The organism is Acinetobacter sp. CIP 101966 (assembly GCF_000369725.1).
GTDB classification, from domain to species: Bacteria; Pseudomonadota; Gammaproteobacteria; order Pseudomonadales; family Moraxellaceae; genus Acinetobacter; species Acinetobacter lwoffii_Q.
Window position 1 is genome coordinate 57,672 of record NZ_KB850158.1, and the last position, 57,671, is coordinate 115,342.

Annotated in this window: 53 protein-coding genes, 1 pseudogene and 1 riboswitch (2 of these 55 cut by a window edge); of the genes and pseudogenes, 36 read left to right on the forward strand and 18 right to left on the reverse strand. The window is 45.1% G+C overall.

Annotation, left to right across the window (positions count from 1 at the left end):
• The 3 genes in view from F891_RS00360 to F891_RS00370 are tightly spaced (at most 52 nt apart) and all read right to left on the reverse strand, a layout consistent with a single transcriptional unit that may run on beyond the window.
• On the reverse strand, positions 1-799 hold the 5' portion of the coding sequence (locus tag F891_RS00360) for a DUF445 domain-containing protein (protein ID WP_005094953.1). It extends 503 nt beyond the left edge of the window; 799 of the gene's 1,302 nt are visible here — the first part of the coding sequence; it begins with the start codon at positions 797-799; the stop codon falls past the left edge of the window.
• An 11-nt stretch (positions 800-810) separates the two neighbouring features.
• Positions 811-1,362, reverse strand: a complete 552-nt coding sequence (locus F891_RS00365; RefSeq protein ID WP_004647203.1) for a CC0125/CC1285 family lipoprotein — start codon at positions 1,360-1,362, stop codon at positions 811-813.
• A 52-nt stretch (positions 1,363-1,414) separates the two neighbouring features.
• Positions 1,415-1,954, reverse strand: coding sequence for a DUF924 family protein (locus tag F891_RS00370; protein ID WP_005094955.1), 540 nt, complete (start codon positions 1,952-1,954; stop codon positions 1,415-1,417).
• A gap of 211 nt (positions 1,955-2,165) precedes the next feature.
• On the opposite strand from F891_RS00370, the gene gshA reads away from it, so the two are divergent.
• Both gshA and F891_RS00380 read left to right on the forward strand, forming a co-directional pair.
• Entirely contained in the window at positions 2,166-3,743 is a 1,578-nt protein-coding gene (gshA, locus tag F891_RS00375; RefSeq protein WP_005105318.1) for a glutamate--cysteine ligase, read from the forward strand.
• Positions 3,744-3,761: 18 nt separating this feature from the next.
• Complete coding sequence (locus tag F891_RS00380; RefSeq protein WP_005261513.1) at positions 3,762-4,289, forward strand: disulfide bond formation protein B; 528 nt, start codon at positions 3,762-3,764, stop codon at positions 4,287-4,289.
• A 52-nt stretch (positions 4,290-4,341) separates the two neighbouring features.
• Here the strand turns inward: F891_RS00380 and F891_RS00385 are convergent, their stop codons facing one another.
• Positions 4,342-5,673 carry a PGAP1-like alpha/beta domain-containing protein gene (locus tag F891_RS00385; RefSeq protein ID WP_005261521.1) on the reverse strand — a complete coding sequence of 444 codons (1,332 nt, stop codon included), beginning with the start codon at positions 5,671-5,673 and terminating at the stop codon, positions 4,342-4,344.
• A 246-nt stretch (positions 5,674-5,919) separates the two neighbouring features.
• Here F891_RS00385 and F891_RS00390 point away from each other — a divergent pair, with 246 nt between their 5' ends.
• The 7 genes from F891_RS00390 to urtE all read left to right on the forward strand — a co-directional run bounded on the left by F891_RS00390 (position 5,920) and on the right by urtE (position 14,366).
• Positions 5,920-6,513 (forward strand): YqiA/YcfP family alpha/beta fold hydrolase, encoded by a 594-nt coding sequence (locus F891_RS00390; RefSeq protein WP_005261523.1) that lies wholly within the window; start codon positions 5,920-5,922, stop codon positions 6,511-6,513.
• Between the two features lies 1 nt (position 6,514).
• On the forward strand, positions 6,515-8,395 hold the full coding sequence (parE, locus tag F891_RS00395; RefSeq protein ID WP_005261524.1) for a DNA topoisomerase IV subunit B: 1,881 nt from the start codon (positions 6,515-6,517) through the stop codon (positions 8,393-8,395).
• A 359-nt stretch (positions 8,396-8,754) separates the two neighbouring features.
• Positions 8,755-10,035 carry an urea ABC transporter substrate-binding protein gene (gene urtA, locus F891_RS00400; protein ID WP_005261529.1) on the forward strand — a complete coding sequence of 427 codons (1,281 nt, stop codon included), beginning with the start codon at positions 8,755-8,757 and terminating at the stop codon, positions 10,033-10,035.
• Between the two features lie 94 nt (positions 10,036-10,129).
• On the forward strand, positions 10,130-11,764 hold the full coding sequence (gene urtB, locus F891_RS00405) for an urea ABC transporter permease subunit UrtB (RefSeq protein WP_005261530.1): 1,635 nt from the start codon (positions 10,130-10,132) through the stop codon (positions 11,762-11,764).
• A 4-nt stretch (positions 11,765-11,768) separates the two neighbouring features.
• Complete coding sequence (gene urtC, locus F891_RS00410) at positions 11,769-12,842, forward strand: urea ABC transporter permease subunit UrtC (protein ID WP_005261532.1); 1,074 nt, start codon at positions 11,769-11,771, stop codon at positions 12,840-12,842.
• Entirely contained in the window at positions 12,839-13,657 is an 819-nt protein-coding gene (gene urtD / locus F891_RS00415; protein ID WP_005261534.1) for an urea ABC transporter ATP-binding protein UrtD, read from the forward strand. Before urtC ends, urtD begins: the two co-directional genes overlap by 4 nt.
• Before the next feature lie 10 nt (positions 13,658-13,667).
• Positions 13,668-14,366, forward strand: a complete 699-nt coding sequence (gene urtE, locus F891_RS00420) for an urea ABC transporter ATP-binding subunit UrtE (protein ID WP_005261535.1) — start codon at positions 13,668-13,670, stop codon at positions 14,364-14,366.
• Positions 14,367-14,760: 394 nt separating this feature from the next.
• Here the strand turns inward: urtE and F891_RS00430 are convergent, their stop codons facing one another.
• A complete protein-coding gene (locus F891_RS00430) occupies positions 14,761-15,483 on the reverse strand; it encodes an outer membrane protein assembly factor BamD (protein WP_005261536.1) in 723 nt (240 codons plus the stop codon).
• Between the two features lie 165 nt (positions 15,484-15,648).
• On the opposite strand from F891_RS00430, the gene F891_RS00435 reads away from it, so the two are divergent.
• A complete protein-coding gene (locus F891_RS00435; RefSeq protein WP_004782589.1) occupies positions 15,649-16,401 on the forward strand; it encodes an IS5 family transposase in 753 nt (250 codons plus the stop codon).
• Positions 16,402-16,516: 115 nt separating this feature from the next.
• Here the strand turns inward: F891_RS00435 and F891_RS00440 are convergent, their stop codons facing one another.
• Positions 16,517-17,035, reverse strand: coding sequence for a GNAT family N-acetyltransferase (locus F891_RS00440; protein ID WP_005261537.1), 519 nt, complete (start codon positions 17,033-17,035; stop codon positions 16,517-16,519).
• Positions 17,036-17,115: 80 nt separating this feature from the next.
• Positions 17,116-17,841 carry an outer membrane protein OmpK gene (locus F891_RS00445; protein ID WP_005261538.1) on the reverse strand — a complete coding sequence of 242 codons (726 nt, stop codon included), beginning with the start codon at positions 17,839-17,841 and terminating at the stop codon, positions 17,116-17,118.
• A 1,007-nt stretch (positions 17,842-18,848) separates the two neighbouring features.
• Between F891_RS00445 and F891_RS00450 the strand changes: the two genes are divergently transcribed.
• From F891_RS00450 to dsbD, 4 genes are all read left to right on the forward strand, one after another.
• Entirely contained in the window at positions 18,849-19,214 is a 366-nt protein-coding gene (locus F891_RS00450; RefSeq protein ID WP_005261539.1) for an HPF/RaiA family ribosome-associated protein, read from the forward strand.
• A 127-nt stretch (positions 19,215-19,341) separates the two neighbouring features.
• Positions 19,342-19,884, forward strand: a complete 543-nt coding sequence (locus F891_RS00455; RefSeq protein WP_004647221.1) for a hypothetical protein — start codon at positions 19,342-19,344, stop codon at positions 19,882-19,884.
• 21 nt (positions 19,885-19,905) lie between these two features.
• Positions 19,906-20,661: a transporter gene (locus tag F891_RS00460; RefSeq protein WP_005261540.1), complete on the forward strand. Its 756-nt coding sequence runs from the start codon at positions 19,906-19,908 to the stop codon at positions 20,659-20,661.
• Between the two features lie 18 nt (positions 20,662-20,679).
• Positions 20,680-22,521: a protein-disulfide reductase DsbD gene (dsbD, locus tag F891_RS00465; protein ID WP_005261541.1), complete on the forward strand. Its 1,842-nt coding sequence runs from the start codon at positions 20,680-20,682 to the stop codon at positions 22,519-22,521.
• 26 nt (positions 22,522-22,547) lie between these two features.
• Here the strand turns inward: dsbD and F891_RS00470 are convergent, their stop codons facing one another.
• Entirely contained in the window at positions 22,548-23,744 is a 1,197-nt protein-coding gene (locus F891_RS00470) for a GGDEF domain-containing protein (protein ID WP_005261542.1), read from the reverse strand.
• 340 nt (positions 23,745-24,084) lie between these two features.
• Between F891_RS00470 and F891_RS00475 the strand changes: the two genes are divergently transcribed.
• Positions 24,085-24,654: an FMN-dependent NADH-azoreductase gene (locus F891_RS00475; protein ID WP_005261543.1), complete on the forward strand. Its 570-nt coding sequence runs from the start codon at positions 24,085-24,087 to the stop codon at positions 24,652-24,654.
• A gap of 60 nt (positions 24,655-24,714) precedes the next feature.
• Here F891_RS00475 and F891_RS00480 read toward each other — a convergent pair whose 3' ends face one another.
• Positions 24,715-25,626, reverse strand: a complete 912-nt coding sequence (locus F891_RS00480) for an alpha/beta hydrolase (RefSeq protein WP_005105341.1) — start codon at positions 25,624-25,626, stop codon at positions 24,715-24,717.
• A 156-nt stretch (positions 25,627-25,782) separates the two neighbouring features.
• Between F891_RS00480 and F891_RS00485 the strand changes: the two genes are divergently transcribed.
• Complete coding sequence (locus F891_RS00485; RefSeq protein WP_005105342.1) at positions 25,783-26,220, forward strand: DUF2147 domain-containing protein; 438 nt, start codon at positions 25,783-25,785, stop codon at positions 26,218-26,220.
• 72 nt (positions 26,221-26,292) lie between these two features.
• Here the strand turns inward: F891_RS00485 and F891_RS00490 are convergent, their stop codons facing one another.
• Both F891_RS00490 and F891_RS00495 read right to left on the reverse strand, forming a co-directional pair.
• Positions 26,293-26,643, reverse strand: a complete 351-nt coding sequence (locus F891_RS00490; protein ID WP_005105344.1) for a Spx/MgsR family RNA polymerase-binding regulatory protein — start codon at positions 26,641-26,643, stop codon at positions 26,293-26,295.
• 473 nt (positions 26,644-27,116) lie between these two features.
• The gene (locus F891_RS00495; protein WP_005105345.1) at positions 27,117-27,935 is read right to left on the reverse strand and encodes an exodeoxyribonuclease III; all 819 of its coding nucleotides are present in this window, start codon (positions 27,933-27,935) and stop codon (positions 27,117-27,119) included.
• Positions 27,936-27,975: 40 nt separating this feature from the next.
• Between F891_RS00495 and pyrE the strand changes: the two genes are divergently transcribed.
• A complete protein-coding gene (gene pyrE, locus F891_RS00500; protein WP_005261544.1) occupies positions 27,976-28,626 on the forward strand; it encodes an orotate phosphoribosyltransferase in 651 nt (216 codons plus the stop codon).
• Between the two features lie 461 nt (positions 28,627-29,087).
• On the opposite strand, the gene F891_RS00505 is transcribed toward pyrE, so the two are convergent.
• Positions 29,088-29,297, reverse strand: coding sequence for a cold-shock protein (locus F891_RS00505; RefSeq protein ID WP_004281299.1), 210 nt, complete (start codon positions 29,295-29,297; stop codon positions 29,088-29,090).
• A gap of 549 nt (positions 29,298-29,846) precedes the next feature.
• Here F891_RS00505 and F891_RS00510 point away from each other — a divergent pair.
• Complete coding sequence (locus F891_RS00510) at positions 29,847-30,179, forward strand: hypothetical protein (protein WP_005105347.1); 333 nt, start codon at positions 29,847-29,849, stop codon at positions 30,177-30,179.
• Positions 30,180-30,350: 171 nt separating this feature from the next.
• On the opposite strand, the gene F891_RS00515 is transcribed toward F891_RS00510, so the two are convergent.
• From F891_RS00515 to F891_RS00530, 4 genes are all read right to left on the reverse strand, one after another.
• Positions 30,351-31,295, reverse strand: coding sequence for a copper resistance protein B (locus F891_RS00515; RefSeq protein WP_005105348.1), 945 nt, complete (start codon positions 31,293-31,295; stop codon positions 30,351-30,353).
• Complete coding sequence (locus F891_RS00520; protein ID WP_004647231.1) at positions 31,282-33,048, reverse strand: copper resistance system multicopper oxidase; 1,767 nt, start codon at positions 33,046-33,048, stop codon at positions 31,282-31,284. The genes F891_RS00515 and F891_RS00520 overlap by 14 nt, the downstream gene beginning before the upstream one ends.
• Before the next feature lie 41 nt (positions 33,049-33,089).
• Positions 33,090-33,512 (reverse strand): hypothetical protein, encoded by a 423-nt coding sequence (locus F891_RS00525; protein ID WP_005105349.1) that lies wholly within the window; start codon positions 33,510-33,512, stop codon positions 33,090-33,092.
• A gap of 124 nt (positions 33,513-33,636) precedes the next feature.
• Entirely contained in the window at positions 33,637-33,837 is a 201-nt protein-coding gene (locus tag F891_RS00530; RefSeq protein WP_004281307.1) for a DUF3565 domain-containing protein, read from the reverse strand.
• Between the two features lie 131 nt (positions 33,838-33,968).
• Between F891_RS00530 and gshB the strand changes: the two genes are divergently transcribed.
• On the forward strand, positions 33,969-34,919 hold the full coding sequence (gene gshB, locus F891_RS00535) for a glutathione synthase (protein ID WP_004281308.1): 951 nt from the start codon (positions 33,969-33,971) through the stop codon (positions 34,917-34,919).
• A 50-nt stretch (positions 34,920-34,969) separates the two neighbouring features.
• Here the strand turns inward: gshB and F891_RS00540 are convergent.
• Positions 34,970-36,173, reverse strand: a pseudogene (locus tag F891_RS00540) (CynX/NimT family MFS transporter).
• Between the two features lie 424 nt (positions 36,174-36,597).
• Between F891_RS00540 and murG the strand changes: the two are divergent.
• The 7 genes from murG to lpxC all read left to right on the forward strand — a co-directional run bounded on the left by murG (position 36,598) and on the right by lpxC (position 44,715).
• Positions 36,598-37,695, forward strand: a complete 1,098-nt coding sequence (gene murG, locus F891_RS00545; protein WP_004647235.1) for an undecaprenyldiphospho-muramoylpentapeptide beta-N-acetylglucosaminyltransferase — start codon at positions 36,598-36,600, stop codon at positions 37,693-37,695.
• A gap of 12 nt (positions 37,696-37,707) precedes the next feature.
• Positions 37,708-39,156 (forward strand): UDP-N-acetylmuramate--L-alanine ligase, encoded by a 1,449-nt coding sequence (murC, locus tag F891_RS00550; RefSeq protein WP_004647236.1) that lies wholly within the window; start codon positions 37,708-37,710, stop codon positions 39,154-39,156.
• Between the two features lie 57 nt (positions 39,157-39,213).
• On the forward strand, positions 39,214-40,143 hold the full coding sequence (locus tag F891_RS00555; protein ID WP_004647237.1) for a D-alanine--D-alanine ligase: 930 nt from the start codon (positions 39,214-39,216) through the stop codon (positions 40,141-40,143).
• A gap of 2 nt (positions 40,144-40,145) precedes the next feature.
• Positions 40,146-41,000: a cell division protein FtsQ/DivIB gene (locus tag F891_RS00560; protein ID WP_004647238.1), complete on the forward strand. Its 855-nt coding sequence runs from the start codon at positions 40,146-40,148 to the stop codon at positions 40,998-41,000.
• Positions 41,001-41,070: 70 nt separating this feature from the next.
• Positions 41,071-42,333 carry a cell division protein FtsA gene (gene ftsA, locus F891_RS00565; RefSeq protein WP_004647239.1) on the forward strand — a complete coding sequence of 421 codons (1,263 nt, stop codon included), beginning with the start codon at positions 41,071-41,073 and terminating at the stop codon, positions 42,331-42,333.
• Positions 42,334-42,492: 159 nt separating this feature from the next.
• On the forward strand, positions 42,493-43,686 hold the full coding sequence (gene ftsZ / locus F891_RS00570) for a cell division protein FtsZ (protein WP_004647240.1): 1,194 nt from the start codon (positions 42,493-42,495) through the stop codon (positions 43,684-43,686).
• Between the two features lie 126 nt (positions 43,687-43,812).
• Entirely contained in the window at positions 43,813-44,715 is a 903-nt protein-coding gene (gene lpxC, locus F891_RS00575) for a UDP-3-O-acyl-N-acetylglucosamine deacetylase (protein WP_004647241.1), read from the forward strand.
• 99 nt (positions 44,716-44,814) lie between these two features.
• On the opposite strand, the gene F891_RS00580 is transcribed toward lpxC, so the two are convergent.
• Positions 44,815-45,255, reverse strand: coding sequence for a DciA family protein (locus F891_RS00580; RefSeq protein WP_004647242.1), 441 nt, complete (start codon positions 45,253-45,255; stop codon positions 44,815-44,817).
• A 107-nt stretch (positions 45,256-45,362) separates the two neighbouring features.
• Between F891_RS00580 and F891_RS00585 the strand changes: the two genes are divergently transcribed.
• From F891_RS00585 to recJ, 10 genes are all read left to right on the forward strand, one after another.
• Positions 45,363-46,046, forward strand: coding sequence for a M23 family metallopeptidase (locus tag F891_RS00585; RefSeq protein ID WP_005261553.1), 684 nt, complete (start codon positions 45,363-45,365; stop codon positions 46,044-46,046).
• A gap of 327 nt (positions 46,047-46,373) precedes the next feature.
• Positions 46,374-49,076, forward strand: coding sequence for a pyruvate dehydrogenase (acetyl-transferring), homodimeric type (aceE, locus tag F891_RS00590; RefSeq protein WP_005261554.1), 2,703 nt, complete (start codon positions 46,374-46,376; stop codon positions 49,074-49,076).
• Between the two features lie 2 nt (positions 49,077-49,078).
• Positions 49,079-51,088: a 2-oxo acid dehydrogenase subunit E2 gene (locus F891_RS00595; RefSeq protein WP_005261555.1), complete on the forward strand. Its 2,010-nt coding sequence runs from the start codon at positions 49,079-49,081 to the stop codon at positions 51,086-51,088.
• 126 nt (positions 51,089-51,214) lie between these two features.
• Positions 51,215-51,355, forward strand: a riboswitch (yybP-ykoY riboswitch).
• A gap of 73 nt (positions 51,356-51,428) precedes the next feature.
• Positions 51,429-52,004: a TMEM165/GDT1 family protein gene (locus F891_RS00600; RefSeq protein WP_004281327.1), complete on the forward strand. Its 576-nt coding sequence runs from the start codon at positions 51,429-51,431 to the stop codon at positions 52,002-52,004.
• Between the two features lie 183 nt (positions 52,005-52,187).
• Positions 52,188-52,985: an oxygen-binding di-iron domain-containing protein gene (locus F891_RS00605; RefSeq protein WP_005250340.1), complete on the forward strand. Its 798-nt coding sequence runs from the start codon at positions 52,188-52,190 to the stop codon at positions 52,983-52,985.
• Between the two features lie 97 nt (positions 52,986-53,082).
• Entirely contained in the window at positions 53,083-53,448 is a 366-nt protein-coding gene (locus F891_RS00610) for a YkgJ family cysteine cluster protein (RefSeq protein ID WP_080591854.1), read from the forward strand.
• A 225-nt stretch (positions 53,449-53,673) separates the two neighbouring features.
• On the forward strand, positions 53,674-55,140 hold the full coding sequence (gene guaB, locus F891_RS00615; RefSeq protein ID WP_004281332.1) for an IMP dehydrogenase: 1,467 nt from the start codon (positions 53,674-53,676) through the stop codon (positions 55,138-55,140).
• Positions 55,141-55,263: 123 nt separating this feature from the next.
• Positions 55,264-56,595, forward strand: coding sequence for a phosphoglucosamine mutase (gene glmM, locus F891_RS00620; RefSeq protein ID WP_034439062.1), 1,332 nt, complete (start codon positions 55,264-55,266; stop codon positions 56,593-56,595).
• A gap of 14 nt (positions 56,596-56,609) precedes the next feature.
• The gene (gene pdxH, locus F891_RS00625) at positions 56,610-57,266 is read left to right on the forward strand and encodes a pyridoxamine 5'-phosphate oxidase (RefSeq protein ID WP_005245734.1); all 657 of its coding nucleotides are present in this window, start codon (positions 56,610-56,612) and stop codon (positions 57,264-57,266) included.
• A 2-nt stretch (positions 57,267-57,268) separates the two neighbouring features.
• Positions 57,269-57,671: the start of a single-stranded-DNA-specific exonuclease RecJ gene (gene recJ / locus F891_RS00630; RefSeq protein ID WP_005261557.1), read on the forward strand. It continues 1,298 nt past the right edge of the window; 403 of the gene's 1,701 nt are visible here — the first part of the coding sequence; its start codon is at positions 57,269-57,271; its stop codon lies beyond the right edge, outside the window.

Consider the following 57,671-nt stretch of genomic DNA (forward strand, 5'->3'; position numbering starts at 1 on the left):
ACGGATGATCTGGATCGGCCAGCATGGCTTCAACGCGCCCGATCACGGAATCAATACTGCGTTGCTGCACGTCAATCCCGATCCAGCTGGCGCCTTTGGCCAGTTTCCACACGCCCATTTCCTTAAACAGGTTACGGGTCAGCTCGCGGGTTTGTTCCGGATGCGAGGTCATCCAGGCATGCACCACATCCAGTCCGCGCTGTAGCACATCCTGATGGAAATCATTGTCCAGAACGGCATGCAGCATTTCGCTGGCCAGAGTATTGATCTGGGTATTTTTGACCCATTGCACGCTGTTGCTTTGGATAAAGCCGGCAATCTGTTCCTGTCCGACAAATTCAAAGATTTTAGGAACCGTTTGCTGAATGACCTGAGTCACTTGGGCATTATTTTGTGGATTGGCCAGCCAGCGTCCTGCAGCCAGACTCAGGTCGGTACTGTCCAGACTGCGTTGTACAATTTGCGGAGAAAGAAAATTTTCCTGCACAAAACGGCCCATCGACTCTGCAATACGAGCCTTATTACGTGGAATGATTTCGGTATGGTCGCGTAAAAACTTGGGAATGGGCAATCTGCCAAAAGGGTTACGAAACAGCACGGTAATCGCATACCAGTCCGCCAGTCCACCGACCACACCCGCTTCTGCCGAGAGCATCAGAATATGAATGAGCCAGACATATTCAGGTAGCAGTTTGGCTGCCACCATCAGTGCCAACCAGGTCAGTACGGCGACCACCAGGGCGATGGTCGCGAAACGTTTACTGCGTTGTAAGCTCGGGGAGATACTCTCTGTCTGCATAGATCATCCTGTCAGGAGGGATTGGCCGGTTGCGGTTGCAGCACTGCACCGGATGGACTTAAACCATATTTAGCCCCAAGTGACTGTAAAATCAAGCGGGCATCAAAGGCATCTTGAGGCGCCTGATTGGCTTTGAAGCATTCAATGGTATAAGCCACCTGGGCAGGATCCAGAGTCACGGTATAAGGACGGTCATAGAATGGGTCTGGCCAGAATCCCGGATATCGGCGGTAATACCCGTAAGGATAAAAGCTTGGCGCCGGATAGACGATGGCTTGCCGTGGAGGTTGCTGGGTGCGGTTACTTGGATCATTCAGTACTCTGAAGAATTGAAAACCATTTTGTACGGTAGTCTGTGCGGCTTTGAGCAGGGTAATTTCTTCAGCTGTGCCAAAGCTCATATTGGGACGGGCCTGAAAGCTGATACGGTAAGTGTTGCTGTTGAGGGGAGTGGTACTGTAGCGACCTAACTGATCAAATGTTAAGGGCTTTGAGGGTGTGGTTGCACAGCCAGTCAGGCTGATGGCAGCAATCATACTCAATCCCAGTAGCATGTTTTTCATGTTCGATCTCCTGATGCAATGATCCAGTTCAGACAGCCGGTCTTAAAAAATCTTAAAAACTGCTATCGGGTTGGGTCAGGAAAGTAAGTTCTTCATCGGTCGATTCACGACCCAGAATCTGGTTTCGGTGCGGATAACGTCCAAAGCGGTCAATAATAACTTTATGCTTTTTCTCAAATTCCAGATTGGTCGGATTGCCCAGACGCTGAAACAGTTTTAAGGCGAATTCATGAATTAGTTTGGATTCGCTGTGCATAAATGGCATATACAGAAAGGCACGTTGTTCTGGACTGAGCTGTTGATCCAGGTTCAGGCTGATGGCTTCCTGAGCCAAGGCCAGTGCCAGACTGTCTTGGGCAAAAGCTTGGGGAGAATCACGGAATAAATTTCGTGAAAATTGATCTAGCACAATAATTTCGGCCAGCCGACCTTCTGCTGTTTTACGCCAGCCCCAAAGTTCAGCCTGGGCTGCCTGCTGATGGGTGCTCATGAACTGCTGCGCAATACTTTGGTCGAATTCATGACTTTGGCTAAACCATAAGGGCTGGCTGTCCGCATGAAACCAAAAGTCTAAAATATCTTGATAATTCATAATATTTACAATTCATTAGCATCTATTTGTTAATAAAATCACAAATTTTCCATGTCTTATAGAGGAAGTTTGTGTTAAAAATTTGCCAAATTAAAAATCAATGGTTTGCCTGAAAACTAGGCAGCCTGTCATATGCCGGCACGAAATCACGTTATACTGATTAAACCGATGATTTTAATTTAATAATTTAGCCCCCTTAAGCGAGATTGTAATGAGTCAACCTGAATCGACTTCCCAAAATGTATTACCGACCTGGGTCGAGTCGTCACTCATCAAAGGCATGCTGCGTGGTATCGAGCGTGAAAGCTTGCGTATGCAAAGTGATGGTTTCCTGTCACAGGCAGCGCATCCTCGTGCCTTGGGTTCAGCCTTGACTCATCCACATATCACCACAGACTATTCTGAAGCGTTGATGGAGTTTATTACTCCGCCACAGGACAGTATTAAAAAAGCACTGGATTACCTCAGCGATATTCATGCGATTGTGCATCGTCATCTAGAAAATGATGAAAAGCTCTGGCCTTTGTCGATGCCCTGCATGCTGGATAGCCGCGATGACAGCATTCCGCTGGCGCAGTATGGCAGCTCGAATATCGGTCTGTTTAAAACCTTGTATCGTCATGGTTTGGGCGTGCGTTATGGTCGCCGCATGCAGACGATTTCAGGGGTGCACTACAACCTGTCTTTCCCGGACCATCTGTTCGAGGCCTTACAACAGCAGGAACAGGACGAGGCACTGAAAGTGCTGAGCTTGCAGGATTATCGTAGCCATCGTTATATGGGCCTGATCCGCAACTTTATTCGTCTGACTCCACTGGTGATGTTCCTGGTGGGGGCCAGCCCGGCAGTCTGCCAGTGCTTTATGACCGGTCGTGATCATCATTTGTTGCCTTTGGTAAAGGGCACCCTGTATACCCCTTATGCGACAGCATTGCGTATGGGACGCTTTGGCTATCAAAACTCTGCGCAGAAACAGCTCGGTATTTACTACAATAATTTGCAGGACTATCTGGACGGACTGCAAAAGGCGGTCAAAACGCCGTATAAACCGTTTAGCCGTTTGGGACTAGATGATGCCAATGGCCAGCCGATCCAGATCAATGATCATGTGCTGCAAATCGAAAATGAATATTACAGTCTGGTGCGTCCGAAACAGGTGCCGCTTGCAGGTGAAACGCCGTCACAGGCCCTTGAAAATCGCGGGATTGCCTATGTCGAGTTACGTGCCGTCGATGTCAATCCCTATAGCCCGATTGGGATTAATGAAGATACGGCCGGCTTCCTCGAAGTGGTAGCTTTGTACTGTTTATTGCAGGACAGTCCGGCGCTCCTCAGCGATGAACAGGATATCATTGAGCAGAATCAGGCCGAGGTCGTGAATCGTGGCCGTGCGCCAAATGCGGCAATTATGGAAAATGGTCAGTCTTATCCGATTGAAGACTGGTGTGCCATGCATTTACAACGTATGCATCCCCTGGCCAAGCTGTTAAATTCGGCCTATGACACCACCTTATATACTGATGCTCTAAAAACCATGATGATCCGGGTTGATGAAGTCGATGCCACCTTGTCTGCCCTAGTGGTCGGGGATACGCGTGAACAGGGCAGTATGTGGCATTTTGGCCAACATCTGGCCCAGCAACACAGCAGTGTCTATGAAGCGCATCAGCTCAGCCCGGAAACCCTGGCTTATTTTGAAGAAATGTCACAAAAGTCATTGCAGCAACAACAGCAACTCGAGCAAGATAGCAGCGTCAGTTTTGCTGATTATTTAGCCCAATATCGATAAAAAATAAGAGGATTCACCATGCAATGGGGTTATCGCTTCGTGAGTGGTCTGTTGTTTCTGGCTGCCGTCATCGGCATGGCATTTGCCTTATATCTTGAACATGTACAGGGTTTGGCGCCTTGTCCGCTCTGTGTCTTCCAGCGTGTCGGATTAATCGGATTGGGGATCATCTCACTCATCGCATGTCTGCATAATCCTGCATCCAATCTCATGAAGCGACTGTATGCCTTGCTAGGTTCGCTCAGTATTCTATGGTCTGTGGGTGTGGCTGCCCGGCATGTCTGGCTACAGAACCTGCCACCGGATCAGGTGCCGAGTTGTGGTCCTGGTCTGGAATACTGGCTGGAGACCTTGCCAATGCAGTCCGTGCTGCAACAGGTCTTAAATGGTTCAGGGGAATGTGCCGCGATTGACTGGACTTTCTTGGGTCAATCTTTACCTGTCTGGTCTTTGATCTTCTTCAGTATTTTATTGTTGATCAGTTTATGGCAACTGTTGCGTAAATATAAAAAGGCACCGGTTAAACGACTCAGAGATAAATATTAATTCCGTATTTAAAAAAAGCCCTCAATCGAGGGCTTTTTTTATTTACTTCAGTTTAGGTCAGGGCAATGCCTTCCAGACTGTCCAGATCCATCACATATTCATGAATCTGATCAAAGGCTTCATCTTCTACACTTGGATAGAACCAGCGTGCCACCTGCTCGGCCACCAGCGGATGATATTGAATTTCAAAATGGTTCAGGCCGTAAAAAATCGCCTTGTTTGCGTCCGGGACTTTGAGGTGGAAACGCGGATTGGGATGCTCGCCCAAAGCACTTTTAATACTGACCAGATAATCACCAATTACATGCAGGGTCTTGTTCTTGCGGTTTTCAAACTCGATGGTGCCGGCGACCAGATAGGTGTCGATATGAGAGGGAATCGGGGCAGGTTTACGGTGATCATCCATAAAGCCGATCCGTAGCGGATTATGCTCCCAGTCATCATCCCGGACGCTGCCATGGCGCAAATCCAGAATACCGTTACTGCGAATATTGACCAGATGGCCAAGCAGCCGGATCAGTGGAAAATGTCCAAGTTTGTCCTGCAAGCTAAAACCAAAACGTTCCAGTACCGCACCATGATGCGGTGAACCCAGACAAACCAGATTCTCCACCATGTTGACCCAGCTATACACATTCTGCTTGCCATAGAACAGTGCGCTGCGTGACACCAGCCCACCCATGCTATGGCCGATGAGGTCAATACTGGTAATTCTCGGATTACGAGCGACCAGATCCTGCAAGGTATTCGCCAGACTGCGGCCATTGGCAGAAATCCGGCGTCCGGTATTGTAATTCAGATAGAGCATGGTATTGCGATCGCGCTGCGCCAGTAATTTTGCCCCAATGCCTTCATATTTGCGATTCGACCAGTCTAAATGGTTCATGCATAAGCCATGCACAAACAGGATAATACGACCGCTCAGCTCACCTTTTTGCAGCGAGCCATAATGGTCATAAATCACCATTGGCAGAGCCAGAGGGTTCTGATATTTCAGCAGATAATCCCCGATAATGCCATTTAAGACACTGACCAGAAAATGCAAGGAAGGCGTCAGCGGTTTATTATGTAGTTTTGGGAAACGTTCAATAATCTGGCGCAGACCCGGGGCAATCAAGGTATTGCCATAATGAAACAACATGTCATAAGACATTTGATAGAGCCGCACAATCGAAAGAATATTCTGAATTTTTTCTGAGTTATTTTCACTTAAACCAAAAATACTCATTAAAATTTCGCGTTGAATACTCTTGATCAGCTCCTGGATCACATCGTTAAAGCGCATCGTTACCAGCTGCGCCAGACCTTCCAGTACATCGGCCTGACTCGGCGGGGTTCGGTCCCATCGACAATAGGTTTCATGTAACGGTGTCAAACTTGGCATCTGATCCTGTCCTTTCAATGAGCCGCATGTGGTGCCATCTTTCTTTTTAAAGAACTTCGCGGTATAAATTCTTTTTCTTGTTGAGTTTACGGATTTTGAGGGCCTCAGCTTAAAATAACGAGACTGAGAAAAGATTTTGGGCTTTTTTGTCAGACAATTTAAGCAATTAACTGGTCTTATAAAGTAGTGTACTTCACATTATTTAAATTAAATTTTGATGATTGATGGGTTTTTTGTTGGTAGTTCATGAATATCATTTATTTGCATGGTTTCAAGAGTAATTCCAACTCGATCAAGGGGAAATTGCTGCAACATTACTGTGCAAAGTATCCTGAAATTCAGGTACATTTACCCGATTTAAACATGTCACCGAACGCTGCCATTGCACATGTTTCTGGCCTGATTGAATCGATGCATGATGTGGCGTTACTGGGCAGCAGTCTCGGCGGATTTTATGCGACACATCTGGTCGCACAGCATGCTGTGCCTGCTGTACTGATCAATCCGGCAATGCGACCATGGCAACTGTTTCGTGAACTGTTTGACGAGCAACTGCCTTATCAAGTCCATCCGAACTGGTGTCTGGATGAGGCAGATCTGTTACAACTGCAGCAATTGGCCCTGCCTGTTGCACAAGATGCAGACAAAATACTGGTTCTGCTGCAACAAGGCGATGAAGTTTTGGATTATCGTGAAGCACATCGTTATTATAGTGCTGCGCATCCCCCTGCAATGCTGATGACTGAAGCGCATGGCAGTCACGGGATGGATGATTTTGCGGAAAAAATTCCGTTCGTCTTACAGTTTTTATTGGACTGCATAAAAAAGGAAACCGAATAACGTGTCTCAATATACGGCTCAATCTCTTGAAGTTTTATCTGGTTTGGATCCGGTCCGTCGTCGTCCGGGCATGTATACCGATACTTCTCGTCCCAACCATTTGGCACAGGAAGTGATTGATAATGCTGTCGATGAGGCACTGGCAGGGCATGCCAACAAGATTACCGTCACGGTCTATAAAGATGGTTCTTTATCAGTCGAAGACAATGGCCGTGGTATGCCGGTGGATATTCACCCTGAATATGGCCAGAGCGGTATTGAAATTATCATGACCAAACTGCATGCCGGCGGTAAGTTCAGCACCGATAATTACCAGTTTTCCGGTGGTTTGCATGGCGTCGGGATTTCAGTGGTCAATGCGCTTTCGACCCGTGTAGAGGTCGAAGTTCAGCGTCAGGGTAACCTGTACAGAATGGCCTTTGAAAATGGTGAACCGGTGGCACCGCTTGAAGTACTGGCAGGTAAGGCACCGAAACGGGTATCAGGAACTACGGTACAATTCTGGCCTGAAGCCAAATATTTTGATTCTCCTAAATTTGCCTTAAAAGCGTTAAAACATAATCTCAAAGCCAAAGCTGTTTTGGCGGCGGGTTTACAGATCAATTATGTTGATCAGATCAATGATGAAAAGATCACCTGGCAGTTTGAAAATGGTCTGGTTGATTATTTGATGGACGAGCTGGAAGACCGTGAAATTATTCCGGCACCGGCTTTTGTCGCCACAGGTGACGCAGAGCGCGCCAGCGCAGAATTTGCAATTTGCTGGAATGTCGAAGGGGGTGAAAGCGTCCAGGAATCTTATGTCAACCTGATTCCGACCGCACAAGGCGGAACGCATGTGAATGGTCTGCGTTCAGGCGTCACCGATGCGATGCGTGAATTCTGTGAACTGCGTAATTTGCTGCCGCGGAATATGAAACTCTCTGCCGAAGATGTCTGGGACGGCGTCAATTATATCCTGTCGCTGAAATTCCAGGAGCCACAGTTCTCGGGTCAGACTAAAGAACGTCTGTCGAGCCGTGAAGCAGCTGGGATTGTGCAGAATATCGCCAAGGATGCATTTGCATTGTGGTTGAACCAGAATTCTGACATCGCCATGCAACTGGCTGAAATGGCCATTTCCAAAGCCGGTCGCCGTTTAAAAGCTGCGAAAAAAGTAGAACGTAAAAAGATTGTGGCAGGTCCAACTTTGCCAGGTAAATTGTCGGATTGTGTAGGCCATGATCTGGATCAGTCAGAACTGTTTATTGTGGAAGGGGATTCTGCGGGTGGTTCGGCCAAGCAGGCGCGTGATAAGAACTTCCAGGCGATTATGCCAATTCGTGGAAAAATCCTGAATACCTGGGAAGTCTCTTCTGACGAAGTTCTAGCATCGCAGGAAGTACACAATATTGCGATTGCCATTGGCGTTGATCCGGGTTCGGATGACTTGTCTGAACTGCGTTATGGCAAGGTCTGTATCCTAGCCGATGCCGACTCGGATGGTCTGCATATTGCCACTTTGCTGTGTGCCTTGTTTGTAAAGCATTTTCCTACACTGGTCGAGGAAGGGCATTTATTTGTAGCGATGCCGCCATTATTCCGTATTGATGACAATAAAGATGTGCACTACGCTTTGGATGAAGATGAGCTGAATAGCATCCTGAAAAAATGCAAAACCAAGAATCCGCAAATCACCCGATTCAAGGGTCTGGGCGAGATGAATGCCAGTCAGTTACGTGAAACCACACTTGATCCAAACACGCGCCGTCTGGTGCAACTGGATCTGGATGATGCTCATCATACTGCAGGTTTATTGGATAAACTCTTAGCGAAAAAGCGTGCTAGTGACCGTAAAGACTGGTTGGAGCAAAAAGGTAATCTGGCAGATTTGGTGGTTTAAACTATCGAATTTAAGTAATAAAAAATCCCGCAAGCGCGGGATTTTTTGTTTTAAAACAGTGCAAAATTTATTCAATAGGCTGCACTTTATTTGTACATCATCTTCTATATCACTTCTGCCATGTTTTCATTGCTCTTTGCATGACCTATTTAGAGTTGAGTTCGGATACAGCATTTAAATACCGATTTAATTCTTTTTAGTATTACTAAATCAATGATTAATAATACAAATAATGAGATCAGTTAAAGTAAATTTTTTTATTTTTTGAAGCCTTGGCACAGAAATTGAATCATTCCATCCAGATGTACAACAAGACAAGCATGAAAAATGCACCATTATAAAGTTTGGAGAAAAATCTGATGTTCCAACGCAATTTATTTTCAAAAAGTATTTTAGCCGCAACCATGGCAGGGGCTGTTGCATTAACGGGGTGTTCAAAATCTGCTGAAAAAGCAGAAGCCCCGGGCGCAGAAAGCAAAGTCGCAGACAGCGGCGACACGATTAAAGTCGGGATCCTGCATTCATTGTCAGGCACGATGGCAATTTCTGAGACCTCACTGAAAGATACGGCCTTAATGGCGATTAAGGAAATCAATGATAATGGTGGGGTACTGGGTAAAAAACTGGAACCTGTGGTGGTCGATCCAGCATCTGACTGGCCACTGTTTGCAGAGCAAGCACGTCAGCTGATTACCCAAGACAAAGTCGCGGTAATTTTCGGTGCATGGACGTCGGTGTCACGTAAATCTGTCTTACCAGTGGTTGAAGAGCTGAATGGCTTATTGTTCTATCCCGTACAGTACGAAGGCCAGGAACAATCCAAAAATATTTTTTATACCGGTGCTGCGCCTAACCAGCAAGCCATTCCAGCCGTGGAATACTTGATGAGTGAAGAGGGCGGTAAAGCGGAGCGTTTTGTTCTGCTCGGTACAGACTATGTTTACCCACGTACCACCAACCAGATTTTACGTGCTTTTTTAAAGTCTAAAGGCGTGGCTGATGCGGACATCATGGAAGAGTACACGCCATTTGGTCATAGCAACTATCAAACCATTGTCGGCAATGTGAAAAAATTCGCAGCTGGTAAAAAGACTGCGGTGATCTCGACCATCAATGGCGACTCGAATGTGCCGTTCTATCGTGAATTGGGTAATCAGGGCATTAAAGCCTCTGATATTCCCGTCATGGCGTTCTCGGTGGGTGAAGAAGAACTGCGTGGTATTGACACCAAGCCATTGGTCGGTCATTTGGCGTCATGGAACTATTTCATGTCAGTGAAGAATCCGGTCAATACAGAATTTACCAACAAAATGAAGCAGTATGCAGTGGAATTCAAACTGCCGAATGCTGACAAACTGGTGACCAATGACCCAATGGAAGCGACCTATGTCGGGATTAATATGTGGAAGCAAGCCGTTGAAAAAGCAGGTTCTACAGAGGTCGATAAAGTCCGTGAAGCGATGGCAGGTCAGGAATTCAAAGCACCATCGGGCTATACCCTAAAAATGGATGCAAGTAACCATCACTTACACAAGCCAGTCATGATTGGCCAGATTCGTGGTGATGGTCAGTTTGATGTGGTCTACAAAACATCTCAAACTATTCAAGCAGAGCCTTGGAGCCCGTACATTCCTAAATAATACCTATCTTTTGCCTGCTACAGCCGTAGCAGGCATCCTCTGATTTTTTTCTTACTCTCCACGGAAAACTTCCAATGGAATAGGGGTGTATATAATGAATATTCGTGTGAATATCGCCACTATTTTTCTGTTGTGTATACAAATATTTTGTATGCAAATGGCAACAGCAGAAACCTCTTTACAACACAATAATTCAACCATAGCGATACAACCACAAGATGCGATTCAGCAATTTGTGAAAGGTGATTTTGCTCAACGTCGTGCTTTACTCAATCAATGGCCAGGCAGTATTGAACAGTTAGATCAGCTTGCAGAATATGTTGAAAACGACCAGCTTTATAGCGATTCTCAAGGACAAACCTATATTTTAGAAGCCGATGATCAGTTGCTCAGTTATCCAAGTTTAGATGCTGTTGCAGATTGGCCAAGCGACCTTGCACAAGTCACTTTGGTGAATACCTTGCGTAAAGCATTGACCTTTGGTTTGGCACAAAGCAAGTTGAAGTCGGATGATGCCTCTGAGCGTTTAGAAGCGATTGATATTTATGAAAGCAATCTTGCGGAACTTGATATAGCACATATCAATGCGCTGTATTTAAAAGAACAAAACAATAAAGTCAAAGCCCGTTTGGCACAACTGAAAGCGCGTCTGGATTATGAAAACTCAGATGTGCTCGTCAAAATTCAAGCCGCAAAAATTTTACAAGATTCTAATCGTCCTGATGTCTTGGCGATGATCGACAATGAGTTGTCACAGCCGACTATCCATCCTGAGCTGAAAGCAGCTTTAGTCGAAGCAAAAAGCGAGATTAAAACCAGGATTCAAGTCAGTGAATGGACAGGACATTTATTTTCAGGTTTAAGTACCGCCAGTATTTTGTTGCTTGCTGCACTGGGTCTTGCGATTACCTACGGTTTGCTCGGTGTGATTAATATGGCGCATGGTGAGCTCATTATGATTGGCGCCTATACCACTTATGTAGTGCAAAGCCTGTTTAAAAGCTATTTGGGCAGCTATGTCGATTGGTACTTAATCGCCGCGATTCCTGCGGCATTCTTGGTGAGTGGGCTGATCGGCATGTTGATTGAACGTACCGTGATTCGTCCATTATATGGTCGTCAATTGGAAACCTTGCTTGCAACCTTTGGGGTCAGCCTGATTTTGATGCAATTGGTACGCATGACTTTTGGTGCGCAAAATGTCGAAGTGTCGAATATTTCGTGGCTATCAGGCGGGATCTCAATTACCCCAAGTTTAATGCTGCCGTATAACCGTATTGTGATTATTGTCTTCACCATTGCAGTGCTTTTGTTGTTGGTTTACCTACTGAATAAAACCCGTTTTGGTTTGTTTGTACGTGCGGTGACGCAAAACCGTCAAATGGCACAAGCCGTTGGTATTCGTTCAAGCCGTATCGACATGATGGCCTTTGGTTTAGGTTCAGGTTTGGCCGGTTTAGCGGGCTGTGCTTTGGCACAAGTGGGTAACGTCGGGCCGGATTTAGGGCAAAACTACATTATTGATGCCTTCTTGGTGGTGGTTGTCGGTGGTGTAGGTCAGGTGTGGGGTGCAGTCCTTGCAGCGCTTGGTCTAGGTATTAGTGGTACCGCCTTGGAAATTGGCATTGGTGCGGTACTGGCAAAAATTGTTCTCTTGGTGCTTGTGATTTTGTTTATTCAAAAACGTCCACAAGGTTTGTTTGCCATCAAAGGCCGTTTTGTGGAGTAAGCACATGAAGATTACACAATTATTATCCGACAAACCGCATAGTGGCATTGCGATTGCCGTATGCTTTGCCATTTTATTGGTATTGCCATGGTTACACCTGTTACCTGCCGATTCAACCCTGCATTTATCTGCGTATTGGGTCACCTTGATTGGCAAAATCATGTGTTTGGCTCTGGTCGCTTTGGCACTGGATTTAGTTTGGGGCTATGCCGGAATTTTAAGTTTAGGACATGGTTTGTACTTTGCCCTTGGCGGTTATGCCTTTGGGATGTACTTAATGCGCCAGTCTGCAGGGGATGGCATTCCTGACTTTATGCGCTTCCTTAGTTGGACGGAAGTGCCATGGTTTTGGGTCGGTACGGAATACTTCCTTTGGTCATTGGTATTGGTGGTATTAGTGCCGGGCATCATCGCCTTTATTTTCGGCTTCTTTGCCTTCCGTTCCAAAATTAAAGGCGTGTATTTCTCGATTATTACCCAAGCTATGACTTTTGCCGCTGCATTACTTTTCTTCCGTAATGAAACCGGCTTTGGTGGCAACAACGGCTTTACCGGTTTTAAAACCATGCTAGGTATGGACATTACCTCGGCATCTATGCGTGCCAGCCTGTGCTTTATCACCGCATTGGTACTGCTGCTCTGTTTTGTTGGGTTACGTCATTTAATGAATAAACCTTATGGCCGTGTGTTGGGGGCGATTCGTGACAGCGAAAATCGTCTGCAATATTTGGGCTATCGCACGCTTTGGTACAAGCTCTCTGCTTGGGTGCTTTCTGCTGTGATTGCAGGGATTGCAGGCGCGCTGTATGTGCCGCAAGCAGGCATTATTAATCCAAGTGAAATGAACCCGGTGAACTCGATTGAAATGGCGGTGTGGGTGGCAGCGGGTGGTCGTGGCACTTTAATTGGCCCACTAATTGGTGCAGGTGTCATTAACGGGGTAAAAACCTATTTCACCTCGGCTTATCCGGAAGCATGGCTACTTATTTTGGGTGCGCTATTTATTGTGGTGACCATTTTCTTACCGAAAGGCATTATTGGTCTGTTTGACCGTTTTAAAAAGGAGCGTAGCGAATGAGCGAGGTCCTACAACCGCATGGTGGTCATGCCGCTGAAGGCTATGGCCGTCCTAAAGAACAAGGCGCGGATTTTACCCATGGTATTGCGCTGTATTTAGAAAAAGTCAGTGTTTGGTTTGATGCCTTTCGTGCCTTAAACGATTTGTCGCTTTATATAGAAGAAGGCGAATTACGCTGCATCATTGGGCCGAACGGGGCAGGGAAAACCACCCTCATGGATGTGATTACCGGTAAAACGCGACCAACCGAAGGCACAGCATTTTTTGGGCAAAACTACGATTTAGCCAAAATGAGCACTGAACAAATTGCGGAAGCAGGCATAGGGCGCAAGTTCCAAAAACCGACCGTGTTTGAAAATTTCACCGTCATGGAAAATCTGTTACTTGCTGCACCCAAAGACAAACGTGTGAAAAAAAGCTTCTTTAGCAAGCTTGATCCGGATGCACAAAATGCCTTGGATGAATCCCTCACTCAAATTCGTCTGCAAGAGTTCATTCATAAACCTGCTGGCTTGCTGTCACATGGTCAAAAGCAATGGTTAGAAATCGGCATGTTGCTGATGCAACGTCCAAAACTGATTTTACTGGATGAGCCTGTAGCAGGGATGACCGATGCCGAAACTGAACGCACGGCGGAGCTGTGTTTAGAACTCAAGAAAAATCACACCCTCGTTGTGGTCGAGCATGACATGAGCTTTATTGACACCATCAGTGAAAAAGTTACCGTATTGGCGCAAGGGGCAATTTTGGCAGAAGGCATATTGGCTGAGGTTCAGGCCAATGAAGATGTCATTGAAAAGTATTTAGGACGTTAAGGAGACCGCGATGTTAGAAGTCAAAGACGTCAATCAATTTTATGGTGGCAGTCATATTTTACGTGATGTGTCGTTGACTGCACCTGTGGGTGAATGTTCGGTGGTGCTTGGGCGGAATGGGGTGGGTAAAACCACACTGCTAAAATGCCTGATGGGAATTTTACCGATTAAATCCGGACAGATTTTGCTGGATGGTAAAGACATATCCAGGCTCAGTCCTGAACAGCGTGTACGTGAAGGTTTGGCTTATGTGCCACAAGGTCGCGATATTTTTTCAACGCTGACGGTGGAGGAAAACATCCTCATTGGTATGGCGAAATTTAAAGGTGCTAAAACCAAGAAAGTCCCCGCACATTTGTATGAAATCTTCCCTGTCTTGGATGAAATGAAGCATCGCCGTGGTGGGGATTTATCCGGTGGTCAGCAGCAGCAGCTTGCCATTGCCCGTGCCTTGGCATCTGAGCCTCGTGTATTGATTTTGGATGAACCGACTGAGGGGATTCAGCCATCCATTATTAAAGACATTGGCCGGGTGATTCGTAAACTTGCCGATAGTGGCGAAATGGCGATTGTGCTGGTGGAGCAGTTTTATGACTTTGCTGAAGAATTGGCGGATGGATATACCGTAATGGCACGTGGTCAAGTGGTAGCGAAAGGTGTGGGCAGTGAAATGCCGGAGAAGGGAATTCGGGAGTTGGTGGCGATTTAAGGCTTTTAGCTCCTTCTCCTATGGGAGAAGGTGGGGGCTTATCTTTATTTACCTCTCCCTAACCCTCTCCTAGAAGGAGAGGGAAAAAGCCTCCCTGAGCAAGATATAAGCACTGCTTTATATCGAAGCGTAAGAAAGGGAGGTTTGGAGGGATTAGATTTTAAATCTCCTCTTACGAAGCAGAGCTTCTCATCTCTTAAAGAGAGAGGGGAATTTTCTTTTTTGAATAATGGAGGGATTAGATTTCTGTATTTTCATCCCAAAGGAAGTACATACCAAATTGTCCAGTTCTAAATTCACCGCCTATCGCTTTGCCCGTATCAGCCATATTTTCCCTATAATATTTTGAATATTATGTTTGTTATAGGGTAATAAGATATCGCTGAATCAGCAATCACTCAACCTTTAAATACATGCCATCCGCCGAGACATTATGGCCAAAACCGCAAGACATTGGATTGTTGCTATTCACTACAATCTGTTGTCCAATTTGAGCGTTAAACTGAAATTTCAAATCAATTTTGCAATCTTCTACGCTGTAATTGGTCTGAGCTTTATTCAGTGGCATGCGGGTTGAAAATTCTCCCATATTTGGTCCATAAATCAGACTGCGCAAACCCATATAGAGTCCATTAAAATCAATTTGGTAGGCATTCGAAGCCCGTTTAACTTCCATCGTATTCCACTGACCAAAACCTGCATAGCGGACATATTTCCCTGCAAGATTCTTCGGCTTTTCTGGTGCAGGCACCTGTTTTAGATTGAACTGGCTGGCTTTAGCATTCGGAAAAACGGAAAACCAGGCGCGTGCCCATTGCGGCTTTCCAAGCTTGGCATAACTTAAGCCAACATTATTAAATGCCGTGGTGATATCACGCTCAGAAAAAGTTGTGCCGCCGTATTCTACATTCATCGCACAAAAGGATGACCATGCGGCTTGTTGCTCAAATTGTGCTATGGCCTTTTGATATTGTTTTTGGTCGTAGAATTTCTTGCCATTATTTGCATAGCTTTGCACTTTGCTACAGCCTGAACGCAATTCTTTCTCGAACTCTGAATCAGCAAAAGTGAGCGTGCTTACACTTAAAAGACCGATAGACAATAGAGATTTATACATGGTGTTATTCAGTATGATTTTGAGCTGAATAAAACATAGCCACTAGTATAAGTAAATAGAACTTGTGCTTATTAGGGCGTGTTGAACATTGGGTATAAATTAATGGCAAAAAAAATAGCGAACGGTTAATCTTTAAGTTCTCACACAAAAAAGATATCGTTCGCTATGCCTCGCACCATGCTCAAAGATGAACACTGGACAAGACTGAAACCTATATTACTAGAACTTAATATCTATGACAAAGGAAATCTTAGACAAACGGTTGAAGGCGTGCTTTATCGCATGCGTGTTGGCTGTCCTTGGCGCGACTTACCCGAGTATTTTGGCAAGCCTAATACCATCTATAAAGCTTACCAGCGCTGGTTTCGCAGTAATAAGCTGATTGCATTATTTACGTTACTGATCAAAGACGCAGACCTTGAGTGGGTCTTTATCGATGGCACTCATATTAAAGCGCATCAGCACAGCAATGGAGGCAACGAGAACCTACAATCCATTAGCAAAAGTGTGGCAGGCCGCGCGACCAAGATTCACTTAGCAGTTGATGCTCATGGCAATCCGATTATCTTTCTTTTATCAGATGGCACAACCCACGATGTCAAAGTCGCACCTGATTTAATAGATAAGGTTAATTTGAGCGATACAGAGGTTTTATGTGCCGATAAAGGCTATGATTCTGATGCACTACGAGCCCATATTGAACAAGCAGGGACGCATAATAACATCCCTCGAAAACGAAACACTCAGTCTTCTAACGACCATATGGACTGGGACTTGTATAAAGCCAGGCATCTAGTAGAAAATGCTTTCGCTAAGCTAAAACAGTATAGGGCGGTTGCCACCAGATTTGATAAGCTCAAGCAGAGTTATGAAAATACGGTCGCTCTTGCTTGTGCTTATATCTGGCTCAAATTATGAATGTTCAACAGGCTCTAAACTGGATAACAACAAAATATTGTGATGACCAAATATTAAAAAGCTAAAGAGGAGTGTCCAGCAAGCAGTTCTGGAATAGCTTTAAACTAAGAATGAATCAAGCTAGATCCAGATCCAGATTCAGTTGTAAGAGAACCAAATCACGCCATTGCCCAAACTTCTGTCCGACTTGCGGCATATACGCAGTTTGAATAAAGCCTAATTTTTCGTGCAGGCGAATTGACGAGGTATTTTCTGAATCAATTGCAGCAACCATGATATGCAGTTTCTGTACTTGAGCCTGTTCAATTAAATACTGCAATAATTGAGAACCTAAACCTTGCCCTGCATAATCTGGATTTAAAAAGATCGAATGTTCTACCGTCTGTTGAAAGCCCTGAATACTACGAAACTGATCATAACAGGCATAGCCAGCAATGACCTGATTTCGCGTATCTTCAACCACAAAAACCGGGAAATTCTGATTTTTAAGCTGCTTAAACCAGATTTTGAAATAGTTCAAATCAAAGGCTGTTCTGTTCCAGGTCGCAGTACCATAGAGTACTTCCTGATTATAAATCTTGAGGATGGTTTCAAGATCATGTTCGGTCGCAGGTCGAATATCAAAATCAGGCATATTCTTGTTCTAGTAGAGGTGAGCTGAAATCACAGTTTAAAAAAAGCAGAACCGGAGTTCTGCTTTCGATCATACATCAATTAGAAATGATATTTCACAAGTGCGCTGACATTGTTTTCATCTTGATTTTTAAGACCAAACTTATTGTTCCACACTGAATGTTCAACACCGAGGTATAAACGGGTATCTGGAGAAATGTGTTTGCCCGCATTCCATTTCCACTGTGTAGTCCAGTTTAACTCGCTTGCTTGAGCGTCTTTTTCAGCAGTTGACCAATCAAGGAAGCCATCTACAAGAAAATCTTCAGCACCCAGTTTAAATGGCACACCATAGGTAAGCGTCATTTGATAATCGTCTTTATTGCCAAACACTTTTTCATTGTTTGCACGATAAAGATTTAAGCTTGCATATTGAAAGTATGGGATATCAAGGTCAAAGCCCACGCCATATAGGAAGTTATCAGCATTATCTGAACCTTCCCACGTTGTTGAAATAAGCACATCTTTCACTGGACCAAAGGCAAGTTTTTGGCCTGTAACTTCGCTTAAGCTTAAACGTGGTGATAACTCAAAGTACGTACTTTTAACATCATCGCCACCGCGCAGACGATCCATAAAGAAGAATACATCTGCATATTTAACTTTTGCAGCATATTCAACAGTTAAAGTAGTTTGCTGATCGTCTACAAATTCATAGTTTTCACCATAAAGACCTGTAACGCTAAAGTCCTGCCAAACTGGTTTTGCTTGAGCAAATGCTGCAGTTGAAGCCAATGCACAAAGTGCCGCAAGTTGTGTAAATTTCATTTAAATCTATCCCCCCGAGAAAGCAGAATAAGCATACAGATTAATAAGTAAAAATAAAGTTAAAAGTGATCGCTGACTTAAATATATTTCAGCCCCCATGAGTTGAATGAAGACGATCATCTTCCTCAGTTTTCATTGCCTTTCGCTGATACTTCTCTAAATTATTATTTTTTAAATAAAGTTGAATATGTAGTGCCTTAAAAGACTGAATGTATAACTAAAAATATAAAATCACTTCAATTTACGATGATTAACTTACAAAATCAGTAAAAAATAGGGGGGGATATACAGATTGTTTAGTAATTAATTTGGGCCTGAGGCTGAACAGCTTTGTTCTGTTTGTGTAATGAGGTTAGTTTGAAAATCTCAAATGACCGTCGTTTTATAAGCCTGTTCTCAGCCTCTTCAAGTGAGATTGAACGGTCTTATATTTCAATAAAAAATTATTTTGCAGGTTGTTATTTTAAAATGACGAAAGAGTATTTTTCCCGGTTATGCAAAAGCAACTAAATAATGATAAAGCAAATGATCTATTCAGGACTGTAAGGCTGACTAGGCGCTGATCTTATAAGATAAATTATTAGGTAAAAGTGAGCTAATTTCGATAAAAAATACTTTTAATTCCTCCTTTTTTAGGTTTCCTGGTCGAGTGTTATTTAAGCGATTTATCGGTCTGGCTAAAAAATTATTTCAAATTAAATCATGTGAAAGGTTGTGAAATTTCCGTTTGAAAAATCCTGTATTTTTGAGCTGAGTAAGCAGTTGTCACAATGGATTATTCTTTTGCTAAAAAACCAAAATATCACTTGCATATTTCCAAGATACAGCCGATATTCAAGATATAAGGACACGATTCTGCAGACTCAAAAATGTGTTCATCATTCAAAATGGAGGGTGTGATTCCAATCATTTGAAGAAGTGAAATGCGATGCGAAACAGCAAGCTACAAACGTGCCAAGATAAAAAATTTTGCACTCAAAAGTTACAAAGATTGAGGATGGTAATATATGAATATTGAACTTCGTACCGATAACCACATTCAGAATAGTGATCGTTTAATTACTTATGTACGGGAAGAATTAAATCAAGAATTCCAGCGCCACAGCGAACGTATTACCCATTTTTCAGTCCATCTAAGTGATGAAAATGGCGCCAAAGGCGGCGATGACGATATTCGTTGTATGATTGAAGCGCGTCCTGCAGGTTTGAAACCTGTCGTAGTCAATCATCGTGGCCATAATGTCGATACTGCGATCCATGGTGCAATTGACCGACTAAAACGTAGTCTGGAACATGTGATCGAGAAAAAAGACAATGTTCGTCTTGGTGCTCTCGAACTAGCAGACACAGATACTGCGGATATCGAAGACTAAGCCGAACCGATTTGAAAAAGCCCTGCGGGGCTTTTTTCGTATTAAACAAAAATATAGTTATGAGAAGCACAACAAATCCTGCTTTATTCGGCATAATAGTCGAAAACGAATCAAAGTGAGCTCCATCATGTTAACTGCGCAACAACAACTTTTTGTGCAAGCACTCGAAGAATTAAATCTGGACCAGGTCAAACAGCTGCTGGCAGATGGACTCAACCCGAATTTTATTGATCATGACAAAGGCCCGGTGATTTCGGTCTGGTCAGATGGCCTGTTTAAATGGTGGGAAGAAGTGTGTGAGCTGTATGAAGCCGGAACACCACTTTCAGAAGAGGAGAAACAGGCACGTTTGGCGGTACATTTACAGATTCTGGAAGAACTGATCCAGGCCAAAGTGAATCTGCATTTGTGGGATGCAGAAGAAATTTATGGTCCACTCTGGGATGCCGCAAGTGCCGCATGCGCGCCAGCTGTACAGCGTTTACTGGATGAAAAAGTCGATCCAAATAGCAAAGATGAAGATGGCATGACTATTTTATCTTCAATTAGTGATCTATTCTTTGATTGTGATTTTGATGAAATCAACTGGTCAGAAGCCTTGGATGAAGAAAAACAGACGCTAGAACTGCTTCGCAAGCATGGCGCAAAAATGACCAAAGAACTCAGTTAAATTTTAATAAAGAGCTCCAACATGACAACATTAAAAACCTTGGGTTTGATTGCACTGGCCGGTTGTAGTGCACAGCTTTTCGCAGCAGATTTTGAATTTGATCGACCAGGTGAGGGTCTCAGTACTGGAATTACTCCAGTCGGAAATGTCGCTTGGGAGCAAGGGTTGCCTACAGCACATTATAGCAAGTCGGGCGATCAGACCGCGACCACACTCAGTGCAGATATGTTGTTACGTACCGGACTCAGTGATGATCTGGAATTGCGTTTAGGTTGGGCTGGCCCGACCTGGACCCAAGTGAAATCCAATGGCCAGACCGAAGAAGATGATGGTCTGGGCGATGTTAGTATTGGTCTGAAAAAGGCCATTGATTTGGATGATGACAAACTCAGTATGGCTTTGCTGGCCGAAGCCATCATTGCAACAGGCAATGCCGGTTTCACTAATGAAGAAGATATTTACAGCTTGGGTTCTGTCGTGTCGTATCAATATAATGACTTGGTCAGTACCGCATTGACCATGCGTTATGAATGGCAGAACAGCAACTGGGCAGTGTCTGCGATTCCTTCTCTAGGCTACCGCATTACTGATCGCTGGTCAGGTTATTCTGAACTGATTTACCGTAAAGCGGAAAGTGTCGATAATCAATACGCACTCGGTACCGGGGTCATGTATGCTTTAAACGATCGTGTCCAGTTAGATGCGAATGTCGGTGTAGATCTGGATGGTGCAGATCGAAGCTACTTCTCAGGCCTAGGTTTCTCTGTGCTGTTCTAAGATACTCATTCATAGAAGATGAAATACTCGCAGTTCCCGACCTGGGGGAAAATGCTTGCCCCGGTTATTTTGGGAAGCGCCTTGTTCAGCAGTCCTGCTCAGGCGGAAACTGCATTGTTGTCTGCCGAGCAGGCCTTTCCTGTGAGCGTGATCTCCGCCAGTCAGCAGCAGGCTGAACTGAGCTGGCAGATTCCGGACAACTATTATCTGTATCAGCATAAAATTGAAGTCCGGCAGGGCAACCAGCCGGTGACGTTTGAGTTGCCACCCGCTGAAGATTTATATGATGACAACTATGGGCATACCCAGGTTTATTATCAGCAGTTAAAGTTTCAGATCCCGACTCAGGCGGGGCGATCCTATCAGGTCAGCTGGCAGGGTTGTGCCAAAGACCGGATCTGTTATCCGCCACAAACCATTCAGTTCAAGACCGATTTGTCCGGTCTGGTGCAATTTGAAGCTGCCGGATCAGGAACAAAGCGTTTACTTGATCTGAATACTTCATCACTGCAACACAATACCCTGTTTAATACAGCAGATTCTTCAGAATCTACAGCAGATGAAATCTCTGCATCAGCCAACACACAAACCGAACCCTATGCAGCACAAGACCAGAAATGGTCAGCCCAACTGCTTGAACGCTCTTTGGGCTATGGGCTTTTGCTGTTTTTCGGCCTGGGAATTTTACTGGCGTTTACGCCGTGTTCCTTGCCGATGCTGCCGATTCTGACCTCACTGATTGTACGTGACAGTAAAGGCCTGAAAGCCTGGATGATTGCACTGACTTTTGTCAGTAGTATGGCTGCTGTCTATGCAGTACTTGGCCTAATTGCATCTTCGGCCGGCCTGAATTTTCAGCGCTGGTTGCAGCAACCTGGGACTTTAATTGCTTTTAGTGTGCTATTTGTCCTGTTTGCCCTGAATCTGTTTGGCCTGTTTGAAATCAAACTGCCGCAACGTCTGGTTCATCGTCTGGACCGGGCACAAGCCATGCAGCAGGGAGGTAGTCTGGTCAGTGCGGGCGTTATGGGCATGATTTCGGCGCTTCTGGTAGGACCATGCATGACCGCACCACTGGCAGGTGCATTGTTGTTTATTTCCCAGACGCAAAGTCAGTGGCAGGGCGCTCTGTTGCTGTTTACTCTGGGTTTTGGGATGGGGACGCCTTTATTACTGGCCAGTATTCTGGGGGCACGGGTTCTGCCTAAAGCCGGGCATTGGATGAATCAGATCAAAGTGCTCTTTGCCTTTATCATGCTGGCGCTAGCGCTGTATTTTATTCGTCCACTGATGTCAGAAGCTGCGTTACAGTGGTTATCCTTAGCTTTGGGCATGACCTTCGTGGCCTATGTGCTGTTCCGGATTTTCTGGAATCGTACTGGTCTAAGATGGCTATATATCCTGTGTCTGGTACTGGCCGTACCCTATATTGCTTATAGCCAATATCAGCATAGTCAGCGGTTTTTTGTGGAGCCGGCGAGTACAGAAGCCAACTGGCATGTGGCACGTAGTGCAGCAGAATTTCAGCAGATTTTAGGCAAGGTACCGCAAGGACAAAAGATCATTATTGATGTCTATGCCGATTGGTGTGTGGCGTGTCAGCCGATCGAACATCGGATTTTAAAATCTGCAGCGGTACAGCAGGCGCTTGCGCCATATTTCCTGATCAAGCTGGATTTAAGCCAATATAATGCCTCTCATCAAGCGCTGTTAAATCAATGGGAAATTCTAGGGCCACCGACGTATTTATTCTTGAATGCGCAGAAGCAGGAAATTCGTGACTTGCGTTTGACCGGTGCCTTTAGCGAGGCAGAATTGCTGGCACAGCTGCAAGCACTGGCTCAAAGTGAAAATCCATAATCTAGTCTTAAAAAAGCTGAACCCGTTTAAGAAACCTGCATCTGTGCTGGAACCGGTTCAGCATAGGCTTTGACCAGATTACGCCCACCGGCTTTAGCCTGATAAAGCGCCTGATCGGCTTGACTCAATAACTGCTGCGGGCGTAATTCCGCGCTAGAAATGGCAATCCCGAAACTGGCGGTCACCGGAATCAGCTCACCCTCATCACTGAAAATCTGCAATTGCTGAATGGCGATGCGGCAGCGCTCAGCCACTTGTTCGGCTTTTTCCAGACTGGTATTTTTAAGCACTAAAATAAATTCTTCCCCGCCAAAACGGCCGACCACATCACTTTCGCGCAATTGCTGGTTCAGCACAGCACTCACTTCGACTAAGGTTTCATCACCCTTATGATGGCCATAGTGATCATTAATTTTTTTGAAATGATCCAGATCTAATAATACTAAAGCATAATTGGGAGTGGCTGCAGCATTCAGTTTATCCAGACATTGGTTGATGCTACGGCGGTTAAACAGGTTGGTGAGCGGATCAATCTGACTCAGTTGTTTGATCAGTTGTTCACGATGCCGCCATTGACTGAGCAGAATCTCGAATAACACCATGCAGACGGCCAGAATTGGCAAAATGAAATACAGCATCGATAACAGCCAGAAACCATTATAGAAAAGCTTGTCATCGATATTAAAGAGCGGTGAATAGGGCAATTGATGACTGAAACTTAAATAGGCACATCCCCCCAAGAAAATGGAGGCAGGAATCAGCATGCTATACACCAGCGTGCGATGAAACAGCACCAGTCCGACCATAATTAAGCAGACGTAAGCGGTAGTAGCGACCGGACTGATCACGCCGACAATATAGGCATCTCGGCATAGCGAAACCACAAAGGTGCCGACTGCCAGATAGGGCAGATAACGTTCCACCAGACGGTTGCCCTGAAATTTATAACAAGGATAAATCAGTACGGCTAAAATCAATAAAAAACCGCCGTTTAGCACGACTTGCGAATGAACCCGTTCAATCTGTACATATTGCCAATACTCAGGATTGAATAAAACAAACAGGTCCCAGCCGAGCCAGGTCAGATGTACACCGCATCCCAAAGTCAGCATCAGGATGCATTTCTTCAGGATGCGCCAGTTCATCACGACTTCATCTTCGACTAGATATTTCTTGATTCTGTGTCTTAGCACTTTTTCTAATACAGGCGATATTCGCTTCATGGTCCCAGTCTGACTTTAATTGTTATGGCAGATTTTTTAAGACTTATTGGATATTTATAGCTTTATTTACACAAGATAACATAAGTTTGAATGCTTGATAAACAACAATATTTAAAACATTTTTGTGATTTAGTTGATACCTCATCTGCTTAGTCTTTGCCTATAGCACAAGTGATCTTGGCTATTCCAAAGGGTTCTAATCAAAATTAAAGAGGTTAAGAGGCATACAGTTTTGTTCTAAATTCAGGATGATGTGTTTTATTTGTGCTAATTATTTCAATATGGTCAATCGTTAAAATGGCTGCATTGTTAGAAACAACCAAAGATAAAGAGCGAAGCCATGAAAGTTTTACAGATTGATTCCAGTATTTTAGGAGATGCTTCTATTTCGCGTCAGTTGACTCAGGCCGTGGTGGAACAATTGCAGCAAAAATATGCTGAGGCCATTGAGGTTGAATATCTGGATCTGGCAGCACAGCCTATTCCCCATCTTACTGCCGAAATTTTAATGGGCCAGAATGCAGAACAGACGGCATTGGGCGAGGAAATTTTAGAGCAATATTTGCAGGCGGATATCGTGGTGATTGGTGCGGCGATGTATAACTTCGGTTTGCCATCGACCCTGAAAGCCTGGATTGACCGGATTTGTGTCGCGGGACGTACCTTTAAATATACCGAACAAGGTCCTGTGGGTTTGGCGGGCAATAAAAAAGTGTATATTGCCAGCAGCCGTGGTGGTGTGTATGGCGAGCAAAGCTCGGCTGATTTTCAGGAGGCTTTCCTGAAAACCGTATTTAACTTTACCGGTGTGAATGATATCGAAGTGATTCGTGCTGAAGGGGTGAACATGGGCGAAGCGGTTAAAGCCCAAGCATTGCAAACTGCATTGCAGCAGGTTCAGGCCATTTAAAACCTAAAACCTCTTTTCAAAGGTCAGCTACGGCTGACCTTTTTATATACTAAATCATGCTTAATCCCGATCCAGACGATGGGCAAATTCTGCGAGATCGGTCAGCGCCTGTTTGGCTTCATCGAACCAGGCACTGAACATCTGGAAGTTGTGCCACATGCCGGTATACAATTTAAATTCGACCTCGACACCTGCCTGTTCCGCTTTTTCTTTAAAACGACTAGCATCATCCAGCAGAATTTCCTTGGAACCTACCTGAATATGAGTCGGTGGCAAGCCAGTTAAATCGGCGAAAAAAGGGGAAACTTCTGGATCACCACGATCAATCGAACGCGGCACATAATATTCAATCCCGGTTTGAACTGTTTCCAGAGACAGCAGGGCATCATGCTTCTGGTTATAACGTAAAGATTCACTGGTCAACGTTAAATCCAGCAGTGGAGACAGCAGAATCAGACCGCTGACCTGTGGCAGACTTTCCTGCTGTATTTTGAGTGCCAGCGCCAAGGCCAGATTGGCCCCGCAAGAATCACCGGACAGAATGATATCTTTGGCCTGAACACCTTGATCCAGCAGCAGATTATAGACATCAAACAAGGCTTCTAATGCTTCTGGATAGGCAGATTCGGGTGATAATGGATAATCTACATGCAGCACCTGCATCTGGGTTCGAGCTGCAATTTGAGTCATAAAGGCACGATGGGTATTTAAAGAACCTAAGTAAAATGCGCCGCCATGAATATGAAAAATCAGCTGGGTCGATTCCTGCTGCGGCTTAATTTCTTCCGCGCGCAGTCCGGCCAATCGAAGCGAGCGAATCTGTACCGTTTTATCCTGAGGAAAAAGTTTGCACATCTGTTCCAGTGCAATGCGCATCGAACTCGGTGGAAGACTGAATCTGCTCGGGGCACGAATGGCCGTTTTTAAAAAGCTTTCTGTAATTAATTGTTTCGTTAGCGGGCTTATCTTCATCTTCCTTCCATCTTTTTGTGCTTTTATTGATCGTATAGATTATTTACCAACCATATTTACAAGGTTACACTAAATAGTCACACCTAAAAATTGAAAAATTGTTGTGACTTTTTAATACTACATGGGTCTATTTTCAGACTAAGGAAATGAAGAAAAATGAAAAAAATAGCGCTTACGTTAGGACTACTAGGCTTATCTGCATTGGCGAATGCCGCGGATCCTTTAAATGGCACGGTATGGAAAACCATTGATGATAAAACCAAGCAGCCTAAGGCCATGGTTAAATTCACTGAACAAAAGAACGGCACTTTGTCAGCCAGTATTCAGTCTGTGTTAACTCCAGGTGAAGAAAATGCCTGCAAGAAATGTGAAGGTCCATATCACAACAAATCTCTGAAAGGCCTGACCATTGTTAAAGGTCTAAAAAATGCTGGCGGGACTAGCTATGACAGCGGTTCGATCCTGGATCCGCAATCCGGTAAAACCTATAAGTTGAAAGGCCAGCTGGCAGACGGTGGCAAGAAACTTGAGCTACGTGGTTTCATCGGTGTAGCGGCATTGGGTCGTAACCAGACTTGGATTCGTGCCAACTAATTTATTTTAAGCAGATATACAAAAGCCTGACCAATGTCAGGCTTTTTTATGAGTGTTATTCAATACAAGATATTAGTGGGCTAAGCTACGATAAGCTGTTTCATCAAAACCGGCAATAAATCCTGTAGAGGTTGCCAAGATTGGACGTTTGATTAAACTGGTATGGGTGGTTAATGCATTAATTAAGGCATTTTCACTTGACAGGGTGGCCTGTTGCTCTTCTTCACTGAGTTTACGCCAGGTAGTGCCTTTCTTGTTCAGAACCACGTCCTGACCCAAGGCATCCAGCCAGGTTTTGACGGTTTCAGCATCGATGCCCTGTTTTTTATAATCATGAAATTCATAACTCAGACCTTGCTCCGTCAGCAGATCAAAGGCTTTTTTCATCGAACTACAATTTTTAATTCCGTAAATTTTTAACATAGCTGCCATCTAAAAAATTTAAATCATGAACTAGCTTAACCAAATTGGCAGCAGCAAACCATGCAAAAGCAAATGAAAAAAAAGAAAAAATTTTAAATACCAGAAAAGTCATGTCATCAAAATGACATCAAGCAGCTTTAACATAAGCAGCAAGAAAAAGAACAATCTAAATAATAAGAAAAATAAAAATTTGGGAATAATAGAAATAGAAAACCCGCATTTAATCATCCTGATCATGCGGGTCTCAATCCAACGTCCAATGTCACATCCATGCAAAACAAGCTAAATCTATAGTCTGTTTTATTTTCGTCCTACGGCGTCCTGTCCTTATGTTATCGTCCTGACATGTCCTTGTGCCGTAACGCTATAATGCTATGTTATTACATTAAGATAAACCCAAAAAATACGTCATGTCATGTAAGAGATAAGCCTTAATTGAGTGAACGTATGTTCACTCAATTAAATAATGAAGATTATAGTTTGTAGTCGATGATCACGGGGGCATGGTCGCTAAACCATTGTTCTTTATAGACCCAGGCATTAACGGTACGCTCTTTCCAGTCCGGAGAGCAGGCATGATAATCAATCCGCCAACCAACATTCTTGGCACGCGCCTGTCCACGGTTTGACCACCAGGAGTATAATTCGGCTTCTTTGCGGACTTCACGGAAAGTATCGACATAACCAAGCTCATCGTAGATATGATCTAGCCAGGCACGTTCGTGCGGTAAACAGCCCGAGGCTTTCTGGTTACCCGACCAGTTTTTAATATCGATACGTTTATGCACGATATTGTAGTCACCGCAGACAATCACCGATTTATTTTCATCGCGCCACTGTTTCAGGATTTTTGCGTATTCTTCCAGAAAGTGATCTTTACGCGCTTGTGCTTCATCGCCTGATGAACCCGAAGGCAGATACAGGGAACAGATCTGTACAGTTTGTTCTAGACCCAAGTTAAATTCAGCGGCAATAAAACGGCCTTGTGAATCGGCCAGTTCAAAACCCAAGCCATCGGTCAGAGACACAAAAGGCAGACGGCTATAAATGGCAGTACCGGCATAACCCGGACGCTCGGCAGGAAACAGGTGCGTGTACCAGCCTTCAGGCTTGAATTTATCGGTCCACTGCGCATGCGTGATCCGGCTTTCCTGCATGCAAATCACGTCGGCATCCGACTGTTCCATCCATTCTAATAGACCTTTGGTGACAGATGAGCGTAAGCCGTTGACATTAATTGAAACGACGCGAAGAATTTTTTGATCACCTGGATAGCTACTCTTTGGTATCATGCGCAAGTCTTACCTTAATTAATGGATTTAGGAGCACCTCATGTCAACGCCAGCTCAGTTTAACCCACAAGCTTTTATCGAACTCGCATTATCACGCGGTGTGCTTAAATTTGGTGAGTTTACTTTAAAATCGGGACGTGTGAGTCCCTATTTTTTTAATGCGGGTCTGTTGAATGATGGTGAAGCCTTGACACTGCTGGCTTCTGGCTATGCTGAAAAACTGACTGAATGTGACCATGTTGAAGTGATTTTTGGCCCTGCATATAAAGGCATTCCTTTTGTGGCAGCAACTGCTGTGGCTCTGTCGCAAAATCATGGGGTAAGTGTGCCGTGGGGTTTTAACCGCAAGGAAGCCAAAGACCATGGCGAGGGTGGCGTATTGGTCGGTGCTTCTGTAGCAGGTAAAAAAGTCTGGATCATTGATGACGTAATTACCGCAGGCACAGCGATTCGTGAAGTTGTCACCATCCTGAAAAATGCCGGTGCCCAAATTGCCGGTGTACTCGTGGCGCTTGATCGTCAGGAAAAAGGTCAGGGTGATTTATCTGCGATTCAGGAAGTACAGCAAGAGCTTGAGATTCCTGTACATGCCTTAATTACCATGAAAGATTTAATGGATTATCTGGAAGCGAAAGGCGACCTAGAAGCTTTGGAAAAAATGGAAGATTACCGTGTTAAATACGGGATCTAAGCCTAGATTGGCATAGAAAAGGAAGCTTGAGCTTCCTTTTTTTGTAGATGTTCAATTTGCTAAACATTTGAAATTTATTATCTCTGTCTATTCTTGTAAGCATTGGCTTACATCAATTCCAGCACTTTGCGGCTGTTTTGAATAGTGGAAATTTCCTATGATAGCTTTAACAGGAACAGGAGGTTCCACACAAGAATAACAATAGATAAATACAAGGAAAGTAAGGTACGACAGGAGTTATACCAAGCGAACCCATACGGAAAGCCCCTGGCAGGATGCTAGGGGTTTTTCATTTTTATCTTTTATAAAGTCCCACTGAGCAGCAGTGATTCAGAAACATGATTCTTAAAAATTCATTGTTAATGAGCTAAATAGAGGAGCAGAAAACCTTTCACCAAAATTATGAATCTTCAGAGCTAAAAAAAGCACCTGAAGGTGCTTTTTCTTATTGCTGGGCTAAATTATAGCGCAACGATATTGATCGCATTTGGACCTTTTTGACCATCAACCACGCTAAAAGAAACGCGTTGACCTTCAAACAAAGTTTTGAAACCAGAACTGCTGATTTCTTTGAAATGAGCAAAAACGTCAGGACCTGATTCTTGTTGAATAAAACCAAAACCTTTAGTTTCGTTAAACCATTTTACTGTACCGGTAACTGTAGTAGACATAATATAACCTGTTAAATTTTAATAATTTTAGTCATAGAAATGACTATGGATAACTTGGAAAAACAATAAGAATTGAAATAAAGATCTGAAAAAACTGAGGATTATAAATAATACTGCGGCACTTAAAGAAGCTTAACTAAACAACGCTTTTTTCTAGTTAAACACAGCATAGCCTAAATCAGAAAATATTCAAGTTTTTTATATTTATTATTTATTTTTCTTATAAAAGTGGCTCAGTTCTTCTTTTTTTAAAAATTTCAAGCTGGTTTTGCCTTGAGCTTTATCGGTTGAATTTGAGCTCTAACGAAGCTAAACAATGAAATACACGTTGTGTTTGTGTTACTTTATGTTAATCAGAATCGTTCAGTACTCAGCAAGATTTTACTAAGTCAGTGTATTTTATAACTTTGGGTAAATTAATATCTGTAGCTTTAAGATAGTTATCGTCATTGCTCATGTATAAAAATCCACCTATATTAAAACTCAATTGGAAAAATTAACTATAAGAATTTCTTAATTTTAATTTAAAACCAAATACGAGTGAGTCTCATGGATTACTGGAACAGTGTGTTACTTATATCCATCATCACCATGGTTGGACTGGCCATGATCATCCTGTTCGTCGGATGTAAAATGTGGAAGAACTTGGTGGTCACTTTACTGATTGCCACCTTGATTGGATTTCTGATTGTATGTGCAATCAATTTTGTTTTTGGCGATCGTCTTCAATTTCTATGGGGTGCCCCTGAGACTGGCGATAGCAATTTTATGCTGGAAATGGGGCTGATGAGCCTGTTAATTGGCGGCGTGAGTACCTTTATCATTATGTTAGGCACTTTGGTGGCTAAAAGTAATAGTAGAAATCAAGGCGATGAAGACTAGTTTTTCGCAAAATAACAAGTCTCTTAATGAGTGGGAAAGTGCAGAAAAGCATCGCATGTACAGTTCATAGGCTTAAAAAATCTTTCTCAGTCAAATGTATAGTGCCATAGCGCTACGGGACATGAATGGCGTTTCACATCCCGTAGCTGCATAATTTTCTGTATCAAAAATTTAGAACATCATTCTTAGACCTGCACCATAGATCCAGCCTTTTTCTGAATCAGAACTTTGCTGCCAGGCTGTCTGTTGGTTGCCTTTGCTGTATTCATAACCGACTTCCAGATAAGGCATGAGCTTTTTGCTCAGTTCATAGCGTGTTTCCAGACCCAAGGTTGCATGACTAAGACCAGTTTTTTTCGCATTCGCTGCCTGATCATTCAGGATGACATCCAGTTCGACAAAGGGCTGCATAATCAGTTTCTGCGTCAATAACAGGTCACGCTCTGTTTCCAGTTTTAATCCGACAAAGTCATCTTCACCGACATAAACATGAGCATCCGTTTCGAAAAAGTAGGGGGCCAGGCCATGTAGCCCAAATACTGCATCGAAGCGCTCGTTCTGCTGTTGTGTAGCAGGCTCGGCTAAATTTTCCTGTCGATAGCGCACCCCGGTCTGCACATCCCAGAAATCGGAAATATTTCGGCTATACAGCACTTTGGCATCATATTCGGCCTGATGCGATTCATGTTTGTCGGCTTCTAGCTTGAGGAAGATTTTATTTTCATCCGTGCCAATTCTGACTTGGTTCTTGGACTTGAATGCCCCATTTCCCTCTGAACTATGCTGCCATTTCTGGTCCAGAATAATCTGGCTATAAATCTGTGCACCATGTTCTTTACGATGATCATGTTCGCTGGCAGAACTGACTGAATTTTGTGGTGTGCTCAGCGCCTGCTGTTGATGTGATAACTTTGGTGGTTGATAGGATGTGGCATCTGCAGTTTCAGTATGCTGTGCGTGGTCATCAGCCATGTTTTGCATGGCATGATGCCCGCTATGATGCTGATGTTCATTATGACCCGTATGCTCGCTAGAAGCTGCCGCAAAAATACTCAGACTGCTTAGGGTAAGCGCACTGCTGAGTACTGACTTTAGAAAAAGATTAGTGATGTGCATGGCTTTCTCCTTGAGCAGCTGCTGGTTTTGACGGCATTTTTTGTGAAGAAGGGTGAGATACTTGATCTTCGTCAACCTGTGCCACAATCAGCTTGTTCATCATGCCGGCACTCATGTGATAGAGCAGATGGCAGTGAATCGCCCATTCTCCCAGTTCGTCAGCCGTGAGCAGGGTAGTCACCGTTTTCCCAGGCGGCACAATCACGGTGTGTTTATTTGGCATATTTGCAGCAGACTGACCATTTTCCAGCTGCATAAACATGCCATGCAAATGCATCGGATGGGCCATCATGCTGTCATTGATAAATTTCAGCCGGATCCGCTCGCCATATTTCACTTGAAGTGGCTCGGCATCACTGAATTTTTTACCATTAATGGTCCAGATGTAGCGCTCCATGGTTCCACCCAGACGAATTACCAGTTCACGTTCTGCTGCACGGGTATCAGGTTGCGGTGTCAGGGCTTTGAGGTCTTGATATTGCAAGGCTTTGTGCCCTGCAGGCGTAGACATATTGGCCCAGCCCTCAACCGGCTGATGAGGCTGATTGGTTCCGGATATGGCATTATGACTTGCATGCATGTCGTGCTGGGCATGTTGATCATGTTCACTTGTGGCAGTCTGCATGGTCTGACTGCTGTGTGTGTCATGTGACATGTCATGTTGTTCGCCATGTCCCATATCTTCCATGGTCAATAAGGCACGAGGGCGCGGTGTTGGTAATTGAACCGGAGCCGGGGCTTTACTTGAATCAGTTGCCTGATGCAGACTGCCAATGGCAAAGCCTGAGCGGTCGATCGATTCCGCTTCAATCTGGTAATGCGCTGCAGTGGGTTCCACAATCACATCATAGGTTTCAGCGGTTCCGATACGGAATTCATCTACATTGACCGGCTGCACCGGTTGTCCATCGGCACTGACCACGGTCATTTTCAGCTGGGGAATACGTACATCGAAAAACGACATGGCAGAAGCATTGATGAAACGCAGGCGGACTTTTTCATTGGGCTGGAACTGGCCACTCCAGTTTTGTTGCGGCGTTTTTCCATTGACCAGAAAGGTATAACCGGTAACATCAGATAGGTCGGTTTTCAGCATACGCATCTGGTTCCACATCTTGCGGTCTGACCAGGTGGCCTTCAGGCCATCACGTTTCACCTGCTGGAGTACATCGCCCAAGGTTTCACGCTGGTTCTGATAATATTCGGCCGATTTTTTTAAATTGTTCTGAATCTGCTGGCTGCCCTGTTCGTGAAAATCCGACAGCATCACCACATAATCCCGCTCGGTTTGTTCATGTGCAGGTAGCGATGTCTGGGCTTTGGGGCGAATCACCAAGGCGCCATAGAGGCCATCCTGTTCCTGACCTTTGGAATGTGCGTGATACCAGTAGGTGCCGTTTTGACGAACCTTGAAGCGATAAGTAAAAGACTGTTTCGGTTTGATGCCCTGAAAACCGTTAAATCCGGGGACACCATCCATCAGCCCGGGCAGGAGCAGGCCATGCCAGTGCAGTGAGGTATCCTGATTGTTCAGGTTGTTTTGTACATGAATGACTGCATCATCACCTTCTTCGAATTCCAGCAAGGGTGCAGGGAATTTTCCGTTTACAGTGATACGCTTGACCGTCTTTCCGGTGAGATTGATCGGGCTTTCATCAATGACCAGATGATATTCTTTTACGGCTGCAAACAAGGCAGACGACGAGATGAGACCGAAGCCCAGACACAGGCTTTGACTGATTTTAAGCAACATAACTTAATCCTTAATGAATAAAAAAATTTAAAAATTCAGGATCAAGCTTTGGGTGGGCGCAGGATTTCTTGCCAGTAACCGACAAGGTGCTGGGCATGGTAAGCAGGGAGGAGGGTTTTTTCCGGATAACCGTGATCAGGCACGCTTAACTCGGGCGTTGTAATGGGCAGGCTGGTGACCAAGTTCTGGCAGGCCATAGTGCCACAATCCAGACAATCTGATGACTGCTGGGTGCTGTCACTGACACAGTCCGGCTGAATCAGTTCCTGATCTTGATGAGGATCAGTCTTATGCAGCGAGTGAGAAGCAGAGGGTTTTGTCATTTCCAGACAATGAGGATTCGTTTTTTCAGACGGCATAACCAGATGCATGGTGTTTGCAGATGCGACAGACACACTGCTCCAGCCTATGGCAAAAACCACAAGCATCACCAACCAGATCTGTTTGACGAGCCGTATGAGCAAAAGTACACCCTGAAAAAATGCGCTGCATGTTTGAGCAATAAAAGCATAAACGCAGTAACTCAAATTAGCAAATTCTGGACAAGATTATTTTTTAGGTCACCTACATACTACTTTTTTCATAGGTTCAGGTTTCAGTTTCGCACTTTTCGCATTTTTTACAGTCTAGCAGCATCCCGAGTTTTTCTTTACGTCCTTGCTCGGTCATCACCCATGGGCGATTTTGCCAGGGCGGGGTATGCCGCACATGCTGGCCATGTCCGCAGGCCAGCTCTGCAACCCAATGCTGTTCCTCATCCAAGTGAAAACCGATAATGGCCTGTTGCATGGCAAACCTCCTGTGGGCTCAATCTGTCTCAGTACCTATATAAAATAAGTTATGCAAAATCACCATAAACAAAAGAATCGACACAAGCTATACTCCTTGCCAAGTCATTTTTTGAAAAAGAGCAGAGACACATGCGCGTACTTGTTGTGATGGATCCCATTGAAAATGTAAACCTGAAGAAAGACTCAACCATGGCCATGCTATGGGCAGCCGCACGTCGTGGGCATGAACTCGGTTATGCATTGCAGCAAGATTTATATATCGATCAAGGCAAGGCCTTTGGTCTGATCGCGCCGTTACAGGTATTTGAAGACTACGACCATTATTATGAACTTGGCGAAAAACAAAAAGAGTCGATCGCTGCTTATGACGTTGTCTTGATGCGTAAAGATCCGCCTTTTGATATGAACTTCGTCTATACCACTTATATTCTGGAGCAGGCAGAGCGCGAAGGGGCATGGATTATCAACAAGCCGCAAAGCCTGCGTGACTGTAATGAAAAACTGTTCGCGACCCAGTTCCCGCATCTGCAAGTTCCGACCTTGGTGACTTCGCAGCAAAGCCTGATTCGTGAATTTCTCAAAGAACAGGTCGATGTGATTGTAAAACCGCTGGATGGCATGGGCGGCACCGGGATTTTCCGCCTGTATCAGGATGGCATCAACATCGGTTCAACCATTGAAATGCTGACCAATAATGGTACCCAGCCGATCATGGCGCAGCGTTATATTCCGGAAATTGTCGAAGGCGATAAACGCATCCTGATGATTAATGGCGAGCCAGTGCCGTATTGTCTGGCCCGTATTCCGCAAAATGGTGAAGTGCGCGGTAATCTGGCCGCGGGTGGTCTGGGCGAGGCGCGCCCACTGACTGAAACTGATAAGGCCATTGCAGCAAAAGTAGGGCCGTATCTCAGAGAAAAAGGTCTGGTCTTTGTAGGGCTGGATGTGATCGGAAATTATGTCACTGAAATTAATGTAACCAGTCCAACCTGTATCCGTGAAATTGATGCCCAGTTTGGTACTTCGATTGCGGATGATCTGTTTGCTGTGCTGGAAGCAGGTCAGGCCAATCAGGTTTAAAGGCAGCATTAGGTGAAAGAAGAGTCTGCTTGCAGGCTCTTTTTATCTTTTTATTTAGGGTAACGCTTAAATAAAAATGCCGTCATTACCATGCCCAGCATCGAAAGGCAGACAGTGATAATGGCAAGATTGGCCCAGTATTGGGTGGCAGATATCAGCGCAGCGCTCAGGGTCGGTATAAAAAACTGTGCGCAGGCTGAAATTTGTAAAACCACACCCACACTGGCTGCTGCTGCATAGGCACGTGGTGCATAGTGCAGGGTAATCGCAAAAAACAGTGGTTGGGATCATCCCGCCAATCAGTGAAAACAGCAAGGCACTGACAACCTGCAATTCAAATGAGAGCCAGGCATTTGCAGCAAACACCAGACCACTGCTGCAGAGCATTGCTACAAATCCGGTACTCCATAAGGTGTGCGGTCTATAACCCTGTTGCAGCAACATGCCTGCGCCAAAAGTGCCCCCCAGATTGGCCAGCACGACTATCGAGACCAGCATCCCTGCGCGTTTTAAGTCCAGCCCCTGTTCGACATACAGCGTAGGCAGGAAGCCCGTGACAGTAATCCATTGACTGGTATAACAGGCAAAAATAATCGCCAGACAAATAATGGGAGGATGGGTCAGGGTAATTTGAACAATCTGCCAGAATGAGGTGTTTTCCGTAGCTGCCTGGAAAGAATCTAGCTGTGTTACCAGGACAGGTTCAATATTTAAATATTGTTTGATCATGCCAGCAATAACCAGGCACAGGCAGCCCAAAATGGCCCAGATCGTTTGCCAGTCCAGATATTCAAGCAGGAGAGGAATCGTTAATACGGCCAGACTGACACCGATGCCCATATAGGAACTCCAGAGTCCCATCTTGAAATTCAGTGTTTCAGCGCGGCTGGTACGTTTTAAAATGGCTGGCGCACACAAGGCGATGGTTAAAAATCCGATTCCTTCCATAAAACGCAATACATATAAAGTGGCAGGCTGCGTAATCCAAAGCCCGGCAAGACTGCTTAGCCCTAAAATGATTAAGGCCATGATCAGGCAGCGCTTTAATCCCATTTTTTCCGAGAAGGCGCCAATGCATAGCGCAAACAGCGTTCCGGCAGCCTGCACCAATGCTAATGAAAAACCAGCCTGAGTAAAACTCAGGTTTAAATCCTGCTGCAACACAGGAATCACGGCCGAAAGTTTGCCGACATGGATCGCAGCCAGATAACCGGCCAAGATAATCCATACATCACGACATGAGATTTTTGACATCTATCCGAACTGAGTCCATTTAAAGCATCTGCTTGTACATCAAGCATCATTCATATATAGATATGAATAGCATGAAACTTTTATAAAATTGATAGGATTTAAGCCTAAGATTATCGGCCAATGATAAGAGAGGAGGTGAACGGGAGAAAACGGAAGACCGCTGTAAATAAAGCGCTCTTCGTGGCAAAGTTATTGATAATATAATGAGAAAACTATTTAAAATTGATATGATATGTCACTTAAGTCGAAGGAAAAGTGCAGACCTTATAAATAAAACGAGTCTAAACTTGAAGTTTGCGTGAAAAAAACAATTAAAGCCTTGTTGAAATAAAGTAAATAAACTTTCATGGCCTGAGGTTTGTGATTACAATTGATTACTTAAATCAGACTTCCTGCTCCATTTTTTGAATTGAAGAATTAAACCGTGACCGAAGCTCAGCAAAAACAGCCTAAACATGTCATGATGATGGCCGCAGGTACAGGTGGACATGTGTTTCCAGCGTTAGCTGTTGCCAAAGATTTACAACAAAAAGGTATACAGGTTTCATGGTTGGCCACGCCCGTAGGCATGGAAAACCGCCTGTTAAAAAACCAGAATATTCCCATTTATCAGATCGATATTCAAGGTGTGCGTGGCAATGGTTTTGTGCGTAAAGCCTTGGCGCCTTTTAAAATTATGAAAGCCACCTTAAGTGCCATGAAATTCATGAAACAGCTTCAGGTCGATGCCGTGGCAGGCTTTGGTGGTTATGTGGCAGGCCCGGGTGGTTTGGCTGCGCGTATCTTAGGTATTCCGGTGCTGATCCATGAACAGAATGCAGTTGCCGGTTTTACCAATACCCAATTGTCGCGTGTGGCAAAGACGGTGTGCCAGGCTTTTCCAAATACCTTTCCGGCCCAAGATAAAGTCGTGACTACGGGTAATCCGGTACGACAGGAAATTAGCGAAATTTTAAATCCATCCTGGCGTTATCAGGAGCGTGACAAGGCAGGATTGCCCTTACGTATTCTGATCGTTGGTGGGTCTTTGGGGGCGCAAGCCTTAAATGAACGGGTTCCGGAAGCTTTAAAGCAACTCAATGTGCGATTAAGCGTCTATCATCAGTGTGGGCAAAACCATGCCGAGGCGACCCGGGCACGTTATGAAAATGCACCGGCCAGTCTACAAGTTGAAGTACAGCCTTTTATTGAGGATATGGCCAAAGCCTATTCTGATGCCGATCTGGTGATTTGCCGTGCCGGGGCTTTGACCGTCACTGAAATTGCCACTGCCGGGGTGGCTGCGATTTTTGTGCCGCTTCCAAGCGCAGTGGATGATCACCAGACGGCCAATGCCGGTTTCCTGGCCAATATCAATGCGGCAAAGATTTGCCCGCAGGCCACGATGACCCCGGAAAGTTTAACAACATTATTAGAGCCGATGCTGAATCGCCAGCTGTTAATGGAAATGGCCGTGAAAGCACGCCGACAGGCTCAACCCGATGCGACTCAACATGTGGTCCGTTTAATTCAAGAATTGTAATCCGAGTAAACTATGTCTCCAACAACCCCAGCTGAACAAGCGAAAAAGTTAATCAAAGTGCCGGAAATGCGCCGTATCAAACACATTCATTTTGTGGGGATCGGTGGCGCAGGCATGTGTGGTATTGCGGAAGTGCTGAAAAACCAGGGCTATAAAGTTTCCGGTTCAGATATCAAGGCATCCAATACCACCGCACAGCTGGAAGCGAATGGCATTAAAGTCTATATCGGACATACTGCAAATAATATTAAGGGCGCCAACGTGATCGTGGTCTCTACCGCGATTGATAAAGAAAATCCGGAAATTAAAACCGCGATTGAAAACCGTATTCCTGTGGTTCGCCGTGCGGAAATGCTGGGTGAACTGATGCGTTACCGTCATGGAATTGCCGTTGCCGGCACGCATGGCAAAACCACGACCACCAGTCTGATCACCTGTATGCTGGCTGAAGAAAACATGGATCCAACCTATGTGATCGGTGGTTTGCTGAACCGTACCGGTATGAACGCAGCCTTGGGCGCCAGCCGCTATATCGTGGCCGAAGCCGATGAGTCAGATGCTTCTTTCCTGCACCTGGAACCGATGGCTGCTGTGGTAACCAATATTGATGCCGATCATATGGATACCTATGGCGGTAGCTTCGATGTCCTGAAAGATACTTTTATCCAGTTCCTGCAAAAACTGCCATTTTACGGCTTGGCTGTAGTCTGTGGTGATGATGCCAATATCCGTGAAATCATGCCGCGGATTGCACGTCCGTTACTGACTTATGGCTTCAATGAGGACAATGACATCCGCGCAGTAGATGTTGATCAGGATGGCATGCAAACCCACTTTACCGTATTGCGTAAAGAGCGTGAGCCATTGCGTGTAACGGTCAACCAGCCAGGTTTGCATAATGTGCTGAATGCCTTGGCCGCGATTGGTATAGCAACCGATGAAGGTGTGTCTGATGCTTCAATCTGCCGTGCACTGGAAGGTTTCAGTGGTGTGGGTCGTCGCTTTGAGGTTCAGGGTGAGTTTGCGATTGAGGGCGGTGACGTGAAACTGGTGGATGACTATGGTCATCATCCAAAAGAAGTCGAAGCGACGATTAAAGCTGCGCGTCAGAGTCATCCGGACCGTCGTCTGGTAATGATGTTCCAGCCACACCGTTATAGCCGTACCCGTGACTGTTTTGATGATTTTGTGGAAGTGCTTTCTACTGTAGACCAGTTATTGTTGCTGGATGTTTATCCTGCCGGTGAAAAACCGATTGTCGGGGCGGACAGCCGTACTTTGGCCCGCAGCATTCGCTTACGTGGTGAAGTCGAGCCGATTCTGGTTGATGCGACGGACGGCAACCTGAATCAGATCATGAGAAAAGTATTGCAAGCAAATGACTTGTTATTAACCCAGGGCGCAGGTAATGTTGGAGCAATCTCAGTCGAACTTGCACAAAATCACTTATATATAAAATAGTCATCTTGTGTGACTGAATTGAATTGACCAGATTGAAAAAAGTTTAAGGATATAAACGTGTCAAATGCTTCAAAATTCGGAAAAGTTGCCGTGTTGCTTGGTGGTAAATCTGCAGAGCGTGAGGTTTCTCTAGACAGTGGTACGGCGGTACTTGAGGCATTAGTGCGTTCAGGGGTCAATGCGGAAGCGTTTGATCCTCAGGAGCGTAGTGTCACAGAACTGGTAAATTATGATCGTGCTTTTATTGTATTGCATGGACGTGGCGGGGAAGATGGCCAGATCCAGGGCGCACTGGAATGGTTAAACGTGCCGTATACCGGTACCGGTGTACAAGGTTCTGCGATCGGCATGGACAAGGTCAAGACCAAGCAGGTCTGGCAGGGTTCGGAATTGCCGACAGCACCGTATCGCATTGTCACCAAAGACTCTGATGCGAACGACATTGTTAATGCTTTAGGCTTGCCTTTGATTATCAAGCCGGTACATGAAGGTTCCAGTATCGGCATGAGTAAGGTTGAGAAAATTGAAGATTTTGCAGAAGCAATTACCAAGGCAACTGAACATGATGCTGTGGTGATGGCAGAAAAATGGATTACCGGTCGTGAATATACCATTGTGGTTTTAAATGGTCAGGCGCTGCCGGTGATTCGTCTTGAACCGCCTCAAGATGTTGCCTTCTATGACTATGAAGCGAAATATCAGCGTAATGATGTGCAATATGGCATTCCATGTGGTTTAAGCGAAGCTGAAGAGCAACAGTTAAAAGCCTTGAGTTTGCGCGCATTCCAAGCAGTCGGTGCCAGTGGTTGGGGCCGGATTGATGCCATGCAGGATGAACAGGGCAACTTCTGGTTGCTTGAAGTCAATACCGTACCGGGCATGACCAGTCACTCACTGGTGCCAAAAGCGGCAGCTGCAGTCGGATACAGTTTTGATGAGCTGTGTGTCGCGATTCTGGAACAGACCTTGACTGGTTCGGCACACTAAATATGGCTCAACTTCCTGTTTCCATGCGCCGTAAACGTGCTGCGATTACTTCAATTCACGACAAGCCGCCGACACGCAAAGAAAAGCTGACCAATTTTGGTGGCTGGTTATTGTTGTGTATTGCGGTATTGGTGCTGGCCTTTGGAATATTGGGCTTATATAAAGTCATGACCAATAGTGACGTGGCAGAGCTGGGCGTGATAGGTACGCGCTCGGCTGCTGAACAGCGTCAGGTTATGCAATATGTGTCACCGATTGTGACCGAAAACTATTTTACTTCAGATCTGGAAGCGATCCGCGATCGTACTCTGGAATTATCCTGGGTGGATCGGGTCGTGGTGTCCCGAGCCTGGCCAAATGGCATTCGGGTGCGGGTGATGCCGCATCATGCAATTGCACGTTGGGGAACAGGGCGTTTATTGAGTGACAGTGGTGTTATTTTCACTGAAGTCATACCCAAGAATTATCAGGCATTACCGTTGCTACATGGGCCAGCGAGCCATGCAGAAACCATGATGCGTCGTTATAATGAAATTAATCAGTTATTTTTGCCACAAGGCATTCGTCTAAAAGAATTATATCTCACCGAGCGAATGACCTGGTTTATGCAGTTTGATTCGGGTTTAAGAATAATTGTGGATAAAGACCAGACTATGAGCAAATTACAACGCCTGAGCCATCTGTCTCAGAGCGATTTAAAGCCGGTCTGGTCTAAAATTTCGGCCATCGACCTGCGTTATCGCAATGGATTGTCGATACAGTGGAAAAATTCAATTCCGCCTAAAATTGTAAATGGACATTTTATTGTAACCATTGATGACACGGGCGTTGAGAATAAGGTAACAGTAAAGCCATAATGACCGGCTTTAAAAAATAGAGGCATTTAAAGCCATAAATCTAACAAACACGTAATGGTAGTAGTGAATAATGAGTGAAGCTGTTCCCTCGGTTGTGGCGATTGACATTGGGACACACAAAGTTTCAGTTTTGATTGGCAAGGTACACGCGCCAGACAATATCCAAGTGATTGGTATGGCCACCGCTCGTAACCGAGGCATGAGTAAAGGGAAAATTGTCAGTCTCGATAAAGTTATTACTGCAATTAAAAATGCCGTTCAAGAAGCAGAAGATATGGCGGAATGTCGTGTACATTCTGCCTGGGTCTCTATTCCAAGTGCCGAATTAAAAAGCTTTTATGCTTCAGGTCGCACCTCGATCGACAATAGCGAGCATGCGATTACCACCAGTGAAGTGGTGCGTGCACTGGAATTGGCTAAAGCTAGTCATTTGACTTCAGATCATTATCTGGTCAGTGCTGTGCCTCTGGGTTTTGAGCTGGACGACTCACCGGAATGGGTGTTAAACCCGATTCGGATGTCGGCACATAGCATGACCGGACACTATCATTTGATGATGCTGCCGATCAGTACCATGCAGAATATTGATCGCGCCCTGAAAGGTGCCAATATTGGTGTAGAAAAAATGGTGGTGTCGAGCTTGGCTACTGCTGAAGCCAGCCTGCTGAAAGACGAAAAAGAATATGGCGTATGCTTAGTAGATATCGGTGCCGGCACGACCAATGTTGCAGTGTATGTGGATGGTCGTTTGGCCTTAACCCATACCTTCCAACGTGGCGGTGAACATGTGACCCGTGATATTGCAGCAGTATTGCAAACCACGACCGAAGAAGCTGAACGTCTGAAATTATTGTATGGCTGTGTCGACCTGAAAGTGGTCAAGCCTGACCATATGATTCAGTTCCAGGGGATTGATGGGCCACAAACCATCAGCCGGATTGAACTGACTGAAATTATTATGGCTCGTTATGAAGAAATTCTGGGTCTGGTACGTGATGAGCTGGTGAAAAATGGTGCCATCCAGGGCTTGTATCATGGTGTGGTATTGACCGGTGATGCCAGTCATATCGAAGGGATGGTGAGTTTTGTTCGCCGTACCATGGGGGTCTCGGCGCATTTAGGTAATCCGCCGACTCAGGTGTATGCAGACGAACAACATCAGGCTGCTTTACGTCGCTCGCAATATAGTACGGTGGCTGGCTTGCTGATGTTTAGTCAGAGTGATACCCAGGACACGATTGTGGAACAGGATGATGTAGAGCGGTTGTCATTGGCTAAGCGGGTCAAAAGAGCCTTGTTTGGCTTTAATGACACCCTGAAATCAATCTTTTAAGTCGATTTTTATTGTGAATATTGTTGGGAAGATGTAGTTAATCGGGCTTGTACTTGACAAGTGAACGCATGAGCAGCATTCTTAAAAACAATTTTATTAAGATTAAGGCAGTATACGGGCTTAGTGACTGCCAATTATGAATTAGGAATTTTATAGGTCATGGCCTCATTTGAATTTTTCGAAGACGATCATAGCGATAGCAATGGTCAAGCCCGTTTCACTGTATTTGGTGTAGGTGGTGCGGGTGGTAATGCGGTACAACATATGTTGCAGTCCGATATCCAGGGCGTAAAATTTGTTTGTGCCAATACGGACAAACAGGCATTGGATCGTATGGAAGCCGAATTTAAAATTCAGCTGGGCGAGCAAAGTACCCGTGGTCTGGGTGCAGGTGCAAATCCGCAAGTCGGCCAGACCGCAGCAGAAGAAAGCCGTGAACTGATTCGCCAACAGCTTGAAGGGACCGATATGGTCTTTGTAACTGCGGGTATGGGCGGTGGTACCGGTACCGGTGCAGCGCCAGTGGTTGCTGAAATTGCGAAAGAAATGGGTATTCTGACCGTTGGTGTCGTGACCACGCCATTTAACTTTGAAGGCAAACGCCGTCTACAGTCTGCTGAAAAAGGGATTGAAGCGCTAGAGCAGCATGTAGACTCATTAATCATCATTCCAAACCAGCGTCTATTGAAAGTCTTCCGTGATATTTCAATGAAAGATGCCTATAAAAAAGCGGATGATGTATTGTTGAATGCAGTACGCAGTATTTTTGATTTGGTAGTCCGTCCTGGCCATATCAACCTTGACTTTGCTGACTTAAAAACAGCCATGAGCACTCGTGGTTATGCCATGATGGGTGTCGGTCTGGGTCGTGGTGAGAACCGTGCACGTCAGGCTGCTGAGCAGGCAATCCGTAGTCCATTACTCGACAACGTGACTATCATGAATGCCAAAGGCATTCTGATCAACGTGACTGGTGGCGATGACGTGACTTTCGGTGAAATTGAAGAAATTACTGATGTCGTGAACCAGATTGTCGATTTAGATGAGGGTCAAGTGTTCTACGGTACCGTTTTTGATCCGGATGCGCGTGATGAAATCAGCGTGACTGTGATTGCAACAGGTCTCACCCGTCATGCAGCGGATTCAGTTGAACCGACCAAACGTACTAATGTACAGGCAACTCGTCCAGCAGCAGCTGCACAGGCTGTGGTGGAAGATGATGATGTACCGGCAATTCAGCGTCAGCAGCATGAAACAGGTGCAGCAGCGAATCCAGCGGCGGCTTCAGTTTCTAGCCCGCGCCCAACGCCAATGAGCATTCAGGATTATCTTAAGAATCAACAGCGTAAATAACATGTAACATCATGTGTTTAGCTAGATTAGACAGGAAAGGTGGCTTTTAAGCCACCTTTTTGTTTTTTATCAATAGCCAAATATGCTAACGTATAGCGGTTTTATAGATGAACAGATGATAAAAGCATGTTGAAACAACGTACCCTGAAACGTGTCGTGAAAGCGAGCGGAATCGGTCTTCACAGTGGGCAAAAAGTCATGATTAACTTTGTGCCGCACCATGCCGATGGGGGAATTGTGTTTCGTCGTATTGACCTGAATCCGCCAGTCGACATTCCTGCCGATGCCATGCTGATTCAAGAAGCCTTCATGTGCTCGAACCTGGTTCAGGAAAATGCCAAAGTAGGCACCATTGAACATGTCATGAGTGCGATTGCTGGTCTAGGCATTGATAACCTGATTATTGAAGTGTCGGCCTCTGAAGTCCCGATTATGGATGGCAGTGCAGGTCCGTTTATTTACCTGCTCATGCAGGGCGGTTTGCAAGAGCTGGATGCCGCTAAAAAATTCGTCAAGATTATTAAACCGGTTGAAGCACTCATTGATGACAAACGTGCCATTTTTAGCCCACATGAGGGCTTTCAGCTGAATTTCACCATCGATTTTGATCATCCTGCCTTTAAAAAAGAACATCAGTCCGCCAGTATCGATTTTTCTACTGAAACCTTCGTTTATGAAGTCAGTGAAGCGCGTACCTTTGGGTTTATGAAAGATCTGGATTATCTCAAAGCCAATAATCTGGCGCTGGGTGCCAGCCTGGAAAATGCCATTGGTGTAGATGAAACCGGGGTCGTTAATGAAGAAGGTTTACGTTTCTCGGACGAATTTGTACGTCATAAAATTCTGGATGCCGTGGGTGATTTATACCTGCTCGGGCATCAGATTATTGCCAAATTTGATGGTTATAAATCTGGACATGCCTTGAATAATCAACTTTTACGCAATGTGAAAAGTGATCCAAGCTGCTATGAAATTGTAACATTTGATGACGAAGCCAATTGTCCAATCATGTATGTGAATGTGACATAAGTCATTGTGTTTGTGTCTTTATGTTTTTGTTATTGCTTTAATACTGTGATACACATCACATAATGTTTGCTTTTTAATTTATTACATTTGATTGCTATGTTACTTTTTATTGCTTGCCAAACGTAGTAAAGCTTGGCTAAGCTTAGGGTCGCTTATAAAGTCAGCAGCACTACGAAGTAATTCCTGTGTTTCTGCATTTAAGGCTCTTTCAGGTGTTGCTGAAACAGGTGATGTTTGCGAAGGATTCCGCAAGCAAACTTGAAGTTTAGTGAGATCTGTTAATTCATTTATTTGAGAGAGTTGTGAAATGTATTGCTTTTGAAGATAGGCCAATTGACTGATCATGGCCTGGTTTTCACCGGTAATCGTTAACACACCATTTTGATAGCAGACAACTTGCCAGCGTTCCGGTTGGGGCAATAGCGGTTGTACGAGTTTCGTAAGTTTCTGCCAGGCAGCGACTTGTGATGAGAGAAACGAAAAGTTTCCTGTTTTTATCTGTTTTCTTGTTTGTTGAAAAACGTTGACAGGTTCCGACATACATGATTCCTACATATTTATGTCTTAATCTTATGCGCTTCTTTTAGTGGATATCAAGGATAGAGATCTTCAAGGAACTCGATTAAAGCAGTTTAGAGAGGTTTTTTATGCATATGCGACGTATTTTGTTGGCATTTTCTTTATCAGTTTCAGCGGCTTCGGTTGCGTTCGCAGATTTAGTCAATCTAAATCAAGAAAATGGTTCAACAGATCGTATCGAGCAATTGACGCGTACTCTGGCACAGGGTGCATATACTCATCCAGATGATATCGATATTCCAGCACAGACTAAATTGAATGTTCAACTTCGTGAGAAACCAGTTGAACTGAACAATCGAACGCTTGCTCAGAAGTATGCCAATACTTCATCCAATAAAGTGGCAGCAAACAGTGCTTATTCTTGGCTAATTTCTCATCCTTTACCTAATTCTCGCGTAAGTTCAAATTACGGTGGTCGTACCATGAGTGGCCGTGCTGAAAATCATTCAGGCCTTGATCTTGCAGCGCCAAGTGGTACACCAATCTATGCAACAGGTCCAGGAATTGTGACCAAATCAGGTTGGGGCACAGGTTATGGTCAATACGTTGAAATCAATCATGGCAATGGCTATTTAACGCGCTATGCCCATGCTTCACGTCTTATTGCACGTGTGGGAGAGCAGGTGCAAGCAGGTGATCATATTGCCAACGTTGGCTGTACTGGTCGCTGTACCGGTCCACACTTACATTATGAAGTAGTAAAAGACGGTCAACGTAAAAACCCATCTACTTATTTGGCCATGTTACCTTAAGTATAGACCTGAATAACAAGAAGCATCTCTATACATAAAAACCTCCAATAAGCATTTTAAAGCGTTTAAACTGCAGGCTCTTCAAGTCAACTTGAAGGGCTTTTTGTTTTATCACTTTTAAGTCTCATATTATCACCAACTATTATAATGATTGTATAATAAATCGCCTTTATTGACTATTTTTTGTTATGTAGTGTAATTATACGTCACCCATCATTTAGTTCCTAAATAGTACTGCTAAATCGCATTCAGCTAAGGCCATACCTGCAGAGGTCTTAAATATGGTACATATAAGACATTAGATTAGGCTTTTAGGAACTGTAGATTATGGCGTTTTATGGCGATACAGACGCGCAAGAAACCCAAGAATGGCAAGATGCATTTGACTCTGTTTTGCAGCACATGGGCACTGAGCGTGCAGCATTTTTGTTAGAAAAACTTTATCAACGCGCAATTGCAAAGCATGTTCCTATTCAGCGTTTAAATACTCCCTACTTAAATACGATTTCTGTTGAAGAACAGCCTGCAATGCCAGGCGACCAGGACATGGAGCGCCGTATTCGCGCGCTGATCCGCTGGAATGCCTTGGCAATGGTATTACGCGCGAATAAAACCGGTGACGATCTCGGTGGTCACCTAGCGAGTTTTGCTTCTTCCGCAACCCTTTATGATGTGGGCTTTAACCACTTCTTCCGTGCCAACAGCGACAGCTTTGGCGGCGACATGATCTATTATCAAGGTCACTGTGCACCGGGTATTTACGCGCGTTCATTTTTAGAAGGCCGTTTGACTGAAGAGCATCTGAATAATTTCCGTCGTGAAGTGGGTGGTAAAGGTTTGCCATCTTATCCGCATCCTTATTTGATGCCGGACTACTGGCAGTTCCCGACCGTATCGATGGGTCTGGGTCCAATCATGTCAATTTATCAGGCACATATCCAAAAGTACCTGATGAACCGTGGCCTGATTAAAGAAGAAGATCGTAAGGTTTGGGCTTATCTGGGTGATGGTGAGATGGACGAGCCGGAAAGCTTGGGTGCAATTTCTCTGGCAGGTCGCGAAAAGCTCGACAACCTGATTTGGGTAGTGAACTGTAACTTGCAACGTCTGGATGGTCCGGTACGTGGTAATGGCAAGATCATTCAGGAACTTGAGTCATTATTCCGCGGCGCAGGCTGGCGTGTGATTAAAGTTGTGTGGGGCCGTCATTGGGATCCACTACTGGATAAAGATAAATCCGGTGCACTGAAAGCAGTGATGGAAGAAGCAGTTGATGGCGATTTCCAGCGTTACCAGGTAAAAGGTGGTGCTTACGCGCGTGAAAAGTTCTTCGGCAAATATCCAGAAGCAGCTGAGTTGGTTAAAGACTTAAGCGACGAAGATATTGATAATCTGAACCGCGGTGGTCACGACCCGTACAAAGTCTTTGCTGCTTATGCCGAAGCATGTACGGCCAAAGGTCAGCCGACCGTGATTCTGGCAAAAACCGTGAAAGGTTATGGTTTGTCGGAAGAAATCGAAGCAGTCAACAAAACTCATCAAATCAAGAAGATGCAAATCAATTCCTTGAAATATGTGCGTGATCGTTTCAACCTTCCTTTCACCGACGAACAGCTTGAAGAAGTACCGTTCTACCGTCCAAGCGAAAATTCCCCTGAATTGAAATATATGAAGGCACGTCGTGAAGCGCTAGGTGGTTACCTGCCTGCACGTCGTAAGGAAAGCGAACAGCTAGCGATTCCTGGACTTTCAGTATTTGATTCGGTCTTGGCCGGTTCAAATGGTAAAGAACAATCGACCACGATGGTGATGGTGCGTTTAATCTCTGCACTTCTTAAAGAGAAAGCGATTAAAGACCGTGTTGTGCCAATCGTGCCTGATGAAGCCCGTACTTTCGGTCTGGAAGGGATGTTCCGTCAGCTCGGTATTTATGCCGCGCATGGCCAGAAATATACCCCGGAAGACCAAGAACAGCTGATGCATTACCGTGAAGCCAAAGACGGTCACATGTTGCAGGAAGGGATTAACGAAGCCGGTGCGATGAGTGCATGGGCAGCATTGGCGACCAGTTATTCAACCAATAACCTGCCAATGATTCCGATGTACATGTACTACTCGATGTTTGGTTTCCAGCGTATCGGTGATATTGCATGGGCAGCCGGCGATGCACAGGCACAAGGTTTCTTGCTGGGTGCAACCGCAGGTCGTACTACACTGAACGGTGAAGGCTTGCAGCATCAGGATGGTCATTCACACATCTTGGCCAATACCATTCCAAACTGTGTCTCTTATGACCCATGTTTCGGTTATGAATTGGCAGTGATCGTGCATGACGGTTTACAGCGTATGTATGTGAACCAGGAACGTGTGTTCTATTACCTGACCGTGATGAACGAAAACTACGAGCATCCGGAAATGCCAAAAGGTGTTGAAGAAGGCATTAAGCGTGGTATGTACTTACTGGAAGAAGATGAAAAAGCCACTGTTCAGTTACTGGGCTCAGGTGTAATCCTGCGTGAAGTGATCAAGGCGGCGAAGATTCTGCGTGAAGAATATCAAATTCATTCAAATGTCTACAGCGTGACCAGCTTCAATGAACTGGCACGTGACGGTATGGCATGTGAAGAATACAACCGCTTGCATCCGCTGGCTGAAGACGTAAAAGAAGCATGGGTATCGAAACAGCTTCGCGGTACTGAAGGTATCGTCGTGTCTGCAACCGATCATATGCGTGCTTATAGCGAACAGATTCGTGCTTATCTTCCAGATGGCCGTCCATTCGTAGCATTGGGTACTGACGGTTATGGCCGTTCAGATACACGTGCCAACTTGCGTAGTTACTTCGGTGTTGATGCTGCCCATATTGTAGTAGCAACCCTGAAAAAACTGGCAGATGAAGGTGAAGTTGATGCGCGTCTGGTAAAAGATGCGATCTCGACTTTCGAGCTTGATACAGATCGTCCAGTGGCTTGGACACCTCAAGAAACCCCATCTGTACATGCTGTTGCTGACTACAAAGAGGAGAACTAAGCATGCAAATTACGACTCCTGATATTGGTGTAGATAAGGCAACAGTGGCCGAAATTCTGGTCAAAGTGGGTGATACGATCGCGATCGATGACAGCATTGTGTTACTTGAATCTGATAAAGCCTCTGTTGAAGTGCCTAGCACTTCAGCAGGCGTGGTAAAAAGCATTCTGGTGAGTCAGGGTGATGAAGTCGCTGAAGGCGCAGTACTGATTGAGCTACAAGCTGAAGACGGTAGCGCTGATGTGGTCGAGCCACAGCAAGCAGATGCCTCACAAAAAACCTCAGAAAATACTCCGACTTCATTACTGGATCAGGAAATCATGCAGGAACTGGCTTCACATCAGCCTAAAGCTTCTGCTGCTCCTGAGGCTCAAACAAGCTTACAAGTGGTTGATGTGCAAATCCCCGATATTGGCGTAGAAAAAGCCACTGTCGGTGAAATCTTGGTTTCTGTCGGTGATGAAATCGAGGTAGATCAAAGTATCGTAGTGGTGGAATCAGACAAGGCGACTGTTGAAGTGCCAAGTACGGTTTCAGGTACGGTGGAATCCATCCAGATTAAAGAAGGCGATACCATTAAAGAAGGTGTGGTCATTCTGAAAGTGAAAACGGCTGTTTCGGCAGCGTCAGCACAGACAGAAGCATCTCAAGCACCAGTTGCTCAAGCGGCCACCCAAGAGAAAGCAGTTGAAGCACCACAAACGCCAGCAGCACCTGCAGGTGATGTTGAAATTGCTGTGCCTGACTTGGGTGTAGACAAGGCGGCTGTGGCGGAAATTCTGGTTCAGGTCGGTGATACGGTTGAAAAAGATCAGAGCATCATCGTGGTAGAATCAGATAAAGCCACTGTTGAAGTGCCAAGCACTACAGCTGGCGTGATTAAAGCCATTCATGTTGAGCTGGGTCAAAATGTCTCTCAAGGCATTGCACTGGTGACAATTGAAGCTGAAGCGCAAGCAGCTGCTGCACCTGTCGTAGCCAAAGCAGAAGCACCGAAAGCAGCAGAAGCACCAAAAGCAGCCCCGGCACCTGCTGCATCTTCTACTCAAACAGTCACGACGTCGGATAATGCTGACAAGCTGACCAAAGAGCAGAATGCCGCTAATTCTAAAGTTTATGCCGGTCCTGCAGTGCGTAAACTGGCACGTGAACTGGGCGTTGTGCTGGCAGATGTCAAAGCATCTGGCCCACATGCGCGCGTCATGAAAGAAGACCTGAAAGCGTATGTCAAAACGCGTCTTACTACGCCACAGGCGGCTCCTGTAGCCGCTGCTGCTCAAGTCGCAGGTCTGCCAAAACTGCCAGACTTTAGCGCTTTTGGTGGTGTGGAAGAGAAAGCCTTGACGCGTTTGCAACAAGTGTCTATTCCACAGTTGTCGCTGAATAATTTCATTCCGCAAGTGACCCAGTTTGATGCAGCAGATATTACTGAACTCGAAGCATGGCGTAATGAACTGAAAGGCAACTTCAAGAAAGAAGGCCTGAGCCTGACCATTATGGCATTCATCATCAAAGCAGTTGCGCACTTGTTAAAAGAAGAGCGTGAATTTGCTGGTCACTTGGCCGATGATGGTAAGTCAGTCTTGCTACGTAACGAGATCCATATGGGTATCGCGGTCGCAACGCCAGATGGTTTGACCGTGCCTGTACTGCGTCATCCCGATCAGAAGTCCATTAAACAGATTGCCACTGAGCTGGGAACCCTGGGTCAAAAAGCGCGTGACAAGAAATTGTCACCGAAAGACCTGCAAGGTGCGAACTTTACCATCACCAGCCTGGGCTCAATTGGTGGTACAGCATTTACGCCATTGGTGAACTGGCCGCAAGTGGCGATTCTGGGTATTTCTCCTGCCACCATGCAACCAGTATGGAATGGTGAAGGCTTTGATCCACGCTTGATGCTGCCGCTTTCATTGTCCTACGATCACCGTGTGATCAATGGTGCAGATGCTGCTCGTTTCACCAACAAGCTGACCAAGCTGCTCAAAGATATCCGTACTTTATTGATCTAAAAAATCATGTATATGCCCTTTATTCTCTCTCTGGGAGAAATATAAAGAGGGTGTAAAGAGAAAACCCTGCTTCGGCAGGGTTTTTTGCTGCTGCATTGAAAAATAATCTATTTGATTCTATACTTGGCGCACTTCATTGGGGAGTAGCCGCCTTTTGCGCAAAGCAGAAGGGTGATGGTCAACATATTTGCTCAACCGAGCATGGTCATCATAGCAAAGAACCAAGTCAGCTTTTCCAAGCTTTCTTTTGTTGGCAAGACCTTTGATTTACCACTCTGCAGATTTTGGCTAGCAGGAGCGGTGAGTCATTGGTATTGGATGCTAGCCAGAGAAAAACCTCATGTATGAATTCCTACTGTCGACTGCAATCGTAGCGCTGGCTGAAATGGGTGATAAGACCCAACTGCTGGCATTGCTGCTTGCCGCACGTTTTCGCAAACCTGTTCCTATTTTAGTTGCCATTTTATTGGCGACGCTGATTAACCACGGCCTTTCTGCAGTATTGGGACAATGGGTAACCACAGTGATTGGGCCGGAAGTACTGCTGTGGATCGTTTCGATTGGCTTTATCGCGATGGCAGTCTGGATGCTGATTCCGGATGAACTGGGTGATGAAAATGCCAGTATCAATAAATGGCAAAAATTCGGGGTATTTGGTGCAACCTTCATTTTGTTTTTTCTGGCAGAAATTGGTGACAAAACCCAGATTGCCACAGTGGCACTGGCGGCACGTTTCGACAGCGTCTTCTGGGTGATGTTGGGTACTACGCTAGGCATGATGCTGGCCAATGCGCCTGCGGTATTTTTGGGTGATAAACTGGCGAACAAACTACCGATCAGCCTGATCCATAAAATTGGCGCGGCCATTTTCCTGGTCATAGGTGTCGCGACCCTGGTTCAATATTATTTCTTTTAAATTATAAAATAACAAATTGCATGAATCCTGAGCTAAAAACTCAGGATTTTTTATGCCTAAATCCTCTGAAAAGCTTGATAAAGCTCGTGATATGGTCGGTTTTATGGATTGTAAATTCTATTAAATCCTTATATGTTGTATGGGTATAAAACAGCAGTTTTAACTATAAATTGGGGAATTTAAATGGTTTTTGAGCGCACCACATCGCAAGTCCTGTTTGATAATGGGACACATAAATGCATTAGTTTTACCAGTCTGGTCAAAGGTGAAGGCGTTCAGGCAAACCAGTTTTTGATTATTGATCATGAGCGCGCAGCGGTACTCGATCCGGGTGGTGATTTAACCTATGTGCCGCTGACCATGGAACTGAATAAATACACCCGCTTGACCCATCTGGACTATGTCATGGCTTCACATCAAGACCCGGACATTATCACTTCCATGCCGCGCTGGCTGGTATATACCGATGCCAAAGTGGTGGCATCCAAGCTGTGGGCACGTTTCTTGCCGCACTTAAACTCGGCCTTTATGAGCGACCGGATGAAAGGCAACTGGCTGGACCGTCTGGTGGAGCTTCCGGATCATGGTCAAATCATTCCACTGGGCCAATCTCATATTGTGGCGGTACCGGCGCATTTTCTGCATTCGGTAGGGAATTTCCAGTTTTATGATCCGATTGCCAAAATTTTATTTTCAGGTGATATGGGTGCGTCCATGGTTGAAGATGCCGCCAAGCCACTGGAAAACTTTGCCGCGCATATCCCAAAAATGAAAAGCTTCCATCAACGCTATATGTGCAATAACAAGGTGATTCGTCTCTGGGTGAAAATGGTACGCAGCATGGAAATCGAGATGATTGTGCCGCAGCATGGCACACCATTTATCGGCAAAGAGCAGATTACCCAGTTTCTGGACTGGATTGAAACGCTGGAATGCGGCACTGACCTGATGGATGAAACGGTTTTTACCTGTCCTGAATAGTTCACACAAAAAATAATTTTTTTCTTGTGTGGAAAAACAACATTTTTTATATTTCTTCTCCAAAAAACTTTTTTTTGATAATGAGAACTTATAAGAAATGTTGTCTCAAGTTCCAAAACCGGATGCGTGTTTAAGCTGCGGGGCGTGCTGCGCCTATTTCAGGGTTTCGTTTTATTGGGCTGAAGGAATTCATATGCCTGAGCACTATACCGAACCTGTGACAGCAGTCTATTCATGTATGGCTGGAACCAATCAAAAAAATCCACGCTGTATTGCACTTGATGGCACCATCGGCCAGCAGGTCAGCTGTGGTATGTATGAGCAGCGCAGTTCATCCTGCAAAGAAGTGCAGATTGCCGATGAGCAATGCAATAAGGCACGTATTGCACACAATATGTTGCCCTTTGTCCAGATTGAAACTGATGAAGCCGACAATGATGACAGTTTTGAATATGTCAGCTAAATCCATCCAAAGCAGAGCTTAGGCTCTGCTTTTCACTTCATTAAAATGATCGGGGTATATTTTAAAATAGGGAACTTCATGATCGGACGTATTATTGATACTGTTTTAGCACCCACATAGATCTGCGTGTACGAAGCTTGAATAAAAAAATAATTTTGCAATTGCAATGAAATTTAAGCCGATATTTGTTTATAATAGTGCACGGAAATTACCAGTGAGACTGTTATGTTGACCATCGTTCAAGACGCGTTAACCTTCGATGATGTCCTATTACTCCCTGCCTATTCTACTGTTCTTCCAAAAGATGTCTCCCTAAAGACACGTTTAACTCGTGGCATTAACCTGAATATTCCTCTTGTGTCTGCAGCAATGGATACGGTGACTGAGTCCCGTATGGCAATTGCAATGGCGCAAAATGGTGGTATCGGTATTTTGCACAAGAACATGGATATCGCGGTTCAGGCTGCAGAAGTGCGCCGTGTGAAAAAATTCGAAGCGGGTATGGTCAAAGACCCGATTACAGTCACTCCTGAAACCACAGTACGTGAACTGATTGCGTTGACTCAAGCCAACAATATCAGTGGTGTACCCGTTGTGAAAGATGGCAAAGTGGTGGGTATCGTGACCGGTCGTGATACACGCTTTGAAACCAATCTTGAGCAGCCAGTCAGCAATATCATGACTGGTCAGGATCGCCTGGTGACAGTTCGTGAAGGCGAATCGAAAGAAAATATCCAAGCTTTATTGCAACAGCACCGTATTGAAAAAGTATTGGTGGTCAACGATCAGCAAGAGCTGAAAGGCTTAATTACGGTAACCGATTTCCGTAAAGCTGAATTGTATCCAAATAGCTGTAAAGATGACCTGGGTCGTCTGCGTGTTGGTGCTGCTGTCGGTACTGGTGCAGAAACGCCAAGCCGCGTAGAAGCCTTGGTTGATGCAGGTGTGGACGTGATTGTAGTCGATACTGCACATGGCCATTCTGCAGGTGTGATCGAGCGTGTACGTTGGGTTAAGGCCAATTATCCACAAGTTCAGGTGATTGGCGGTAACATCGCGACAGGTGATGCTGCGCTGGCGTTACTTGATGCAGGTGCGGATGCCGTTAAAGTTGGTATTGGTCCTGGTTCAATCTGTACCACGCGTATTGTGGCGGGTATTGGTATGCCACAGATCTCTGCGATTGATTCTGTTGCCAATGCGCTGAAAGATCAGATTCCTTTGATCGCAGATGGCGGTATTCGTTTCTCTGGCGATATGGCCAAAGCGATTGGTGCGGGCGCAAGCACGATTATGGTTGGTTCATTGATGGCCGGTACTGAAGAAGCACCAGGCGAAGTTGAATTCTTCCAGGGCCGTTACTACAAGGCTTATCGCGGTATGGGTTCATTGGGTGCGATGGCTGGCGCAACAGGTTCTGCTGACCGTTACTTCCAGGACTCTAAGGCCGGTGCCGAGAAGCTGGTTCCTGAAGGTATTGAAGGTCGTGTACCGTACAAAGGCCCAATGGGTAATATCGTACATCAGATGATGGGCGGCCTACGTTCTTCAATGGGTTATACCGGTTCTGCGACGATTGAAGACCTGCGTCAGAATGCCAAGTTTGTGAAAATCACTTCTGCCGGTATGTCTGAGTCGCATGTACATGATGTGACCATTACCAAAGAAGCACCAAACTATCGCGTAGGTTAATTTCCTGTGATTTAAAATTTTAAAAAGCCGTCATGCAAATGACGGCTTTTTTATTTTGGTGTAAAGTGTGACTCAAGGAAAAAAATGGGTGATATCAATCATCCGCTAAGAAGTGAGATAAAGATGAGTTATTTTGGTACGGATGGTATTCGTGGAAAGTTTGGCGAATTGCCGATTACCCCTGAGTTTGCCCTGAAACTGGGATTTGCGGCTGGTAAAGTTTTAAAACGTCATAGTAAAAAATCCAAACCATTGGTGGTTCTGGGTAAAGATACCCGTTTGTCTGGTTATATCCTGGAAGCTGCCTTACAGGCAGGTTTAAATGCCGCTGGCGTTTATGTTCATCTTTTAGGTCCACTACCGACTCCAGCCATTGCTCATCTGACCCGTGCTTTGCATGCCAGCTTGGGTATTGTCATTTCCGCTTCGCATAACCCGTATTTTGACAACGGCATTAAGTTCTTCTCTGCGGAAGGCAAAAAACTGCCAGATGCCTTGCAAGACGAAATTAATCAGGAACTTGAAAAAGATTTTGTGATTGAAGATACGGCGAATCTGGGTAAAAGTATCCGGGTTAAAGATGCTAATGGTCGCTATATTGAATTCTGTAAATCGACGTTCCCGTATCATCTGGATCTGAATGAACTCACCATTGTGGTGGATTGTGCCAATGGTGCAGCCTATAACGTGGGACCTGCAGTGTTCCGTGAACTGGGCGCACGTGTAATTGCGATTCACAATGAGCCGAGCGGTTTAAATATTAATGAGGGCTGTGGTTCAACGCATCCGGAAAGCTTGCAACAAGCCGTGATTCAACATCAAGCGGATTTGGGTATTGCCTTTGATGGGGATGCTGACCGTGTGGTTCTCGTAGATAAAGCCGGTAATCTGATTGATGGCGACCATATTCTTTATATTCTTGCGACTCAAAGCTCGAAAAAACCTGCAGGTATTGTGGGTACCTTAATGAGCAATATGGCATTGGAACTGGCGCTGGAAAAAGCACAAGTGCCGTTATTACGTGCCAAAGTCGGCGACCGTTATGTATTACAGGGCCTGGAAGAAAATGGTTGGACCATTGGTGGTGAGCCTTCAGGTCATATTCTGACTTTGGACAAGAGCACCACAGGCGATGCGATTATTGCCGCCTTGCAGGTATTAACGGTGATGGTTGAACAGAAAAAAGCCCTGCATGAACTTGTGGCTGACTTTAAACTGTTGCCAAATGTCCTGGTCAATGTACGTTTAAATGCCATGTTTGATCCTTATTCAGTGCCTGCACTGGCAGCTGAATTTGAAAAAGCCGAACAGCAGCTTAAAGGCCGTGGCCGTTTATTGATTCGTAAATCTGGCACAGAACCTGTCATTCGTGTGATGGTCGAAGGCGATGATCTGGCTGAAGTCACCACACTTGCAAACAGCCTGGCAGATGCTGTGCGTGCCAATGCAGCTTAACGGGAACATAGATAATGAGTGATCTGATCAAGGATCTGAGTGAACTACGCCTGAATTATGAAAAAGGCGAGTTACAGGAACAGCAAGTCAATCCGAATCCGCATATGCAGTTCTTGCAATGGTTTAACCATGCACTGGAAGCAAAATTGCACGAGCCCTATGCCATGTCGTTGGCAACAGCCAATGCACAAGGCCGTCCGCATGTGCGTACGGTATTGCTGCGTGGAGCGACTGACGCAGGGTATGATTTTTATACCAACTATGATAGTCAAAAAGGTCTGGATCTGGCTAAAAATCCTTATGCCGAACTGTTGTTCTACTGGCAGGATCAGGAACGTCAGATTCGTATTTCGGGTCGTGTAAAGAAAATATCGGAAGAAGAATCGACCGACTATTATCATAAACGTCCACGCGAAAGCCAGATTGCCGCGCATATCAGTACCCCGCAAAGTGGCATCGTGGCTAGTCGTGAGGAATTGCAGCAACGTTTTTGGGATTTGCATACCCAGGTTGCCAATCAGCAACAGCTGGACAAGCCGGTATTCTGGGGTGGTTATCGTCTCGAACCCGATTATTATGAATTCTGGCAGGGTCGTCCGAACCGTTTGCATGACCGTTTAAGTTATCGCCAAACCGATGCCGGCTGGACTTTAGAGCGCTTAATGCCATAACCATGCAAAAACTGGAAATCAAACAACGTCCATTGCTGACACGCCCTGAAAATTTACCGGGCGTCCCTGCATTTGTGGCCGAGATTCTGGCTCGTCGTGGGGTGGAATCCGAGCAGGAACTTGAGCTCAAGCTGAAGCATTTGCTGGCACCGACCATGAAGGGGTTGCCTGAAGCGATTCAACTGATCGATCAGGCGATTGATCGTGGCCAGAAAATCGTGATCGTCGGTGATTATGATGCCGATGGCGCGACCAGTACTGCACTCATGGTGCTGGCACTGCGCGATATGGGTGCCAATGTCGAATATCTGGTTCCTGACCGTTTTAAATATGGTTATGGACTGACACCCGCAATTGCAGATCTGGCCTTTGTCAGTTTCACACCTGATTTACTGATTACCGTGG

What these genes read in the sequence shown, in the direction of transcription:
- F891_RS00440 (WP_005261537.1), bottom strand. Translation starts at nt 17,035, where the DNA reads ATGCCTGATTTTGATATTCGACCTGCGACCGAACATGATCTTGAAACC.
- dsbD (WP_005261541.1), top strand. Translation starts at nt 20,680, where the DNA reads ATGAAATACTCGCAGTTCCCGACCTGGGGGAAAATGCTTGCCCCGGTT.
- F891_RS00445 (WP_005261538.1), bottom strand. Translation starts at nt 17,841, where the DNA reads ATGAAATTTACACAACTTGCGGCACTTTGTGCATTGGCTTCAACTGCA.
- F891_RS00485 (WP_005105342.1), top strand. Translation starts at nt 25,783, where the DNA reads ATGAAAAAAATAGCGCTTACGTTAGGACTACTAGGCTTATCTGCATTG.
- F891_RS00595 (WP_005261555.1), top strand. Translation starts at nt 49,079, where the DNA reads ATGCAAATTACGACTCCTGATATTGGTGTAGATAAGGCAACAGTGGCC.
- F891_RS00520 (WP_004647231.1), bottom strand. Translation starts at nt 33,048, where the DNA reads ATGTTGCTTAAAATCAGTCAAAGCCTGTGTCTGGGCTTCGGTCTCATC.
- urtA (WP_005261529.1), top strand. Translation starts at nt 8,755, where the DNA reads ATGTTCCAACGCAATTTATTTTCAAAAAGTATTTTAGCCGCAACCATG.
- gshA (WP_005105318.1), top strand. Translation starts at nt 2,166, where the DNA reads ATGAGTCAACCTGAATCGACTTCCCAAAATGTATTACCGACCTGGGTC.
- F891_RS00505 (WP_004281299.1), bottom strand. Translation starts at nt 29,297, where the DNA reads ATGTCTACTACAGTTACCGGTACAGTAAAATGGTTTAACGAAACTAAA.
- F891_RS00600 (WP_004281327.1), top strand. Translation starts at nt 51,429, where the DNA reads ATGTATGAATTCCTACTGTCGACTGCAATCGTAGCGCTGGCTGAAATG.
- urtE (WP_005261535.1), top strand. Translation starts at nt 13,668, where the DNA reads ATGTTAGAAGTCAAAGACGTCAATCAATTTTATGGTGGCAGTCATATT.
- F891_RS00385 (WP_005261521.1), bottom strand. Translation starts at nt 5,673, where the DNA reads ATGCCAAGTTTGACACCGTTACATGAAACCTATTGTCGATGGGACCGA.
- F891_RS00610 (WP_080591854.1), top strand. Translation starts at nt 53,083, where the DNA reads ATGTTGTCTCAAGTTCCAAAACCGGATGCGTGTTTAAGCTGCGGGGCG.
- F891_RS00430 (WP_005261536.1), bottom strand. Translation starts at nt 15,483, where the DNA reads ATGTATAAATCTCTATTGTCTATCGGTCTTTTAAGTGTAAGCACGCTC.
- gshB (WP_004281308.1), top strand. Translation starts at nt 33,969, where the DNA reads ATGCGCGTACTTGTTGTGATGGATCCCATTGAAAATGTAAACCTGAAG.
- F891_RS00455 (WP_004647221.1), top strand. Translation starts at nt 19,342, where the DNA reads ATGTTAACTGCGCAACAACAACTTTTTGTGCAAGCACTCGAAGAATTA.
- F891_RS00605 (WP_005250340.1), top strand. Translation starts at nt 52,188, where the DNA reads ATGGTTTTTGAGCGCACCACATCGCAAGTCCTGTTTGATAATGGGACA.
- F891_RS00510 (WP_005105347.1), top strand. Translation starts at nt 29,847, where the DNA reads ATGGATTACTGGAACAGTGTGTTACTTATATCCATCATCACCATGGTT.
- F891_RS00585 (WP_005261553.1), top strand. Translation starts at nt 45,363, where the DNA reads ATGCATATGCGACGTATTTTGTTGGCATTTTCTTTATCAGTTTCAGCG.
- aceE (WP_005261554.1), top strand. Translation starts at nt 46,374, where the DNA reads ATGGCGTTTTATGGCGATACAGACGCGCAAGAAACCCAAGAATGGCAA.
- F891_RS00435 (WP_004782589.1), top strand. Translation starts at nt 15,649, where the DNA reads ATGCCTCGCACCATGCTCAAAGATGAACACTGGACAAGACTGAAACCT.
- F891_RS00490 (WP_005105344.1), bottom strand. Translation starts at nt 26,643, where the DNA reads ATGTTAAAAATTTACGGAATTAAAAATTGTAGTTCGATGAAAAAAGCC.
- pyrE (WP_005261544.1), top strand. Translation starts at nt 27,976, where the DNA reads ATGTCAACGCCAGCTCAGTTTAACCCACAAGCTTTTATCGAACTCGCA.
- ftsA (WP_004647239.1), top strand. Translation starts at nt 41,071, where the DNA reads ATGAGTGAAGCTGTTCCCTCGGTTGTGGCGATTGACATTGGGACACAC.
- F891_RS00495 (WP_005105345.1), bottom strand. Translation starts at nt 27,935, where the DNA reads ATGATACCAAAGAGTAGCTATCCAGGTGATCAAAAAATTCTTCGCGTC.
- F891_RS00470 (WP_005261542.1), bottom strand. Translation starts at nt 23,744, where the DNA reads ATGAAGCGAATATCGCCTGTATTAGAAAAAGTGCTAAGACACAGAATC.
- guaB (WP_004281332.1), top strand. Translation starts at nt 53,674, where the DNA reads ATGTTGACCATCGTTCAAGACGCGTTAACCTTCGATGATGTCCTATTA.
- F891_RS00560 (WP_004647238.1), top strand. Translation starts at nt 40,146, where the DNA reads ATGGCTCAACTTCCTGTTTCCATGCGCCGTAAACGTGCTGCGATTACT.
- urtC (WP_005261532.1), top strand. Translation starts at nt 11,769, where the DNA reads ATGAAGATTACACAATTATTATCCGACAAACCGCATAGTGGCATTGCG.
- F891_RS00390 (WP_005261523.1), top strand. Translation starts at nt 5,920, where the DNA reads ATGAATATCATTTATTTGCATGGTTTCAAGAGTAATTCCAACTCGATC.
- glmM (WP_034439062.1), top strand. Translation starts at nt 55,264, where the DNA reads ATGAGTTATTTTGGTACGGATGGTATTCGTGGAAAGTTTGGCGAATTG.
- urtB (WP_005261530.1), top strand. Translation starts at nt 10,130, where the DNA reads ATGAATATTCGTGTGAATATCGCCACTATTTTTCTGTTGTGTATACAA.
- F891_RS00475 (WP_005261543.1), top strand. Translation starts at nt 24,085, where the DNA reads ATGAAAGTTTTACAGATTGATTCCAGTATTTTAGGAGATGCTTCTATT.
- F891_RS00365 (WP_004647203.1), bottom strand. Translation starts at nt 1,362, where the DNA reads ATGAAAAACATGCTACTGGGATTGAGTATGATTGCTGCCATCAGCCTG.
- F891_RS00530 (WP_004281307.1), bottom strand. Translation starts at nt 33,837, where the DNA reads ATGCAACAGGCCATTATCGGTTTTCACTTGGATGAGGAACAGCATTGG.
- F891_RS00370 (WP_005094955.1), bottom strand. Translation starts at nt 1,954, where the DNA reads ATGAATTATCAAGATATTTTAGACTTTTGGTTTCATGCGGACAGCCAG.
- F891_RS00380 (WP_005261513.1), top strand. Translation starts at nt 3,762, where the DNA reads ATGCAATGGGGTTATCGCTTCGTGAGTGGTCTGTTGTTTCTGGCTGCC.
- F891_RS00480 (WP_005105341.1), bottom strand. Translation starts at nt 25,626, where the DNA reads ATGAAGATAAGCCCGCTAACGAAACAATTAATTACAGAAAGCTTTTTA.
- F891_RS00515 (WP_005105348.1), bottom strand. Translation starts at nt 31,295, where the DNA reads ATGCACATCACTAATCTTTTTCTAAAGTCAGTACTCAGCAGTGCGCTT.
- murC (WP_004647236.1), top strand. Translation starts at nt 37,708, where the DNA reads ATGTCTCCAACAACCCCAGCTGAACAAGCGAAAAAGTTAATCAAAGTG.
- ftsZ (WP_004647240.1), top strand. Translation starts at nt 42,493, where the DNA reads ATGGCCTCATTTGAATTTTTCGAAGACGATCATAGCGATAGCAATGGT.
- F891_RS00580 (WP_004647242.1), bottom strand. Translation starts at nt 45,255, where the DNA reads ATGTCGGAACCTGTCAACGTTTTTCAACAAACAAGAAAACAGATAAAA.
- lpxC (WP_004647241.1), top strand. Translation starts at nt 43,813, where the DNA reads ATGTTGAAACAACGTACCCTGAAACGTGTCGTGAAAGCGAGCGGAATC.
- F891_RS00450 (WP_005261539.1), top strand. Translation starts at nt 18,849, where the DNA reads ATGAATATTGAACTTCGTACCGATAACCACATTCAGAATAGTGATCGT.
- pdxH (WP_005245734.1), top strand. Translation starts at nt 56,610, where the DNA reads ATGAGTGATCTGATCAAGGATCTGAGTGAACTACGCCTGAATTATGAA.
- F891_RS00460 (WP_005261540.1), top strand. Translation starts at nt 19,906, where the DNA reads ATGACAACATTAAAAACCTTGGGTTTGATTGCACTGGCCGGTTGTAGT.
- urtD (WP_005261534.1), top strand. Translation starts at nt 12,839, where the DNA reads ATGAGCGAGGTCCTACAACCGCATGGTGGTCATGCCGCTGAAGGCTAT.